Below are 50350 nucleotides of genomic sequence, written 5' to 3' on the forward strand. Positions count from 1 at the left end.
TTCCCATTCGCCAGTTCCTTCGGCATAACTCCATCCTCGTTTCCAAGGTCAGGAGCCTCCAACAAACTCAGGGCGCTTCAATGCTCACCAACGACCCCTCCGACCGGTGGGTCAACGGCACGATCGCCAAGGTGGCCGACCACTTCTGGGAGGACGGCGAGCTCGTCGTGTACATCGAGCTCCCCGACGGTCACCTGGCCAAGGTCGAGCCCAACCTGTGGGAGGTGACGCGGCCCGCCGTCGAGCACGGAACGCTGCGCCACGACGTGATCGGGACGTACACGCAACTGCCGTTCCGCCTCGCGTGGGCGGTGACCATCCACAAGAGCCAGGGGCAGACGCTCGACAACGTGGTGGTGGACCTGACCGGGGGCACGTTCGCAGACGGCCAGTTGTACGTGGCGCTGAGCCGTTGCACGTCCTTCGAGGGGCTCGTGCTGCGGCGCAACGTGTTGCCGCGCGATCTCAAGGTGGACCAGCGCATCCGCCGCTTCCTGCGCTCGGGATCCCGGGACGCGGATGTGAGCAAGGGCAACGTGTACCTGGGGATCTGCAGCGTGGGGGACGTGGGCGAGCGCTGGCGGCCCCGGCCCGTGGAGCTCGCCCTGGTCACGGACGACGGCCTGGAGCTGAGCACCCTGGTCAACCCCACGCGGGACATGGGGGACGCGCGTAGCGCGTACGGGATCACCGCGGGTCAGGTCCAGCTCGCGCCCCTGCTCACGGACGCGTGGGCCGCGCTCGCCCCGCACCTCGCGGGTCGCGTGCCCGTGGGCGCGGACATCGACCGCCAGCTCGGGTACCTCGATCACGAGCTCAAACGCACGGGGTACGTCACGCACATGCCCCTGGGGTACGACGTCGCCGCGGGGCGCGTCTCCGCCCAGCAGCGCCGCGGTCTCGGGGCGGCGACGGCGCTCGAACGGGCCCGCGCGGTGCGTGAGATCGCGGCGTCGTCGGGCGTCACGGAGGGGCTGGCCGATCCGTTCCCCGAAGCGCAGGACCGGTCGGGCTATCTCATGCCCCGGCCGGACGGCGTCACCGAGTTCACCGTGCGGTGCAGTGCGGACACCGCGGGGCACCCGGGGGTGGTGCTCGCCCAGAAGTTGCGGGAGGCCGGGGAGCGCGGGCGGTTCTCCGCGCAGAGCCTCGCGGTGGTGCGGGCCGTGGAGAAACACACGGGTGAGCACATCCTGGACGCGGAGACCGACGCGGCTCAGGGCATCGAGGCCGCCCTGGTGCCGGGTTCACGGATCTGTTTCACCGGGACGGTGATCGGCCCCGACGGGCGGGAGATCTACCGCGAGGACCTCGAGGACATGGCCGTGGAGCGCGGGCTGCAGCCGGTGGCCAATGTGACCAAAACCCGCTGTGACGTCCTGGTCACCGCGGAGGACGGCTCGCAGTCGAACAAGGCCAAGAACGCCGCGAAGTGGGGCACGCCGGTGTTCACCGCCCGGGAGTTCACGGCGTGGTGGCGGGGTGAGGCCACATCCGCCGGCCCGGAGTCGGCCGCGGAAGCGGACGTGGTGATCCGACCCCTGACCGATCCGCCCGGCTGAATCGGGTTACCGGGAACCGGTGGCTGCGGGATCGACGGCCGCAGCGGCGTCGTCGGGCAGGACCGTGCGCTCGCGGCCCTTGCCGCGCACGAACGTGAAGAACACCGCCGTCATGATGGCGAGCCACGCGAGCCCGGCGAACAAGGCGATGCGGGTGTCCGGGGTGAAGGCGAGCAGCACGATCACGAACGCCATGAACGCGAGGGCCACGTACGTGCTCACGCGACCGCCGGGCAGGGGGTAGGAGCTGCGCGGGGCACCGGCGCGGGCGCGCTCGCGGGACATGCCCAGGTGGGAGACGAGGATCATGATCCACACCCACACGGTCGCGAACGTGGCCAGGGACGCGATGATGAGGAACACGTTCTCCGGGATCACCGCGTTGAGCACCACGCCGATCAACAGCACCACGGCCATGAGCGCCACGGTGAGGGTGGGCACGCCGCTGCGGCCCACGTGGGTGAACGCGCGCGGCGCGTGGCCTTGCTGCGCGAGCCCGTAGACCATGCGCCCGGAACCGAAGATGTCCGAGTTGATCGCGGAGATCGCCGCCGTGATGATCACCGCGTTGAGGATGTGGGGTGCGAACGGGATGCCCAGGGAGTCGAAGATCTGCACGAAGGGGCTGACCTCCCCGGTGACCTCGTTCCACGGGAAGAGGCTCATGAGCACGAACAGGGTCAGCACGTAGAACAGCAGGATCCGCACGGGCACCGTGTTGATCGCGGCGGGGATGGTCTTGGCGGGGATCCGGGCCTCACCGGCGGTGATGCCGATGGTCTCGATCCCACCGAACGCGAACATCACCACGGAGAAGGACAGCAGCAGACCCGTGAACCCGTTGGGGAAGAGGCCGCCGTGATCCACCAGGTTGTGCAGTCCGGGCGGGGTGTCGGAGGGGACGGCGAAGCCGAAGAGCAGGATCGCGAAACCGCCCACGATCATGAGGATGATGGCCGTCACCTTCACGACCGAGAGCCAGAACTCCAGCTCACCGAAGACCTTGACGTTGAGCAGGTTCAGGCCGGTGATCAGCAGCACGATGGCCAGCACCCAGATCCACTGGGGTGTGTCCGGGAACCAGAACTGCATGTAGATGCCGAACGCCGTGACGTCCGCGAGGGCCACGATCGCCATCTCGAACACGAACGTCCACCCTGTGATGAACCCGGCCAGGGGGCCCAGGTAGCGGCCGGCGTACTGACCGAAGGAGCCCGAGACGGGGTGGAGCACGGCCATCTCACCGAGCGCGCGCATCACCAGGAACACCACGGCCCCGCCCACGATGTACGCGAACAGCACCGCGGGGCCCGCGGTCTGGATGGCCGAGGCCGAGCCGTAGAACAGCCCCGTCCCGATCGCCGAACCGAGGGCCATGAAACGGACGTGGCGCACGGTCAGTCCGCGTTTGAGGGCGGCGGGGAATTCGCTCACGGGCGGTCCTTATCGAGGGTTTCCAGGTGGTGGCCGGGACGCCGCACACCAGGCGCGGCCGGATCCGGGCCTCTAGGAGATTACACCGGGCGCGCACCCGCCCCGGCTCGTGGGGGCGAGGGTGAACGGGGTGCGCGCCGGGATGCAGGTGCGCCGGCGGAACAGGACGCCGGCGTATCGGTGACAAAGGTGCGCCACGTCACCACCGCAGAGGCGTAATCACGTGTCATGGCCCCGCGGTTGCGTACGTTGGGCGCAGCACGACTCCGCCGGCAGAACGGAACCAGAGATGTCCTCGTCCACGCCCCGTGCCCGCTCGCACGGCACACAGAAGGGGACCGGTGGCCTGCTCCGGGTCCTGAACTGGATCGAATGGGTGGGCAACAAGCTCCCCGATCCGTTCTGGTTGTTCCTCCTGCTCGCGGGGGTCGTGATCCTGCTCAGCTGGATCCTCTCCGCCGTGGGACTCAGCGCCGTCAATCCCGCCACGGGCGAGACGGTGGCGGTCACCAACCTGTTGGCCCCGGACGGGCTACGCAAGATGGTCGCGGAAGCGGTCACGAACTTCGTGGAGTTCCCGCCCCTGGGTCTCGTGGTCGTGATCCTGTTGGGCGTGGCCGTGGCCGAACAATCCGGGATGCTCTCCGCGGCGCTGCGCGGTTCGGTGTCCCGTGTGGGACCCAAGTGGCTGACCTTCGTCCTGGCGCTCACGGGCATCACGGGTTCCATCGCCTCGGACGCGATGTACGTGGTGCTGATCCCCCTGGGTGCGCTCGCGTTCAAGGCCGCCGGTCGGTCCCCGGTGGTGGGGCTCGTGGTGGCGTTCTGCTCGGTCGCCGCGGGCTTCAACGCGTCCCTGTTGCCGACGGCGTCGGACGCCCTCCTGGGTGGCATCACCACCGCCGCCGCGGGGCTGATCGACGACAGCGTGATCGTCACCCCGGTCTCCAACTACTTCTTCACCTTCGTGTCCTCGCTCGTGCTCGCGGCGATCATCACCCTGGTCACGGAGACCGTCCTCTCCAAACGTGGTGCGGCACTCGAGGAGGACACGGACACCAAGCAACAGAACATGGGGGACTTCGAGGACATGCGCCTGAAGCCCCGCGAGAAGCGGGGTCTGCGCAACGCCGGCATCGCGTTCGCCATCATGCTCGCGATCTACCTCGCGGTCCTGTTGATCCCCGGCTCACCCCTGCGCGCGGAGGACGGTTCCGTGCTGATGTCCCCGCTGCTGCTCAACGTGGGCATCGTGATCGCGGTGATGTTCGCCGTCGTCGGCTGGATCTACGGACGGGCCGCCGGGACCATGACCGAGGCGCGACAGATCCCCGAGGCCATGGCCAAGGGACTGACCACCGTGACCCCCGTGTTGGTGCTGTTCTTCGCCGCGGCCCAGTTCACCGCGTACTTCCAGTGGTCCGGGATCGGGCCCGTCCTGGCGATCTACGGCGCGGATTTCATCGGCTCCCTGGGACTGCACCCCATCCTCACGTTCACGGGCATCGTGGCGATCGTGGCCGTGATGAACCTGCTCATCACCTCGGGCTCGGCGCAGTGGACCCTGCTCGCGCCCATCATGGTGCCCATGCTCATGCTGCTGGACGTCTCCCCGGAGATGACCCAGGCGCTGTTCCGGATCGGGGATTCCCCCACCAATGTGATCAGCCCCGTGAGCCCGTACTTCGCTCTGGTCCTCGGGTACCTGCGCCGTTACCAGAAGGAAGCGGGCGTGGGCACGCTCATCTCCCTGGTGCTACCGGTCTCGATCGCGATGCTCATCGGGTGGTTCCTGCTGTTCATCGGGTGGTACCTGCTGGGTCTGCCGCTGGGCCCGCAGGACCTGTGAGGCCCGGCGTATCGGCCCATGCGTGAACGGCGCCCCTTCCCAACGTGTGGAAACGCGTGGGAAGGGGCGCCGTTGCCGGGGAGGTCGGAGCTCAGTCGTTGGCGTTGATCGTGAGCTCGTCCCCGGACACGCTCACGGTCCCGTAACCGGAGACGCTCGAGGTGGTGTCCCGGTCGGTCCAGTCGGCGGGCTCGTCGTCGTACTCCTCGTTGTACTGGTAGTCCAGCCGCACCTCACCGGAGCGATCGGTCGAGAAGGTCGCCTGGCTCCCGTACGAGGACACCGAGTAGGTGGGGTAGCGCTGGATGCTCCACCGGGGATTGCGGTAGTCCTCGTCGTCACCGTAGATCGAGTACCCGAACGGGCAGCCCTCGGGCTCGAACTCCGTGCTCTGGGCACACCTGTCCAGAGTCGCGTTGAGCTGCTTGGTCACGTCCTCCTCCAGGGCGGGCGTGAAGGACGGTTGGAAGGACATCACGGGCGCGGAGGACGGCGAACCGGCGCGGATCTCCGCCACCTGGTCCCCGCCGTACGTCACGTACTTGCTCGAGGAGCCCACACCCACGGCGTAGTCACCCGGCAGCACCGTGTACTCCACGGTGTGGGGCTGGCCCTGTGCGTCCACGGACACCTTCTTCCCGTTGACGTCGAGCTCACCGACCCCCGCGGGCACCTCCACGGTGAGCGCCTGGTACAGGGGCACCCCCGCGGTCTCGTCCACGCGCCAGGACTTGAACAGACCGTCCCGCGAGTCGCTGACCATGGGCAGCGCCACGGGCGTGGTGACGCCGTCCTGGGTCACGGTCGCGTTGACCGTGGCGCGGTCCCCGTCGATGGCCGTGTCCTTGATCTCGTACGAGGAGATCCGGTTCTGCGCCGCGCCGTAGACGTCGTCGGTGAGCAGGGCGCGCTGACCGCTGCTCACGTTGGGATTCGCGATCTCCGCGGCGTGGGAGGCATTGCCGTCCGTGACGGATCGCAACAGGTCCTCGGCCTGGTTGTCCGGGCCGAACACAGTGCGGCTCAGTACGGAGAACACCACGGTCGCGAGCACGGCCAGCAGGATCAGCGCGCCCACGATGATCGAGATCAACCGGATCCGCTTCTTGGTCGCAGGGTCCATGGGTGCGCGCTGCGCGGGCATGCGCGTGGTCGCCCCGGGATCGTCGTAGCTCGGCAGCACCCGGGTCTCATCGCCGCTCCCGGCGTGGGGTCCGGAGTACGCGGAGGGCGCGTACGGCGTCGCGTCCTGCGTGGCCGTCGTCGCCGGTTCGGCGCTCGGGTGCTGCGCGGACGACGTCGCTGCGGTGGCTTCCGGAGCGGGCGTCACCCGGGTGCCGGACCCGGCGAGCCCCGCACCCGCGAGTCCCGCGCCACCCATGGCGGCCGCGGAGGCCACCACGGCCGCCCGGCCCCGGGAGCGCTCCGAACCGCGCAGTCCGCGGGTCACCCGGCGCGGCAGGGTGTGCATGAACGCGGGCACCACGAAACGGGCAAGCAGTTCGATGATCACGCCCCACACCAGGAACACGAGACACGTCCAGCCGGCCGGCCGCAGGCTGAACACCGCGTTGCTCGAACCGACCATGCCCCCGGAGGCATATCCGCCCACGCGCAGCAACCACAGGGCCAGCAGGCCCAGCAGGAAGTAGGTGGCGGGCAGTACCGCCCACGCGAGCGGGGTGCGTGCCACACGCTCGTCCAGGGGACGCACGTGCGCCCACGTGATGGCCGCACACACCGCGGACACGAGGGCCAGCAGGAGGCACAGCACCACGGCCCACACGGGGACGGTGCCTTCCGACCACAGGTAGAACGCGTCGGAGCGCCCGGTCAGTCCGGTGAGCGACGTCGCCGCCCCACCCGCCGTGAGCGCGGACAGCAGCGAGAGGACGAACAGCCAACCCACTGCGATCGGCAACCAGAACAGGGCGGAGAAGCCGGCGGGGGCGCCACCCTCGACGAACGCGTAGATCAGCAACCCGAGTCCGGCCACGATGCCGAACACCGCGAACTGGACGGCGATGGGCCGCAGCGCCTGCAGCACGCCGGGGGTCGAACGTTCGGCGCCGACGACGATGCGCCCCGGGGAGACCTGGGTGGAGCGCACGTTCAGGGCGGCCGCCACGCTCAGCAGGCCCACGAGGAACAGGACCGGGAAGAGGCCCCCGCCCAGGGCCGTGAGGCGCACGCGGATGTCCGAGGCGAAGAACGGCACGTCCAGGCGCAGCACCGTGAGGGCGGTGACGACCAGCGCCAGCGCGGCCCACGTCAGTCCGCTCACGGCGGCCATGAGCCACTGCACCCCGCGGGTCTCCCCGCGCATCCGGGTGGAGAGCTTGCGCGCGATGAGCCACGCGGTGAGGATCCCGCACGCCAGGGCGAAGTACTGGGGGACGGTGATCCCGGCGGAGGCTCCCTCGCCCCCGAAGCTGAGGATGAGCCGCAGCGGGACCAGGGCCGCCATGGCCGCGAGCTGGAACGGGACGGACAGGATCCAGCGCAGCCCGGAGGTGTCGGTGTCCAGGCCCGTGGCGCTGCTGATCTCGTCATTGAGGCGGTCGGTCGTGGATCCCCCGTCCGAGTCCCCCTGCAGGGCGAGCCCCAGGATGCTCAGCACCAGGGCGATCACGATGCCCCCCACGGTTCCCACGTAGCCGCCCACGCCCGCGAGCACGGGAACCCACCAGTGCCGCGCGGTCATCGTGGACAGCGCCGCCGGGGGCCGGTGGCCCGAACCCCGGACAGCAGCGGCGTCGTGCTGTACTCCGGGATCATGCTGTGCCCCGGGGTCGTGGCGCGCGGCCCCCGGTGATGTGGTTGCGGACAATTCTTCGGTGTCGTCGGGACCCGGTTCGCGGGCCTCGCCCGCCGGGTCGTGCGCCGATGAAGGCATTCGTTTCTCCCCTGAATCACGCGATGAAAGCCCAAGAACCCACCTGGGCAATTCCTGAATACCAGAAGAATGCGTACGGAAAGCGCCGGGCTATTCGATCGGGGGACAGGTCCGTGAATAAGTCAGTATTTGACGTGTGCGCACGGGGTTCCGGCGAGGTGTACCGGGACGGCGGCGGGTCGTGTCCGGTGCGGCGTCATCATCCGGCCACGCACGTCACCGAGGGACGGGGCCCGTGACCGTGATGATTGAATGGGCCCATGAGTACCCCTCTGGAGGACTACGCACTGCTCGCGGACCTGCACACGGGGCCCCTGGTGTCCCGGGACGGGAGCATCGACTGGTTGTGCTTCCCGCGCTTCGACTCCCCGGCCGTGTTCTGCGCGATCCTGGGGGACGAGGACAACGGTCGCTGGCGGTTGCGGGCCGTGGACGGGGAGGTGGTCTCCCGCCGTTACGTCCCGGACACGTTCATCCTGGAGACGGAATGGAAGACCCCCACGGGGCTGGTGCTCGTCACCGATTTCCTGCCGCCCAGTGACGACCACGCGGATCTGGTGCGGCGCGTGAAGTGCCTCGAGGGCACGGTGCAGGTGGAACACGACCTGCGGATCCGCTTCGACTACGGCCGGATCACCCCGTGGGTGCGCCGGGTGGACCTGGACAATCCCGCCGACGGGGGCGATCACGCGAAGATGGGCGATTCCCCGTCCCACCCCCACCCGGTGGGCACCTCGGACGTACCGCACCGCAGCGCCGAGGGGCACGGGGAGGACGGGCCCGACGAGCGTCGTCGTCATGACCGCGACGTCCACGGGGACGGGGACGGGTACGACGCGCGCGCGGCGAGTTGGTACCGCGGGTTTCGCAACCGGGTCCACGACGCCGCTCACGACGCCGAGGCGAGCGAGACCGTGGGCCAGGGGCTGCTGGCCGTGGCCGGCCCGGACGCCCTGCTGCTGACGGGGCCCGCCCTGGAGCCGTACCAGCTCGGTCGGGACGACCAGGAGGTGGAGGTCGCCCATGGCGAGGCACACGGACCCGGCGCGGACATCCGCGCCCTGGAGGGGCTGCGCCGCGGGCACCACGGGACGTTCTCCCTGGACGAGGGGGAGCAACTCGACTGGGTGCTCACGTGGAGCGAGTCCTACCGGGAACTGCTCGTCCCCGCGGACCCGGAACGTGCGCAGCGGGCCACCCACGAGTTCTGGATGGACTGGTCCTCCGCCGTGGAATGCACCGGTGACTACGGGGACGCCATCTCGCGCTCGCTGCTCGTGCTGCGTGCGCTGACCCACTCGGAGACCGGGGGGATCGTGGCCGCGCCCACCGCGAGCCTGCCCGAGGACTTCGGGGGCGAGCGCAACTGGGACTACCGCTTCACGTGGCTGCGGGACGCCGCCCTGACCATCGAGGTGCTCGTGCAGCACGGCCACCGCCACGGCGCCCTGCTGTGGCGCGACTGGCTGCTGCGCGCCGTGGCCGGTGACCCCGACCAGCTGAAGATCATGTACGGCGTGGACGGGCGGCGCAATCTCACCGAGTACGAGCTCGAGCACCTGAGCGGCTACGAGAACTCCCGGCCCGTGCGGATCGGCAACGGCGCGGAGGACCAGTACCAGGCGGACGTGGCCGGCGAGGTCATGATCGCGCTGGCCACCCTCCGGGACAACGGGGTGGAGGAGAACGACTACTCGTGGGGCCTGCAGTGCAACCTCATGTCCTTCTGCGAACTGCACATGGACGTGAAGGACAACGGGATCTGGGAGATGCGCGGGGACACGCATTTCTTCACCCACGGCCGCGTGATGATGTGGGCCGCGTTCAACGAGGGCCTGCGCGCGGTGCGCGAGCACGGGCTCAAGGGGGATGTGGAGCGCTGGACCGAGTTGCGGGACCAACTCCACGACGAGATCTGGGAGAAGGGGTACAACGAGGAGCTGGGGATCTTCACCCAGACCTACGACAACACGGAGGTGGATGCCTCCCTGTTGCAGTTGCCCCAGACGGGTTTCATCGAGCCCGATCACCCGGCCATGCTGCGCACCGTGGAGCGGATCGAGCGCGATCTGCAGGGTGACTACGGCCAGGTGTGGCGCTACCGCACCCCCGAGTCCGGGGAATCCATGGACGGGCTGTCCGGACACGAGTACCCGTTCGTGATCTGCACGTTCTGGCTCGTGGAGCAGTACGCGCGCTCCGGCCGGCTCGACGACGCCCGCGAGCTCATGCGCACGACCGTGGGCTTCGCCTCGGATTTGGGTCTGCTCTCCGAGGAGTACGACGTCGCTCAGCACCGCTTGGCGGGCAACTTCCCCCAGGCGTTCAGCCACCTGGGGTTGATCCGTGCCGCGGACGCGCTGCGGGAGGCGGATGAGTGATCGGCCCGCCGCTCAGGCGCCGGTGTGGCCCATGCGGCGGGAGATCTCCGTGGCCGCGAGACTCACTGCGTGGCACATGTGCCGTGCCTGTTCCTCGCCCACACGGAAACGCGGCGCAGCGACCATGAGCCCGGCCACCAGATCGCCCCGGTGGTCCCGGACCCCGGCGCAGATGCCCACCTCGTCCACGCAGGTCTTGCCGTAGTTGAGTGCCACTCCCGAGAGCCGGACCTTCGCCAGTTTCTCCAGGTAGTTCGCCACGTGGGGTTCGTCCTGGACGGGTAGCTCTGTGGCGCCCGACACCACCAGGGACCGGATGCGCGGTTCGGGTTGGTCGGAGAGGAACAGTTGGACGGAGGCGCTGTACGCGGTGGTGTACCGGGTGCCCAGGGGAGAGGTGTGCTTGATCGGGTGCGGGCTCGGCAGTTGTTCCACGCACACCGCCTCGAAGCCGTTCCACAGTAGCAACGCGGTGGTCTCTCCGGTCTGCGCCGTGAGTTCCTGCATATGCGGGTAGGCCACCCGCCGCACGTCCATGGTGGCCAGCAGCGGACCGGACACCGTGATCAGCCCCATCCCCAGGCGGAACTGGCGGGACGCGGGGTCCTGCTCGACCACGTCCGAGTTCTCCAATGTGGCGAGGATCCGAGAGACCGAGGACTTGTGCAGCCCCACCCGGTTTGCGATCTCGGTGACCCCCAGAAGCGGCTCCTCCGCCGAGAAGCAGCGCAGAACGGCCAGGGCGTGGTCGATCACCGAGCTGCCTTGCGGCCGCCCCGGTTGCTGGGAGGATGCGCTCATGGGTGTTCCGTCCTTCCGGAGGGGTGGGCAGTGGGCCGGGGTGCTCGGTACTGAACGGGTGGGGGCTGTGAGACGGTGCTACCGCCCCACGGCCCCCACCCGTTCGGCACCGCACCTCCGTGCGGGGTGCGGTGCCCGGTAGTGCGGATCAGGCGTCCACGATGTTCTTCTCCGGACCGTACGGGAACTTGGTGATGTTCTCGGCACCATCCTCGCCCACCACCAGGATGTCGTGCTCACGGTACCCGCCCGCCCCGGGCTGACCCTCGGGGACGGTGATCATGGGTTCCATGGACACGACCATTCCCGGTTCCAGAACGGTGTCGATGTCCTCGCGCAGCTCCAGGCCCGCCTCGCGACCATAGTAGTGGGACAGCACACCGAAGGAGTGCCCGTAGCCGAAGGTGCGGTTGGGCAGCAGGTTGTGGGAGACGTAGATCTTGTTCAGTTCCGCGGCGATGTCCTTGCAGACGGCGCCGGGCTTGATGAGTTCCAAGCCGGCCTCGTGGACCTCCACGTTGATGTTCCACAGTCGCAGGGATTCCGCGTCCGGCTCACCCAGGAACAGGGTGCGTTCCAGGGCCGTGTAGTAGCCGCTGGTCATGGGGAAGCAGTTCAGGGAGAGGATGTCCCCGCGGCGCAGCTTACGGGTGGTGGCCCAGTTGTGGGCGCCGTCCGTGTTGATCCCGGACTGGAACCACACCCAGGTGTCCCGGATCTCGCTGTCCGGGAAGGTGCGGGCGATCTCGTGGACCATGGCCTCGGTGCCGGCCAGCGCCACCTCGTACTCCATGACGCCTTCGCGGATGGCCTTGCGGATGGCCTCGCCACCCAGGTCGCCGATGCGGGCGCCGTGCTTGATGACCTCGATCTCCTCCGCGGACTTGATCGTCCGCTGACGCATGGAGTCCTGGGAGACGTCCACCAGCTCGGCGTCCGGGAAGGTCTCCCGGAAACGCCGGCGGATCAGCTCGGGCATCGTGTCGTCCTCGACACCGAGGCGCTTGGCGGTGATGCCGCGTTCCTGCAAGGCCTGCTGGACACCGTAGTAGAAGTTGTCACGGCGCCAGTCGGTGTAGACGATGTTCTCGCCGTAGCTGCGCCGCCACGGCATACCGGCGTCGATGTTGGCCGTCACCGAGACGGAGTCCTCGGGAGTGACCACGAGGGCGTACGAGCGGCCGAAGTAGGTGAACAGGAAATCGGAGTAGTACTTGATGCCCTGGTAGCTGGTGAGCACCACGGCGTCCAAGTCCTTCTCCGCCATGATCTGGCGCAGCCCGCCCAGCCGGCGCTCGAACTCCGCGTCCGAGAACGTCAGGGGCGTCTTCTCGCCGTTGTGCAGGACCTTGAGGCGCTCCAGGTCGGACACGCTGGTGGTGGGGGTATCGGTGGACATTATTTCTCCTTCGTGTGGTGTGGATGTCCGGACTCGAGGGCGTATGGTCAGCGCTCGAGCCCGAGTTCGGTGGAAAGATCGGTGGCCAAGTCCGCAACGGTCTGCTCGAACAGCAGCCGTCCCTTCTGCGCCGTGGAACCGCTCGGCGCGGACAGTGCGCCCGTGTGCGGGGTCCGTTCCGGAACGACCGGTAGCCGGTCGAACCGGGGGAGCAGGGCGGGGCCGTGTTCCACGGCCTCGTCCATGTGCACCAGTTCGGGGTGCAGATGGAGCATGAGGGAGGTTTCGAGGACTCCGCCGTGCTCGATGTCCCAGCCGGGGAAGCCCTGGGGGTACACGGTTGCGAGGGTGCTCTCGGAAACGTAATCCCAATAGGACAACAGCAGGACCGATGGGCCGGCAGGGTCGGACAGGCCGAGTTCACGCAGCGCCAGGTCCACGCCCTCGTAGAGGAATTGGTAGTTCTCGTAGTGGCCGTTGAGGAACACGACGTGACGGACACCTTGGTGCAGGAATGAGCGGGTGATGTCCCGGGTGATGCCGATCAAGTTATCTGCATCGAGGCTCAGAGTGCCCCGCAAGTGGTTTCCCCCGCCGGACTTCTGTTGGGATTTGTACCCGTAGTTGAGGGTCTGGGCCACCTTGGCACCGGTGCGCTCGGCCACCCCGAGACTCACGGCGGTCGCGAGCAGGCTGTCCGTTCCCAGGGGGAGGTGGGACCCGTGTTGTTCGAGCGCCCCCACGGGGACCAGGACGGTGGTGCGTTCGTTGTCGAGCCAGTTGGAGAATTCAGGTGCCGTGGCATGTGCGAGCAGGGAAGTTTTCACGCGTGTCCCCCTTTCATGGGATCTTCATCCGGCGCGGTGGAAGGCCGGCGGGAATCCGCGACGGAGGTGTCGGTGAGGATGGGCATCTCTCCGGTGGGGAGACCGTGCTCGTCCACGTAGTCGTCCTCAGGGCGAGGATTCGGGTCGTTGATCTCTTTCTCGAGTCTCCTGCTGTCCTTGGTCCGTGTGACCAGCCTGCGGATCAGGTTGGCGATCATCAGGAAGATGATGAAGGAGAAGGGGAAGGCCCCGATGATGGTGCCGGTCTGGACCGTGTCGACCACCGAGGTGCCACCGATGGACAGGAGCACGGTCGCCACGGCGGCAATGCTCACAACCAGGACCACCCGAAACCACGGACCGGCCTTCCGGGGTGCGGACACGAACTCGGCAAGCGCGTAGGTCCCTGAGTCAAGGCTGGTGACGTAGTAGGTGGCCACGAGGATGGTGGCCACCACCAGGAGGATCCCTCCCACGAGCGGGACCATTTCGAGCGCTGCGAACAGACCGGAGGAGGTGTCTGCGGCGACCTTATCTGCAATTTCACCGCTGCTTTGCTGGTTGTAGTACACCGCGGCGGATCCAATGATGCCGATCCAGATCATGACGATCAACGACGGGATAATGGTCACGCCCAGGATGAATTCCCGGATGGTGCGACCACGGGAAATCCTGGCGATGAATCCCCCGACGAAGGGGGAGAAGGCGATCACCCAGCACCAGATGAAGACTGTCCACGGTCCACTCCAGCTATCGGACCAGCTCTCGAGCGGGGCACCGGCTGTGCCGGAGTCGGACCAGAAGCTCATCGGGATGAAGTTGTAGATGAAGGTACCGAAGGTCTGCGTCAGGTTCGAAAGAACGAAAACGATGGGGCCGAAGAGGAAGACCCCCACGACCAGCACGATACTGAGCACCGAGTTGGCCTCGCTGATGCGCTTCATGCCCTTGTTGACCCCGACGAATGCCGAGAAAGCGGCGAACGCGGCTAGTGCGACGATGACGATGACCCATACGGTGATGCTCGGCTCCACGCCGGTGAAGGTGGACAGGCCGCTGGTGAACTGCATCACGGCGAAACCGAAAGAAGTCGCGAGACCCAGGACGGTGGCGATGATGGCCAATAGTTCGACAATCACGCCTGCGGAACGCTGCAGGGGTGCGGGGAGGATGTCAACGGTGGCCTCACGGAAGGTCAGGGTCTTCCCCAGATTATGGTGGGAGTAGGCAAGGCAGATGGCAACCACGCAGTACATCGCCCACGCGGTCAATCCCCAGTGGAAATAGGCCCAGACCATCCCGGGTTCCCCCGGGCTGTCGGAGCCGGGGACCACGGGAGCCTCGTCGCCCAGCAGCATGGGCTCGGCAACGGACCAGAAGATCAGTCCCACGCCCTGCCCGCAGGCGAACAGCATCGAGTACCAGGCGAACTTGCTGTGCTCGGGCCGAGCCTTCGGGCCGCCCAGTCGAACCCGGCCGATCTTGCTGAACGCCAACCACGCGCACACTGCGATGGCCGTCAAGGAATAGAGCACGAACCACCAGGTGAATCCGGAGGTCACCCACGTCCGAAGATCGTTGATGACGCGAGCCGACCCGTCGGGATTGACGCTGACGGCCACGATGACCGCGATGATCAACAGCGGGGGCAGGACCGTGATGATCGTTCGATCGACCGGTGGGATCACCCGTCCTCGGAACCGTGGAAGCGAAACCTTCAGCTGCTGATCTGCCTCGGGCACTGCTTCGCCCGTGCGGTCCGTGACCTGCTGGTCTTTAGTGCGGGCCATGGGGCCTCCTTCCATCGACGGCGATCTCGCCGACGACCGTTCGCTAAAAATGCAGGATGGCTGGCTGTCCACCGAAGTTGCATTCGGCAATACGGTGTTGCAAATAAAGTGCACCACACCACAGTGCCTTGGTCAAGGGTGCCAGCAGATCTGGGTTCTTTTCTTCATACGCACGTAATCTCCCCACGAAACGTTGATGTAAGCGGAACCTGTACGCAACCCTGTTGCAACACTGGTCAGTTCTGCGACCCAAGCGCAACGGAGGGTGTAGGGACAAACGCGATCAATGGGTGAGTGGGCGGCCTGCAGTCTCTTTGGAGACGGCTACGGCGATCAAAGATCCAAGGGCTGCAACCACCAAGTACCATGCTGGTGCCAAGGGCGTCCCGAGAGCTGAAATCAAAAGAGTGGCCATGAAAGGCGCGGTGCCGCCGAACAACGCATTTGAGACGTTGAAACTGACGGCAAAGCCGCTGTAGCGCATTCGGGTGGGGAACGATTCGGCCAGGAAGCTGGGTAGTGTCCCGTCGTTCAGGGTCAGCATGGCTCCGAGGACCACCTGAAGTATGAGGATCAGGACAAACGGGACTGCCCCGACTTCCGTTGACTCTCGGGGTTGATCGGTTTCAGGCGGCCTTGAGGCCGTGATTGATGGTCTCAAACTCGACCGGCGTGAGGCGACCCAGACGGCGTTGCCGTCGCCGGCGATGGTAGGACTTCTCGATCCAGGTGACGATCGCCAGCCGCAGGTCCTCCCGGCTGGACCAGCGCTGCCGGTCCAAGACGTTCTTCTGCAGCAGGGCGAAAAAGGACTCCATGGCGGCGTTGTCCGCGCACGCCCCGACTCTGCCCATAGACCCCACAAGATCGTGATGGGCGAGCTCATGCACGAATTTCCGGGCTCGAAATTGACTGCCGCGGTCGCTGTGGACCACGCAGCCGGCCACTGTCCCGCGGCGGGCCACCGCGCTGCGCAGGGCCGTGACCGCCAAGGACGCCTTCATCCGGGAATCGATGGAGTACCCGACGATCCGGTTGGAGTAGACGTCCTTGATCGCGCAGAGGTAGAGCTTGCCCTCGTCGGTGCGGTGCTCGGTCAGATCGGTGAGCCACAGCCGGTTGGGCGCGCCGGCGGTGAAGTTCCGCTCCACCAGGTCGTCATGGACCGGTGGACCGGGCTTGCGGTTGAGCCCGCGCTTCTTGGAGTGGACGCTGAAGAGCCGCTGGGCCGAGCACAGCCGCTGCACGCGGTTCTCCCCGGCGGTGATGCCGTGGTCGGGCAGCTCGTCGGCGATGAACCGGTAGCCGAAAGCCGGGTCGTCGGCGTGGATGGTCATGGCGGCGTCGATCAGGTGCGCATCGTCCCAGTCCCGGTCGGTGACCGGGTGGGCGCGCCACTGGTAGAAGGCTTGCTTGGAGAAGCCCAGTATCCGGCAGGTCACCGCGACGGGAATCCCGTCGGCGGCCAGGTCGAGGACCAGCGGAAACATCATTTTGGGGGCAGCTCACGGGCGAAGAACGCCGCGGCCCGGCGCAGGATCTCGTTCTCCTGCTCGAGCAGTCGGTTGCGCCGCTTCAGCGCCCGCAACTCCTCCGCCTCGGCCGTCGTCACGCCAGGGCGGACGCCGTCGTCGACGTCGGCCTTGCGCAACCAGTTGTGCAAGGTGGCTTCTGAGATCCCGAAGTCGCGGGCGATCTGGGACAGCGGGGCCTCGTGCTTGCGGGCCACCGCCACCACGTCGCGGCGGAACTCCTCAGGGTAGGGCTTGGGCACGGTTTCATCCTCACTGTGAGGAAGGATCCTCACAAGTCAGGAGTCAAGGAAACCCGGGGCAGTCCCAAACTCGCAGCAATGACTCGGTGTCGCTCGCTGGAGGTGACCGCTTTTGAGGTGATGCTGGATGTGTGTTGTGCCACAGGATTCCTTTCGGGCGGCCTGTCATGTAGGGACAGGAGTGTGATCAGTGGCAGTGAAAAACTCACTAAGCAGACAACTATGTTGCAGTGAGTGCAAGCTAGTTGCTTAAAAGTAAGCTACATCACATGTCGAGTCAAGGCTTGGAGGGCAAGATTTTGCGGTCGTTCGCTCCGGAACACCCTCGGAAGACCTCTTCCAGGGCGCTGGGCCCTGATTCCTACAAACCCGGCGGGAGGGGGGTCAAGCCTCACTAGAACGTCGCGACGGCACAACTTTGTTGCAATTTATGCAACTTTAAGGATGTTTTGACTCAAGGACTGCGGCTAGCCTGCCGCCCCGGGGGGTTGGCCGGGAAGCAGAAGGGTATTGCTTCTCAGCGAACACCCCACAGCCGCGGACCTCGCGAGGGGCGGGGCGCCAAGGGGGGTGGGAATTCGGTCCCTGCGGGGCGGGCATCCGCTTTCTCGCCGAATGGAACCGCGGCGATATCGGTGGCGGGCGGGACGATTTGGTGGGGCTGGGTGTCGTCCATGACCTGGTGCCGGGTTTCGGGCAGCAGCCATGTCGCGATAAGCGCCCCCGCGGCGGTCATCGTGAGATAGGTCGCGGGGGCCAGGCGGTTGTCGGTTTGAGAAGAACCGCGCTTCTGCGTTCCCGGGAACGAGCCTTGAGCTCTTCCTGACCTCCAACCGTATCGACACTCTGATTGTGACCGGTGCGACTGCGGCCGGGTGTGTGTCACACCGTCGAGGGTGCGATCGGGAAGGGATTCCGCCCGATCATCCCCAGGGAGACCATCGGCGATCGTTTCCCCGGCGTCGTGCAGTGGAACCTCTACGACATCGACAACAAGTTCGGTGACGTGGAGTCCACGGATTCGGTGGTGGATTACCTGAACGGTCTCCCACGGTTCGAGGACACGGTTCCGAAGAACCTCTCGGATCCCCAGTCCGAGGTGCTGGCTCCTGCGAATCCGGCTTGAGGCGCATCGCGCTGTAGAGCCCGCTGCCCAGGGTCCCCAGCCCGGTCCGACTGTCGTCGGACCGGGCTGGGGACATGTGTATCTGACATGGGGAAAGCGACAAAGATCCCGCTACGCCGAACCATTGCCGATACCGTCCGCTGATCCCGTGGGGTGTCAGAGCACCTCGCGCATGTGTTGTTCGAACTCCCCCACGTGCTCACGCATGATCTCCGCAGCGTCTTCACCGCGGCCGTTGAGAACGGCATCCAGCAGTTGTGAATGGGTCGCAATATGTTCCACGGGAGTGGGATTCCGGGTGGCGGCCAAGCACCAGATTCGGGTAGCCAGGTTCCCGTACCGGTTCAGCGTGGCCTCCAGATGAGCATTGCCAGCCGCGCAGTAGAGGGCGCGGTGGATCGTGCTGTCCCAGCGCAACGCGTCTTGCGGATCCGAGGAACCTCCCGGGGTGGCCGTATCGAGCTGGTCCTTGAGGTCCTTGAGCTCACCGCGTGATCGGTGGTCCAGCCGCTTGGCCGCCAACCGCACAGCGAGGGGCTCAAGCACTTCTCGGACCTCGGAGATTTCGGAGAGCACGGTGATGTCCACAGGGGTGGCGAACGTGCCGCGACGAGGGAAAGTGGCCACCAATCGCTCGGTCTCCAACCTTTTCAGCGCCTCACGCAGTGGAGTGCGTCCCACCTCGAGCTCAAGTCCCAGCTGCGTCTCGTTCAATGGTTCACCGGGGGCGATCTCCAAGAAGATGAGCTTGTCCTGGAGGAGCTCGAACGCCCGGGCGGCCAGTGATCCGCTGGATTTAGTCTCTTTCATCCACCCACTCCTCTTGGTTCCGCTCAGATTCTAATCGGGCCCGCGTCGACCGACCGACGGGCTGCCGGGCGGCAGTGTCCGGACCCAGGGTGGGTCCTGATAACGCCGGGGCCACCAGTTGGCAGAAGTTCATTGACGGCGTGCGCCTGCAACAGTAACCTGGATCACACTCTGATATATCAATTACGTATCAGACACGGACTAACACTGGAGGAGGCCGAGGATGGTCGATCTGAATACTCATCTCGCCCAGGGCGACCCTGAAGTGGCCGAGGCCATCGAAGCCGAGCTGCGACGCCAGCAAGGAACCCTGGAAATGATCGCTTCCGAGAACTTTGCGCCCATGGCGGTGATGCAGGCGCAGGGGTCGGTGCTCACCAACAAGTACGCGGAGGGCTACCCCGGCCGTCGGTATTACGGCGGCTGTGAACACGTGGACGTGATCGAGCAACTGGCCATCGACCGGGTCAAGGACCTGTTCGGCGCCGAACACGCCAATGTGCAGCCTCACTCGGGGGCGCAGGCCAACGCCGCGGCGATGTTCGCGCTGTTGGACCCAGGGGACACGATTCTGGGGTTGAACCTGGCTCACGGTGGTCACCTAACCCACGGCATGAAACTGAATTTTTCCGGCAAGCTCTACAACGTGGTGGCCTACGGCGTGTCGGAAGAGGACCTGGAGATCGACATGGCCGAGGTCGAGCGCCTCGCCGTCGAACACCGGCCCAAGCTGATCGTGGCCGGCTGGTCCGCCTACACCCGCCAGCTGGATTTCGCGCGCTTCCGCGAGATCGCGGACCAGGTGGGGGCCTACCTCATGGTGGACATGGCCCACTTCGCCGGTCTGGTGGCCGCCGGCCTGCACCCCAATCCCGTGCCCCACGCGGACGTGGTGACCACCACCACGCACAAGACCCTGGGCGGCCCACGCGGCGGGGTGATCCTGTGCAAGCAGGAGCTGGCCAAGAAGATGAACTCCGCGGTGTTCCCCGGCCAGCAGGGCGGCCCGCTCGAGCACGTGATCGCGGCGAAGGCCGTGGCCTTCAAGTACGCCGCCGGTGAAGAGTTCAAGGACCGGCAGCGCCGCACCCTCGAGGGCGCCAAAATCCTGGCCGAGCGACTACTGCACGATGACGTGGCGGAGCAGGGGATCGGGCTGGTCAACGGCGGCACGGACGTGCACCTGGTGCTTGTGGATCTGCGCAACGCCCAGCTGGACGGCAAGCAGGGCGAGGACCTGCTGCACCGAGTGGACATCACGGTCAACCGTAACGCGGTGCCTTTCGACCCGCGCCCGCCCATGGTCTCCTCGGGGTTGCGGATCGGCACCCCCGCGCTGGCCACTCGGGGCTTCGGCCCCGACGAGTTCCGCGAGGTGGCCGACATCATTGCCCGGACCTTGCTGACCGACGCCGACGACGCCGCCGCCCTGGACGCCCTGCGCGAACGCGTGAACGCCCTGGCCGCAGCCTTCCCGCTCTATCCCGAACTTTCGGCGGGCAACGCCAGCGCCGAATCCACCCATGACCACGCCGAAGCGGCGATGAACGGAGTGTCCTGATGGCTGACCTCTTGCCGGACCACCCGGATTTTCTGTGGCGCAACCCGGATCCCAAACCCTCCTACGACGTGGTGATCGTCGGCGGTGGCGGGCACGGGCTGGCTACCGCCTACTACCTGGCCAAGCACCACGGGATCACCAATGTGGCGGTGCTGGAAAAGGGATGGCTGGGCGGCGGCAACATGGCCCGCAACACCACCATTATCCGCTCCAACTACCTGTGGGACGAGTCCTCGGGGATGTACGAGCACTCCTTGAAGCTGTGGGAGCAGTTGCCGGACGAGCTCGACTACGACTTCTTGTTCTCTCAGCGCGGGGTGATGAATCTGGCCCACACGCTGCAGGACGTGCGCGAAAGCACGCGGCGCGTGAACGCGAACAAGCTCAACGGCGTGGACGCGGAATGGATCGACCCCCAGCAGGTCAAGGAACTGTGCCCCATCATCAACATCGGTGACGACATCCGGTACCCGATCATGGGAGCCACCTATCAGCCGCGCGCGGGCATCGCCAAGCATGACCACGTGGCCTGGGCCTTCGCCCGCAAGGCGGACGAGATGGGCGTGGATATCATCCAGAATTGCGAGGTCACCGGTTTCGTGAAGGAGGCCGGGCGAGTGATCGCCGTGGAGACCAACCGGGGCCGGATCAACACCGGCAAGGTCGCGCTGTGCGGGGCGGGTAACTCCTCGGTGCTGTCCGAGCTGGCGGGCTTCGAGCTGCCCATCCAGTCCCACCCGCTGCAGGCTCTGGTCTCCGAACTGCACGAGATGGTCCACCCCACCGTGGTGATGTCCAACCACGTCCACGTGTACGTCTCCCAAGCGCACAAGGGCGAACTGGTCATGGGTGCCGGCATTGACGCCTACAACGGCTACGGTCAGCGCGGTTCGTTCCACGTAATCGAGGAGCAGATGGCCGCCGCGGTGGAGTTGTTCCCCATTTTCGCCCGGGCCCACGTGCTGCGCACGTGGGGTGGCGTGGTGGACGTCACGCTGGACGCCTCTCCGATCGTGTCCAAGACACCCGTGGATCAGCTCTACGTCAATTGCGGCTGGGGCACCGGAGGTTTCAAGGGAACTCCGGGGGCGGGCTTCACGCTCGCGCACACCATTGCCCATGACGAACCACACCCGCTCAATGAGGCCTTCAGTCTCGAACGGTTCGAGACGGGCATGCTGATCGATGAGCACGGCGCCGCCGCCGTGGCGCACTAGTAGGGAGCGAACATGCTGCAGATCAATTGCCCGTGGTGCGGTCCACGGGATGAGACCGAATTTCACTATGGAGGGGAGGCCCACGTGCCCTACCCCGAGGACCCGTTCGAGCTGGACGACCAGCAGTGGGCCCGCTACCTGTTCTACCGCGCGAATCCGCGGGGGTTGTTGTCCGAGCGTTGGTCCCACGCCGTCGGCTGCCGCCGTTGGTTCAACGCGGTGCGTGACACGGTGACCTACGAGTTCAAGACCGAGTACAAGATGAGCGATCCCCGGCCAAACCTGGGAAATGTTGGAGGTGCCTTGTGAACGAGCAAACCCATCGCTTGGCGGCCGAGCGCGCCGTCGGGCACGGCATCGACCGCTCCACCACGGTGGACTTCACCTTCGAGGGTGTCCCGTACACGGGCTACCGGGGAGACACCGTGGCATCCGCCCTGGTGGCCAACGGCAAGATCGACTGTGCCCCGTCCATGTACCGGCGCCGCCCCCGTGGGCTGTACTCCGCGGGTGTGGAGGAGCCTAACGCGCTGATCAAGGTCTCCCCCCGTCACCAGCAGGACGTGGCCGAGTCCATGCTGCAGGCCACGGTCACCGAACTGACCCCCGGGATGGACGCCGTCTACCTCGGAGGCCACGGGCAGTTGGACCCCGAGACCGACCGCGCCTACTACGACCGCAAGTACGTCCACACGGACGTGCTTGTGATCGGCGCGGGCCCGGCGGGGCTGTCCGCCGCCCGGGACGCCGCGGCCTCCGGGGCACGCGTGATCCTCATGGATGACCAGCCGCGCCCGGGCGGGGCCCTGCTGTCCGGCAAGGGCGAGCGCATCGACGGTGTCCCGGCCCTCGAATGGGTCGAACGCGTGAGCGTCGAGCTGGAGGCGGCCGAGGAGGTCACGGTGCTCACCCGCACCACCGCCATCGGCAGCTACGACAGTAACTACGTGGTGGCCGTCCAGCGCCGCACCGATCACCTCACGGGAGAGGTGCCCAAGGGTGTGTCCCGCGAGCGAGTGTGGCACGTGCGCGCCCGGCAGGTGGTACTTGCCCAGGGCACCCACGAGCGCCCCGTCGTTTTCCGCAACAATGACCGCCCCGGGATCATGCTGGCCTCCGCGGTGCGCAGCTACCTCAACCGCTACGGCGCCGCGGCCGGCTCCACCGTGGTGGTCGCGACCAACAATGACTCCGCTTACCGGCTCGTGGCGGATCTCGTGGAGCGCGGCATCACGGTCGCCGGGATCGTGGATGCCCGCCCTCAATCCTCCGCGGTCTCCGCCGAGGTCGCCGGTGCCACCGGCCTGACCGTGCGCTACGGCTCGGCCGTGATCGACACCACCGCCGACGCGGACGGGCGCGTGAGCGGCGTCGTCGTCAGCGCGCTCGACGACGCGGGCGAACTCGCCGGTGAGCCCGAGACCCTCGAGGCGGACCTGCTGGCGGTGTCCGGTGGCTGGAACCCCGTGATCCACCTGCACAATCAGCGCCGCGGGCCGCTGCGCTGGAACGAAACGATCGCGGCGTTCGTGCCCGAGACCGCGATGGCGGGCCAGCATGTGGCCGGCGGAACCGCGGGCACCCTGGACCTGGCTGGGTGCCTGGTCGAGGGCGCCCAAGCCGGGGCGAACGCCGCCCGCGCGGCGGGCTTCAGCGCTACGGCGCGTGCCTCCACGACCGCCCCGGAGGCCCCGGGGCTCGTGCGCCCGCTGTGGTTGGTCCCCGGCGCCGAGGGCGAGCCCGGCATGTGGGACGAGCACTTCGTGGACTTCCAACGCGACCAGGCCGTCAAGGATGTGATGCGCTCGCTGGGTGCCGGGATGCGCTCGGTGGAGCACGTCAAGCGCTATACCTCGATCTCCACGGCCAACGATCAAGGCAAGACCTCCAGCGTGAACACCATGGGCGTGATAGCTACCGCGCTGGGCGGCAGCTCACCGGACGAGATCGGCGTGACTGCCTTCCGTGCTCCCTACACCCCGGTGGCCTTCGCGGCGCTCGCGGGCACCCAGCGCGGGCAGATGTTCGACCCGGCCCGGTTGTCCGCGCCCCACGGGTGGCACCTGGCGCACGGGGCGAAGTTCGAGGACGTGGGGCAGTGGAAGCGGCCGTGGTACTACCCCCAGGACGGTGAAGATATGGACACCGCGGTGCTGCGCGAGTGCGCGGCAGTGCGCAACTCCGTAGGGTTCATGGACGCCACCACCCTGGGCAAGATCGAGATCCGCGGCAAGGACGCGGGGGAGTTCCTCAACCGCGTGTACACCAATGCGTTCAAGAAACTCAAGCCCGGTATGGGCCGCTACGGCGTGATGTGCAAGCCTGACGGCATGGTCTTCGACGACGGCGTGACGCTGCGGCTGGACGAGGACCGGTACTTCATGACCACCACCACCGGTGGGGCCGCCAACGTGCTGGACTGGCTCGAGGAATGGCTGCAGACCGAGTGGCCGGAGTTGGACGTGGTGTGTACCTCCGCGACCGAGCAGTGGACCACCGTGGCCGTGGCCGGGCCCCGTTCCCGGGACGTGGTCGCCAAGCTCGTCCCGGAGTTGAACGTGTCCAACGACGCGTTCCCGTTCATGGCCTACCGAGAGGTCTCCCTTGCCAGCGGGATCCCCGCCCGCATCTGCCGGATCTCGTTCTCGGGGGAGCTCGCGTTCGAGATCAACGTCCCCACATGGTGGGGAGCGGCGATCTTTGAGGACGTGTGGCAGGCCGGTCAGGAATATGGCATCACGCCCTACGGCACCGAGACCATGCACGTGCTGCGTGCCGAGAAGGCTTTCCCCATCGTGGGCCAGGACACGGACGGTACCGTCACCCCGCAGGATCTGGGGATGGATTGGGTGGTGTCCAAGCGTAAGGACTTCATCGGCAACCGCTCGTACTTCCGCAAGGGACTGGAGAGCGAGGTGCGCAAGGAACTGGTCGCCGTGCTGCCCGTGGACACCGAGTATCGCTTGCCGGAAGGCACCCAATTGGTCAAACAGGGCACACCGATCACTCCTCAGGAGGGACCCGTGCCCATGGAGGGGCATGTGACCTCCAGTTATAACAGTACCGCGCTGGGTCGGACCTTCGGGCTGGCCCTGATCAAGGACGGCCGCAACCGCATCGGTGAGACCCTGCAGGCACCCCTGGACGGGCAGCTGGTGGACGTGCTGGTGGCCGAACCCGTCGTGTACGACCCGGAAGGAAAGCGTCGAGATGGCTGAGCAAACCATGATGAACAGGGCCGAGCGCACGGCGGAGCACGCGGCGCACTTGCGCCGCAGCCCCGTCGAGCACCTGGCCGGGGAGATGAAGAGCGCGAGCGTGTCCGGCGAGCGCGGGGTGAGTCTGCGGGAGGTGCCTTTCCTGACCATGGTCGGGATCAGGGTGACGCCGGGGACCCCCGCCGCGGAGGCGGTCACCGAGGTGCTGGGCTTGGGGCTCCCCGCCGCATGCGGTGAGGTCACGGGGGACACCTCGGAGGCAGCCGTGGTGTGGCTGGGCCCGGACGAGTTCTTGGCCGTCACCGGGGACGAGGTCGCCCCCGCGCCCGGACTGGACACCCGCTCCGAGCGCGACCCGGGCGCCCTGCCCACCCTGGCCACCCACCCGCTCGCGCAGACGCTCGCGGCGGTCTTCGCCGAGGGTGGCCCGGCCGGGCAGGCCGTGGACCTGTCCGCCAACCGCACCACGCTGGAGCTGTCCGGGCCCTCGGCGCGCGCCGTCTTGGAGAAGGGCTGCCACGTGGATCTGCACCCGCGCAGCTTCACCCCCGGGCGGGCGGTGTCCACGTTGCTGGGCCCGGTACCCGTCCTGCTGTGGCAGACGGAGGACCTCACCTACCGGATCATGCCCAGGGCGTCCTTCGCCGATTACACGGTCCGGTGGCTCCTGGACGCGATGGTGGAGTACTCCGGGGAAGAAGTCGCCTGAGGGTTCCGCCCGTGACGGTCACCATCAGCTCACGGGCGGAACCACCACAGTCGTGAAAGATCGAAGAAGGAGTTGCCTCGTGACGGACGTACAACGGGCGCGCACCGGCGCTGAGACCACCGAACTGGTTCTGACCCTCGACTGCCCGGAGGACGTGGGTATCGTGCACGCGGTCACCGGCGTGCTGCTTGAGCACGGGTGCACCATTGCGGAACTGAAGCAGTTCGACGATCGCCGTCAGGAACGGTTCTTCATGCGCGTCCACGTGGTGTCATCCAGGGGTGAGGCACTGGATGAGCAAGCGCTGCGGGCGGACTTGGAGCCGGTGGCGCAACGGTTCCACATGAACTGGGAGCTGCGACCTCACGGGCAGAAGCGCCGCGTGCTGGTGATGGTCTCCAAGTACGGTCACTGCCTCAATGACCTGCTGTTCCGTGCCCGAGTGGGGGAACTTCCCATTGAGATCGTGGCGGTGGTGTCCAACCATCTGGATCACCAAGCGTTGGTGGAGTGGCACGGCATCGACTTCCATCACGTGCCCGTGACCAAGGAGAACAAGCCGGAGGCGGAGACACGACTCCTGGATTTGGTGGACCAATACACGGTGGATCTGGTGGTGCTCGCCCGGTACATGCAGGTGCTGAGTGAGTCCCTGGTGGAACGCATGCGGGGGCGGGTCATCAACATTCACCACTCGTTCCTCCCCAGTTTTAAGGGCGCCAAGCCGTACCACCAGGCGTACGAACGTGGGGTGAAGACCGTGGGAGCCACCGCACACTACGTGAGTGACGAACTGGATGAAGGCCCCATCATTGCTCAGCAGGTTCTGGAGGTCGATCACACTCACGGCCCGGAAGACCTGGTGGCCGTTGGGCGGGACTCGGAATGCAAGGCGTTGTCCAACGCCGTTCGGTGGCACTGCGAAGGCCGTGTGATCCTCACCGGGAACCGCACGGTGGTGTTGCGGTAGCCGATGTCGGCATCCAGGCCGCCCACCGCAGCAGTTTGATCGCACGGCCCGGTACGGAACCCCGCCAGATGGTTAATGAGACAAGTCAGGTGGGCGGGGGAGTCTCCGCGGGAAGACGGGGACGCCAATCGCAGCCGGTAAAAGGGAATCATTATGGCAATGCCAACGAGAACGGGAACCCGTCTGGATACGGCCGAGCGAACGAGTGTCTTGCGAGTGCTCACCTACGCGGGAGCGATCATCGCCTTCCTCATCGGATCCGGCTTCGCAACGGGCCAAGAAATACTGCAGTACTTCGCGTCCTACGGATTCCAGGGAATCGTCGGTACGGGTGCCGTGGTGTTGATCCTAATAACCTACGTGGCCGCTGAATTCCTCTTCGTGGGTCATATGAAGAAATTCGAACACCCCTCGATGATCTTCCGGTACTACGCGGGGAAGCACCTGGGTACGTTCTTCGACTACTTCTCAATACTTTTCGTGTTCCTCAGCTTCACGGTGATGGTCTCCGGTGCGGGGGCAGTGTTCGAGGAGCACTTCGGATTGCCCAAGTACCTGGGCGGTGCGGGTTTGGCCATCGTGGTGAGCGCAACGGTCTGGTTCGGGTTGAAGAACCTTGTCGATGTGATCGGCAAGATCGGCCCCGTCATCGTAGTTGTGGCGGTGCTGCTGGGGGTTCTATCCTTCATTCGTGAACCCGGGAACATCGCGGCGGGAAACGCCATGGTGGCCGACCTCGAACTTACCCGAGCATCGACTAACTGGTTCATGTCCGGGTTGTCGTACGTGGGATTCTGCATGTTGTGGTTGGCTGCTTTCCTCACGGCACTCGGGAAAACTGCTCGCAGTCGTAGGGAAGCAGTGTCCGGTGGCCTAGTCGGCGGTGCGGCGTTCTCGGCGGCGTGTGTGGTGGTCGGGTTGGGGCTGCTCGCCAACATCGCACGGGTCAACGGGACTGAGATCCCGATGTTGGTGCTTGCCAGGGACTTCAGTCCGGTACTGGCCGCCGCTATTTCGGTGATGATTGTCGCCGGTATTTACACCACGGCCGTTCCTTTATTGTGGGCGGTTTCGTCGAGGTTCTTCACGGACAGCACTCGAAATTTCAAATACCTCGCGATAGCGCTGGCGGCGGTCGGTGCCGTCGTGGGTCTTCTGCTCCCGTTTTCACAGATGGTCAACGTCGTTTATGTCATCAATGGCTACGTGGGAATTTTCTTGCTAGTTTTGATGATTGCGAAAACATGTCGTCGTCTCATGCCCAGGCGGTCTGGGTGGGCCCATGACGCCGGAGCCAATATTGATAATTTTCAGGAATCATTGCTACCAGAAAACCGGAGGTGAGATCGTGGCACTCAGTGCTCTGGATTTGTTCTCGGTGGGTATCGGACCGTCGTCCTCCCACACGGTGGGGCCCATGCGGGCCGCACGGCTCTTCGTGGCCGGGCTCGCCGCCGACGCCCTGCTGGAGTCCGTGACCCGGGTCCACTCCCAGCTCTTCGGCTCCCTGGGGGCCACCGGGTGGGGCCACGGATCGGACAAGGCCGTGGTGCTGGGGCTCATGGGCGAGGACCCCGAGACCGTGGACACGGACCTCGCGGACCAGAAGGTCGCGCTCGCGGGGGAGAAAGGGCAACTGCTGCTCGGGGGAACACACCCCGTAGCCTTCGACCGTTCCCGTGACGTGATCATGCACCGCAGGAAGTCCCTGCCCACCCACCCCAACGGGATGAGCTTCACCGCCTACGGCGCCGCCGGCGAGGTCATCCGCGAACGGATCTACTACTCCGTGGGCGGTGGCTTCGTGGTGGACGAGTCCGCGAGCGGTGCGGACAAGGTGGTCGCGGACAGCACCCCCGTGGCCTACCCGTTCAGCACGGGTGATGAATTGCTGGCCATCTGCGAGACCGAGGGTCTGAGCATCGCCCAGATCATGGCCGCGAACGAGCTGTCGTGGCGGCCCGCGGAACAGACCCGGGAGCAGCTGCTGCACATCTGGTCCGTGATGCAGGAATGTGTGGAGAACGGGTGCACGCGCGAGGAGAAGACCCTGCCCGGGGGACTGAAGGTGCGCCGTCGTGCGCCGGAGATGCGCAAGCGGCTGCTCGCCAAGGAACCCGGCAACGATCCCTTCTACGGCATGGACTGGGTCAACCTGTACGCGCTCGCGGTCAACGAGGAGAATGCGTCCGGCGGGCGGATCGTCACGGCCCCCACGAACGGTGCGGCGGGGATCATCCCGGCGGTGCTGCACTTCTACACGCGGTTCATGGCGGACGCGTGCGATGACAAGATCGTGGACTTCCTGCTCACCGCCGCGGCGATCGGGATCGTGATCAAGGAGAACGCCTCGATCTCCGGCGCCGAGGTGGGTTGCCAGGGCGAGGTTGGATCGGCGTGTTCCATGGCGGCCGCCGGCCTGTGTGCGGTGCTGGGCGGGAGCCCGCGGCAGGTGGAGTGTGCGGCGGAAATGGGGATCGAGCACAACCTGGGGCTCACGTGCGACCCTGTGGGCGGGCTCGTGCAGATTCCGTGCATCGAGCGCAATGCGATCGCGAGCGTCAAGGCCATCAACTCCGCCCGGCTGTCCATGCAGGGGGACGGGACCCACAAGGTCTCCCTGGACCAAGTGGTCAAGACCATGCGGGAGACCGGCGCGGACATGAAGATCAAGTACAAGGAGACCTCGCGCGGCGGCCTCGCGGTCAACGTGATCGAATGCTGACGGGCACAATGGGGGCGTGAGCACCTCGATCCTCCTCCTCGCGGACACCCACCTGCCCAAGCGGGCCAAGGCCCTCCCGGACCAGGTGTGGCGCGAGGTCGACGCCGCGGAAGTGGTGCTCCACGCCGGTGACTGGGTGGACCTGGCCACGTTCGAGGCCCTCGAGCAGCGCTCCCGGAAGCTGATCGCGGTGTGGGGCAACAACGACGGCCCCGAGTTACGCGAACGCATGCCTGAAACCGCATACTGGGATCTCGAGGGGCTGCGGTTCGCCATGACGCACGAGACCGGCGCCTCAAGCGGACGGGAGCGGCGTATGGACCGGGCGTTCCCGGACATCGACGTCCTGGTCTTCGGCCATAGCCACATCCCGTGGGACACCGTGGCGCCCTCCGGGATGCGCCTGCTCAACCCCGGCAGCCCCACCGACCGGCGGCGCCAACCGCACTGCACGTACATGCGCGCGGTCGCGGACGCGGGTGCCCTCACGAGCGTGGAGCTGATCCGGTTACCGCCGCGCACCGTCTAGGGTGGGCGCATGAGGCTGTTCGCGGCTGTTCACCCCACCCGGGCCGCGCGTGAGCACCTGGTCGGTGCCTTGCGCGAGGTCCGTGAACTCACCGGCACCGCACTGCGCTGGGGTGATCCCGAGCAGTGGCACGTCACCCTTGCGTTCTACGGCGAGCAACCCGAGGCCGCGGTGCCGGAGCTCGGGGAGCTGCTGAGCGACGTCGCCCGGGACCACGCACCGCTCACCGTGTGCTTACGAGGCGCGGGATCCTTCTCCGGCACCACCCTGTGGATGGGTGTGGGCGGTGCCTCGGACGCGCTCGTGGAGCTCATGCACGCGTGCTCGCTGGACCCCGAGGAGCGCGCAAGACAGCGCGCCCACCTCACGGTCGCGCGCATGTCCCGAGCCGAGCGCACGCGCAAGGCCCGCGAACGACGCCGCAGCTCACGCACCGTGGCGCGCCCCGGGCCCGAGCTCGCGCACGTGGTGCACGCGCTGTCCGTGTACGAGGGGCCCGCGTGGACCGTCAGCGAGCTCTCCCTGGTCTCCTCCGAGCTCGGCGAGGGCCGCAGCGGTGGCGCCCTGCACCACACCGTGCAACGATTCCGGCTGTCGGGGCGCGTCGCCTCGGACGCCCCTGGGCGTATGCCGTGAGGAAGGCTGCCGGTGACTGATTCGGTTCGCGGGGCACGCGCCGGCGCGTGGTTGTGGCTGCTGGTGGCGTGCGGGGTGTTGACCCAGGCCACCGTGAACCTGTTGCGCCCGGTCACGTCCTACAAACTGCTCGCCCTGCACGCGGACTCGATCACGATCGGGTTGACCACGGCCGCGTACGCCCTGGTCCCGCTGCTCACCGCGGTGTGGCTCGGGCGGTACTCGGACCGCACCCGGCAATTGCGCGTGCTGACCCTCTCCGGGGTGTTCCTGCTGGTCGCCGGCGGAGCGCTACTGGCGCTGTCCCCCACGGTGTGGGCGGTCGTGGCCGCGAGCGCCGTGATGGGCATGGGGCACCTGAGCTTCACGATCGGGGGTCAGGCGGCGATCGCCCGTTACGCCGCGGACCGGGACCTGGACAAGGGGTTCGGGTGGTTCACCGCTGCGTTCTCCGCGGGACAGATGATCGGTCCCGCACTGGGCGGTTGGCTCGTGGGGCACAGCTCGTCCGCGACCTCCCCGGAACGCCTCGCGGACGTGAACCAGGCCCTGTGGATCGGCGCCGCGATCTCACTCCTTGCTGTTCCGCTGCTGCTCCTGCGCGCGGGGACACCCGCGGCGGACGCCGCCCCGTCCCGCGCGGCCTCGGGTACCGCGGCGCGTTCCGAATCCGCCGACAAACCCACCATTGCGCGGGTACTCAGGGTGCCCCGGGTGGCGTCCCACATGCTCGCCGCGCTGTCTCTGCTCGCGATGCTGGACATCCTCACCGCGTTCCTGCCGGTCATCGGGGAGGAGGCCGGTGTGGCCCCCGCGGTCGTGGGTCTGCTGCTCGGGGTCCGGGGTTTCGCGTCCATCGCGTCCCGGTTGCTCCTGCCGTGGTTGTCCCAGCGGTTCTCGCGGAGGGGTCTGCTGCTGACGTGTTTGTTCGGCGCGGGCATCACGCTGGTCATCCCTCCGCTCGTGCTCGACAACTTCTGGGTCGCGGCGCTGTTCCTGGCCGTGGGTGGGTTCCTGTTGGGTCTGGGCCAGCCGCTCACCATGACCATGATCACCACGTCCGTCCCGGGCAACTGGCGCGGCTCCGCCCTGGCGGTCCGGTTGACGGGCAACCGCCTGGGGCAGGTGATCCTCCCCCTGGTCGCGGGTGTCTTCGCGGCACCCCTGGGCCCGGCCGCCGCGGTGTGGATGTGCTGCGGGGTGCTCCTGGCCAGCGGTGCGGAGAAGGCGTGGGGGGACCGCCGCGCGGACCGTTCGTGATGTGACCGTGCTTACCATGGCCGCAACTGGTTCACGGCTCAGGAGGGTTCATGTCCGCACTGCATCAGGCGTTCCTGCGGGATTTCCGGCAGATGTCCCGCAACGGCGGGCTCGAGTCCGGGGGAGTGGAGCGCCAAGCGGCCACCACCGCGGACGGGCTCAATCGGCAGTGGTTCGCCGGGTGGCTGACCGCGCGCGGTGCCACGGTGCACTACGACGCGATCGGTAACCAGTTCGGCCTCTTTGAGCTGCGTCCCGGCGCCCCGTACGTGATGGTCGGCTCGCACCTGGACTCACAGCCCCGGGCCGGCCGGTTCGACGGCGCGTACGGCGTGCTCGCCGGGGCGAGCGTGTGCGCGGAGCTGTACCGAGCGGCGTCGTCCGGGGAGACGGAACTGACGTACAACCTGTGCGTGGTGAACTGGACGGGTAGCGCGCCCGGCCGAGCGTCGTCGCCCGTAGACGTGCGGCGGGCGGCGACCCGGAAGCGTAGCGACGTCGTCGAGCCGCGGCCGCGGCGGCGCACCTAGATGTTGCGGGGCATGAGGTTCTTGCCACGGGTGCGTCGGTGAGATGAGGAACGGGCTCCTCGCCCAGGATGGAAGTTCCTACACCGTCCGTCCGCAGCAAGAGAGCCCGTTCATGACCCACATTAACGCACCCCTGACCCCCACTGGCCGGCTGCGCATGGTGCTGCGCCACCTCCACGACGGAGTTCCGAAGGCCCATGTCGCTGCCGAATTCCGCGTCTCCCGACCTACGGTGACCACCTGGGTGGCCCGCTACCTCGCCGACGGCGAAGCCGGGCTGATCGACCGCTCCTGCCGCCCGCACAACAGCCGCACCCGCACCCCGGCACCAGTCGTGGATCTCATCGAGTCCCTACGACGGGAACGGAAGTGGTCCGCCCGGCGCATCCACCGTCACCTGCTGGATCTCGGGCACGAGCTGCACCTGCGCACCGTGGGCCGGTGGCTGGCCCGACTGGGCCTCTCGCGGCTGCGGGACCTCACCCCGGCCGGGGACGACCTGCGGCGCCCACCGCGGCGGATCCGTGCGGGGTGGCCGGGGCACATGGTGCACCTGGATGTGAAGAAGGTCGGCAAGATCCCTGACGGCGGCGGCTGGCGGGCCCACGGCCGCGGCAGCGCTCAAGCGAAGAAGTCCAAGCGCGGGCCCGGGGCGAAGGTGGGCTACACCTATCTGCACTCGGCCGTGGACGGCTTTTCGAGACTGGCCTACACCGAGGCCCTCGACGATGAGCGGGCCACCACCACGATCGGGTTCTTCTGCCGGGCCAGAGCGTTCTTCGCCGCTCATGGGATCGAGAGGATCCACCGGGTGGTCACGGACAACGGCGCCAATTACAGGGCGAAGGACTTCACTCGTACCGTCACCTCGCTGGCGGGCCGGCACCAGCGGATCAAGCCCTACACGCCCCGCCATAACGGGAAGGTCGAGCGGTACAACCGCCTGCTGGCCGACGAGGTGCTCTACGTCCGCCCCTATTCCAGCGAGCAGGCCCGCCGCGACGCCATCGGGGTGTGGGTGAACCACTTCAACTACCATCGGCCCCATACCGCCTGTGGTGATCAGCCCCCGGCCTCACGCGTCCCGGCCCGCGCCAATAACGTCATGCCCTCTTACACCTAGAGTGGAGGACATCGTCGATCCGAGGAGGACCCCGTGACCGAAGCGCTGCCCCTGGACGGTGTGCTCGTGGCCGATTTCTCGCGCGTGCTCGCGGGGCCGCTGTGCACCATGACGCTCGCGGACCTCGGTGCCCGCGTGATCAAGGTCGAGCGTCCGGGCACCGGTGACGACACGCGCGCGTGGGGTCCGCCCTATTCCGAGACCGGTGCCACGTACTTCGAGTCCGTGAACCGCAACAAGGAATCCGTGTGCCTGGACCTGCAGGACGAGGACGGGCGGGAACTCGCGCGCGAACTCGCCCTGCGCGCGGACGTGGTCGTGGAGAACTTCAAGCCCGGCGGGATGGCCAAGCTCGGCCTGGGCTACGAGGAGATCTCGCGCGAGAACCCCGGCGTGGTCTACGTGTCCGTGTCCGGTTTCGGCACCGCCGAGGGCGCCCACCTGGCCGGTTATGACTTCCTGGTCCAGGCCGTGGGTGGGCTCATGAGCATCACGGGCGCCGCGGACGGCGAGCCCACCAAGGTGGGCGTGGCCCTCGTGGACGTCCTGACCGCCAAGGACGCCACGATCGGCGCGCTCGCGGCCCTCGAAGCGCGACGCCGCACGGGCCGCGGCGCGCACATCGACGTCAGTTTGCTCTCGAGTCTGCAGGGTGCCCTAGTCAACCAGGGCCAGGCATACCTGGGTGCCGGTAAGGTCCCCGAGCGCATGGGCAATGCCCACCCGTCCATCGTCCCCTACCAGTTGTTGCACTGCGCGGACGCGCCCCTCGCGGTGACCGTGGGCAACGACGGGCAGTTCCGCAGGTTCACGGCCGTGCTGGGCATTCCTGAGGTCGCAGACGACGAACGGTTCGCCACGAACTCGGCGCGCGTGGCCCACCGCGAGGATCTCGTCCCGCTGCTGGAGGATGCGTTGTCCGCCCGGACCGCCCGCGAGTGGCAGGAAGAACTGACCGAGGAAGGGGTCCCTGCGGGCAAGGTCGCCGGGATCGGCGAGGGCGTCACGCTGGCCGAGGACCTCGGACTGGAACCCACGGTGGACGTCCAGGATCGGGAGGGCAGGACCGTGGGACGGCAGTTCCGTCATCCGGCCCGCTGGACCCCACCCCTGGAATCCCCCACGGTCGCCCCGCCGCAGCTCGGGCAGGACACGGAAACGATTGTGGCGTGGCTCCGTGAGCCCCGTCACCGTACAGTGAGGACATGAGCCAACAGAACACCGTCAACGTCATGGACCTGGTGGGCTTCGACTCCCTGCTGAACGAGGAAGAGATCGCTCTGCGATCCACCGTGCGGGAGTTCGTGGACGCCACCATCCGCCCCAACATCGCCGAGTGGTATGAGAAAGCGGTCTTCCCCCTGGAGATCGTCCCGGAGATGGCCAAGCTGGGCCTGCTGGGTATGCACCTGAAGGGATACGGCTGCGCGGGCCGTTCCGCCGTGGAATACGGCCTGGCCGGCGCCGAGCTGGAAGCCGGGGATTCCGGTCTGCGCACGTTCGTGTCCGTGCAGGGCTCCCTGGCCATGAGCGCCATCTACAAGTGGGGCTCCGAGGAGCAGAAGCAGGAGTGGCTCCCGCGCATGGCCGCCGGTGAGGCCATCGGGTGCTTCGGGCTCACCGAGCCCACCGCGGGTTCCGACCCCGGTTCCATGAAGACGTTCGCGCGCCGCGACGGCGAGGACTGGGTCATCTCCGGCGCCAAGCGGTGGATCGGCCTGGCGACCGTGGCCAAGGTGGCCGTCATCTGGGCCCAGACGGACGAGGGCATACGCGGTTTCGTGGTGCCCACCGACACCCCGGGCTTCAAGGCCACGCCCATCCAGCCCAAGCTGTCCATGCGGGCCTCGATCCAGTGCGAGATCGAACTCACGGACGTGCGACTCCCCGCATCCGCCCTGCTGCCCGAGGCCAAGGGGCTGCGCGGCCCGTTCTCGTGCCTCAACGAGGCTCGGTACGGGATCATCTGGGGTGCCATGGGTGCCGCCCGCGACTCGTTCGAGGTGGCCCTGAAGTATTCCCAGGAGCGCATGCAGTTCGATCGCCCGCTAGCCGGGTACCAGCTCACGCAGCAGAAGTTCGCGGACATGGCCCTCGAGATCGACAAGGGGTTCCTGCTCGCACTGCAGATCGGCCGCCTCAAGGACGCCGGCACACTGCAGCACCATCAGATCTCGGTGGGCAAGCTCAACAACTGCCGCGAAGCCATCAAGATCGCCCGCGAGGCCCGCACGATCCTGGGTGGCAACGGCATCACCCTCGACTACTCCCCACTGCGCCACGCCAACAACCTGGAATCCGTGCGCACGTACGAGGGCACGGACGAGGTGCACGCCCTCATCCTGGGCCAGCAGCTCACGGGGGAGGCGGCGTTCCGCTGATCCCGCGGGGCTTTGCTCGCCCCGCCCCGGCGCGCCATTTCCGAACCGGCGCCGGTTCCGGGGCGTTCAGCTTGCCTGACCCGCTCGCCCGTCCTACAGACCCGCGGCGCGGGCGAGCAGGGGTGCCCCCAGCACGGGTTCCCGGTCCAACAGCGTGACCCGCGATCCGTGACCGCGAAGACGCTCCCTGATTTCCACGCCCACCGAGGTGGTCGCGAGCCCGCCTCCGACGACCACGGGGAGGGGCTCGCCCAGGTTCCGGGCCACGGTGATGATCAGCTCCGCGAGGTGCGCGGCGGCCGCCGAGACCAACTCGCGAGCGGCGTCGTCGTACGGGGCCAGCTCGATCACCGTGCGGGCCAGACCGGCCCAGTGCGTGCGGTCGGGGCGGTCGTGGAACGCCGCGATCAGCTCGGTGGGCGTGCTGACCCCGGCGTGTCCCAACACGGCCCGGGCGAACCGGTCGTCATCCGCGGGGGCGACGTCGCTCGCTCCCCGGTCCTGCGCCTCCCGCAGCACATGGCGCACCGCTTCCCGGCCGAGCCAGTACCCGCTGCCCTCGTCGCCGAGCAGGTAGCCCCAACCGCCGGCGCGGGCCTCGCGGCCGGAAGCGTTCACACCCCACGCCACGGAACCGGTTCCCGCGATCACCGCAATGCCCTCGGTGTGTCCGCCCGCGGCGAGGATCAGGCGGGTGTCGTGCACCGCGATCACGGGCGTCTCCGACGCCGGGCAGACGGCCGGTGCCGGGTGACCGCCCGCCGCCGAACACGCGTCCGCCGGCGGGCGATCGCCCGCTGCGGCCTCAGCCACGGAGCGAATGAGCTGCGTCAGCGCAGCGGCGTCGTGCGGGGTGTCCACACCGCCGGCGCCGGCGAGGACCGCGGTGCCGCGCGGTGGTGCCAGGCGGTCAAAGACGTCCCGCAATGACTGGGCGGCCCGCTCCCGGCTGACGTTCTGCACGTTGGCGCTACCGGAGCGGGCCTCGCGCACGGGGGAGTCCCCGCGGAACAGTACGCCGCGGGTGTGGGATCCGCCGATGTCCAGCCCCACGAGGAACCGGTCCACGGGTTCCCCGGTCATCAATGCCTCAGCCCTCGACGGTGAGTTCACCCATCTCGTCCCAGCCGTCACCGTCGATCTGACGGGAGATGATGCGCGGGGTGCGGACGAGGTACTGCGGGAACTGCTCGGTCATGGTGGCGAAGTGCTCGGACTTCACGTGCGCCTCGGCGGCGTCGTCCTCGAAGGCCTCCACGAGCACGTACTCGCTGGGGTTGTCCAGGCTGCGGGACCAGTCGAACCACTTGTTGCCCGGCTCCTGACGGGTCGCGGCGGTGAAGTCCGCGACGATCTCGGGCCAGCGCTCGGCGTACTCGTCCTTGACCTCGAACTTGACCACGATGAAGATCATTGCGCTGCTCCTGTCCTGGGGTACCTGTCCTGGGGTGTGACACGTTCCGTGCCGGTTCCATGCCGTGCACCCAGCATAGGTCGGCGGCTCGCCGTCATGCGGCGTCACGGCGGCCGCGGGAGGAGCGGACGGTGGGCTAGCGTGCAGACATGAGTAGCGCACCTACACATCCGCCCGTCACGCACGAGCAGCGTGCCACCGCCCGCCGTGCCGTGGTCGCGTCCTCGATCGGCAACGCGCTCGAGTGGTTCGACATCATCGTCTACTCGTCCCTCGCGGTCGTGATCTCCGCCCTGTTCTTCGAGTCGGATTCGATCGGCCAGGTCACGGGCACCCTGCTGACGTTCGGTACGTTCGCGCTGTCCTACCTCATCCGCCCGCTCGGTGCCCTGGTGCTGGGTTCCTACGCGGATCGCCACGGCCGCCGCCCGGCCCTGACCATCACGATCGCCCTGATGATGCTCGGCACGCTCATCATGCTGCTCGCCCCCACGGCGGCGGTCATCGGCCCCGCGGCAGCGCTGCTCATCCTGCTCGCCCGCCTGATCCAGGGGTTCTCCGCCGGTGGTGAGTTCGGCACGGCCACCGCGTTCCTGATCGAGAACGCCCCGGACAAGCGCGCCTTCTACGGGTCGTGGCAGGTCGCGACCCAGGGCCTCGCGATCCTGCTGGCCTCCGGTTTCGGGTTCGCGCTGCACACCCTGCTGAGCCACGACGCGCTGTACTCGTGGGGTTGGCGCATCCCCTACCTCTTCGGCCTGCTCATCGGTCCCGTGGGCCTCTACATCCGCTTGCGCATGGACGAGACCCCGGACTTCCGGGCGTTGCAGGACGAGCGTGCGCGAGCGGCGTCGTCGCCCTCGGAGGGTACTGGCACGACGACGACGCCGCCCCACCCGTCCCTCGGGCGCGGTCCCCTCGCGCAGACCATCGTCCACTCCGCCGGCCGGTGGCTCACGGCCGCGGGCGTGGTGGGCCTGGCGTCCATGTCCGTGTACACGATCCTGTTCATGCCCACGTACTCGATCCAGAACCTGGACCTGCCCTCGTGGGCCGCGTACCTGGGCGGTGTAGTGGCCGGTGCGGTGACCCTGGTGGGCTCCCCGTTCGTGGGGCACCTCGCGGACCGCGTGGGACCGGGGCGGGTCATGCTCGCGGCCTCCGCGGTGGGCATCGTGGTGGTGTACCCGCTGTTCCTGTGGTTGGTCGCGGTCCCGACCGTGGCCACCCTGACCATGGTGCAAGCGGTGCTGGGCGTGATCATGGCTCTGTACTTCGGCCCCATGCCCGCGCTGCTCACCGACATGTTCCCCACGCAGATCCGCACCACGGGAATGTCCGTGGCCTACAACCTGGGCGTCACGGTGTTCGGGGGATTCGCACCCCTCGTGCTCGCGTGGCTCGTGAGCTCCACCGGCTCCCTGACCTCACCGAGCATCTACTACGCGGCAGTCGCGGCCCTGTCCCTGGTGTGCCTGCTGATCGCGCGCAAGCGGTTCGCGGTGCGGTGAGCGGGACCCACCCCAGCCCCTGCTTTAGCTGAGTAAAAACGAGATTCGGTGCCCCGAAGCTGATTTTGCTCCACTGATGCAGGGGTAGTGGGGCGGGAAGCAATGCAGGGGTGGCGGGGCGGATGAGGCGGAGTGCACGACGAGTGCCGTTGCCGGCGGTGGGGCGGGCAGACGAAAGGCCCCCGTCGTGTTCACGACGAGGGCCCTCCGGTCGAAAGGTGGCGGGTGCGGATCTCAGCCCAGCCCGTCCTTCAGATTCTTACCGGCGTCTTTGATGTTCTCCACGGACTGCTTGGCGCCACCGGAAGCTTTCTCCCCGGCACCCTCAGCTTGCAGATCTGCGTTGTCCGTGGCGTCACCAAGCTTTTCCTTGGCGGAACCGGAAGCCTTTTCCGCAGCATTACTGATTTTGTCACCGAGTCCCATAGGCACTTCCTTCCGTGGAGCGAACGGGTCCTCATAATCTAGACCCGTCGTCCCGGCCGGGGGAAGACATGGTGCGGAACAATTTCCTGGGAGCACCCGCGTCAAAGCTTCCCGGAGATACAGCCCCGCGGGCCCGGGCGACTCACCGGAACCGCGGTGTCCGCCGAACCAGGGGACTACGCCTAGCCAACGGACTATGCCGGCCCGAGATACTCACTGGTACGAGACGAACCACGGCTTGGGCGTCAACTCGAAGGTCTGCTTGGGGGTGAACGTGGGGGTGTCCTCGTCGTAGAAGTTCTTCCAGGCCATGCGGATCCCCCGGGGCAGTTCGTGCTGCAGGGCGTCCCACGTGGACATCTTCAGGTCCGGGGTGCCGTGCCCGTCCGCGTGCAGGAGGAACGCGAGCTCGGGGTGGTCCGTCTTGATGGCCTCACGGTTCTGGATCATGGGCATGGAGAACTGGTGCAGGATCAGGGTCTTCTGGGGCAGACCGTTCTCGGCCGTGAGCCGGGCGAGCCACTGCGTGGTCTCGTTGATCTCCTGCGCGCTCACGGACCCGATCTGCTGCAGCGGGTACTGCCCGGGCCCCAGCCGCCACTCGGGGTCCAGGGCCAGGCCCACGTTGGGCCGCTTGAGCAGTTCCTCGTACCGCTTGGCCTGGGACAGGAAGTCCGAGCGGCCGGGCTGCAGGTCCAGGACCACGTAGATACCGTGCTTCTGCGCGGCCTCGATGTACGGCATGAGGTGCTCCACGGGAGCCTCGTTGGAGAAGTCGCCGTCCGGCCCCGGGTCGGAGGACGCGGTGGTCGCGATGATCTCGAACGCCGGGATCACCTTCTCCTGGCTGTAGGGCTCGTACTGCTCGGCCAGCTCGATCGCCCGCTCGGCGGATTCCTCCGGCCCCTGCTCACCCAGTGCGCCCAGCCCCGGGGTCCCCGGGTGTCCGTAGAGCGCCACGAACCTGCGCTCGGGGAACAGGGTGGTGCCCCCGCCGATCAGCTCGGGTGGCTGGGTGGGCGTGGGTGTCGCGCTGGGCTGTTCGGTCGCGGTGGACGACGTCGCTGCGGTGCCGCTCGCGGCGTCGTCACCCCCCGCGTCGCCGCCGGAACCGCAACCGGTGAGCAGCAGCATGGCGCAGAGGGCGGAGACAACGGCGGGGGCGGCGGAACGCATGGTGCGTGACCTCGATCGGTAGGGGGAACGCGGGGGAGCGGGACTGCTGGTTCCACCGTACGTGTTCGCGGGCGCGGACGCCCGGAATTCCGGGGCGCGCGGGACCGCCCGGCGGTGCGCTCAGCCCAGTGCGATGCGCTGCAGCAGCTCCAGCAGGGTGGCCCGTTCGTCCTCGCTCAGGGGTGACAGCGTCCGGTCGGTGCACCGGTCCACCGCGGCGCGCGCTCGCCGGTAGAGCTCGCGGCCCTCGTCCGTGGGCTCGATGAGCTTGGAGCGGCGATCACTGGGGTCGGTGCGCCGCACCACGGCCCCCCGCCGCTCGAGGGAATCCACGATCAGCACGATCTGGCTGGGGTCCAGGACCAGGTACCTGCTCAGGTCCCGCTGGGACGGGTGCAGGTCAGAACACACGAGGGACAGCGCGGAGTAGTGGCGCACCTTCAGGTCCAGTTCCCCCAGGGCCCGGTTGGCGGACGCGGAACCCAGGGAACTCGCGCGGGCCATGAGGAACACCGGCTCGCTCGCGAGGTCACTCGTCCTCAGGTCCGGCGCCGGGTCCAGGGCGTCCTGCGGAAGGGGGGTGGTCATGTCGCTGCTCCTGGGTGTCGTGTCGTGGCGTGCTCCGCGCGGTGGGCGGGGGTGGGGCCGTCCACCGAAGTACCGTCATGGATAATCTTAACCGTTGACAATCTCAATTAAATACGGTCCCATGGAGGAAACACACGGTGACGCCCATCACCGCCGGAGTAGAACCCCAGAAGGAGCATGTCATGACCGCCACCCCCCTCGAAGGAAAAGTCGCCATCGTCACGGGCTCCGGTCAGGGGCTCGGGCTGGCCTACGCCCAGACCCTGGCCCGGTACGGTGCCGCCGTGGTGATCAACGACGTCAACCAGGAGACCGCGGACGCCGCCGTGGAGTCCATCACCTCGCAGGGCGGCAAGGCCGTGGCCGTCGTCGCCCCCGTGGGTGACACGGAGGCGGCCACCGCGCTCGTGCAGGGAGCCGTGGAGGCCTTCGGTCACCTCGACATCCTGGTCAACAACGCCGGTGTGCTGCGGGACAAGTCCCTGCTCAAGATGACCGACGAGGACTTCGACGTGGTCATCAAGGTCCACCTGCGCGGCACCTTCACGTGCTCGCGCGAGGCGTACCGCTACTTCAAGGAGAACGGTGTGGCCGGGCGGATCATCGCGATCGGTTCGTCCACCGGCCAGTACGGCAACTTCGGTCAGACCAACTACGCCGCCGCCAAGGCCGGCATCGTGGGCATGATCCGCACGTTCGCGCTCGAGATGAAGAAGGCCGGCGTGACCGCCAACGCGGTGATCCCCGTGGCCGCCACGGCCATGACCAAGACCGTCCCGTTCTTCCAGAAGGCCGTGGAGGCGGACGAGCGCGGCGAGGCCATGCCGGCGTTCTTCCGCCACGAGCTGGGCTTCGGCACCGCGGAGGACGTCGCGGGTCTGATCACGTGGCTCGCGTCCGACGACGCCGCGGACGTCTCCGGCCAGGCGATCGGCGCCGGCGGGGACCGGTTGCAGCTGTTCAGCCACCCCACCCCGCTCGTGACCGAGTACCGCGAAGGCGGGTGGACGTACGAGGCGCTCGCGGAGCAGGCCAAGGGCCTGTTCGAGGGCAACTGGCAGACGGTCGGTGAGATGATCCCCGAGCTCCCGGCGGACATGCGCCCCGAGCAGCGCTGATCCTCGTACCCACCAGGCAAGAGGACCGGAATGCGGTATGAATTCGGGGCCGAGCTGGCCCAGCGGGACGGCATCGACGTGCACGTCCACATCGAGTGCTCGGACCACGGGCACGCATCCCTGCCCGCGGCACTCACGGAGGCCTCGGCAAAGTACTTCAAGTCCGAGGACCGTTCGCCCACGCTGGACACGATCGCCGAGCGGTACCGGGAGTGGAACCTCGCGGCCGTGGTCTTCACCGTGGACGCGACCACCGCGCTGGGTCACGAGCCCAACTCGATCGAGGAGATCGCGGAAGGGGCGGCCCGCAACAACGACGTGCTGATCCCGTTCGGCTCCGTGGATCCGCTCCAGGTCCCCCGGGCCGTGGAGCGGGCCACGCAGTTGGTCGAGGAGTACGGGGTCAAGGGCTTCAAGTTCCATCCGTCCCTGCAGGGCTTCGACCCCTCGGACCAGGTGTACTACCCGATCTACGAGGCCATCCAGGAACTCGGTGTCCCCGCCCTGTTCCACACCGGCCAGAACGGGATGGGTGCGGGGCTCCCGGGCGGTTACGGCATCAAGCTGGCGTACTCCAACCCGCTGTTGCTGGACGCCGTGGCCGCGGACTTCCCCGAGTTGCAGGTCATCATGGCCCACCCCTCGGTGCCGTGGCAGGACGAGGCCAACTCGATCGCCACCCACAAAGCGAACGTGTGGATCGACCTGTCCGGGTGGTCGCCCAAGTACTTCCCGGAGTCCCTGGTGCGAGCGTCCAACGCGATGCTCCAGGACAAGGTGCTCTTCGGCACCGACTACCCGCTGATCACCCCGCAGAAGTGGCTCGTCGCCTTCGAGCAGCAGCGCTTCAAGGACGAGGTCAAGCCCAAGATCCTCAAGGGCAACGCCCTGCGGCTCTTCGGCCTGGGGGAACTCGAGGGGACGTACGAGCCGAGCGAGGGCGGCGTCGTCGCCGCGGCAAAGAACTACGCGGCGGAGAAGGCCGCGCAGATGCAGAAGGTGGAGCGGGCATGAGCGAGCTGTACCCGGACTGCGATCCGTACGGCGTCGCCGACCGGCTGAGCGAGGCCGAGCGCGCGCCCATCCTGCGGTTGCGCATGGTGCTCGAGGACGAGATCTCACCACTGCTGGCCGAGTACTGGGAGAAGGGCGAGTTCCCCTACCAGATCGCGCCGTCCCTGCACGGGCTCAACCTGATGACCCCGAACGAGATCGACGGGGAGCCGCGCTCGCTGTACCACGGGTTCCGGATCTTCGAGCTGGCCCGCACGGACGCGTCGATGGCAACGTTCTACACGGCGCAGGCGGGCCTGTTTCGCACCACGTGCCGCGTGGGAGCGTCCCCGGAGCAGTTCGCCGAGCTGGACCCCAAGATCACGAGCTTCGAGACCACCGGTGTGTTCTGCCTGACCGAACCGGATCACGGTTCGGACATTGCCGGCGGGCTGGCCACCACGGCCGAACGCCAGGGTGACGAGTGGATCCTCAACGGCGCCAAGCGCTGGATCGGTGGCGCGCTCACCGCCGATTACCTGGCCGTTTTCGCCCGCGACGTGGCCGACGGTCAGGTCAAGGCGTTCCTCGTGGACCGCGAGGCAACCGGGGTGACGCTGGAGAAGATTTACGGGAAGACCGCCCTGCGCATGATGCAGAACGCGGACATCACCCTTGAGAACGTGTGCGTTCCCGAGGCGCAGCGGCTGCAGAACTGCAACTCGTTCAAGGATGTCGCGGCCATGTTGCGCGTGATGCGCTCGGACGTCGCGTGGATCGCCACCGGCATCCAGGCCGGCGCATACGAAGCTGCGCTGCGCTACGTGCGTTCCCGCGAACAGTTCGGCAAGTCGCTGGGCAGTTTCCAGCTCGTGCAGGAGAAGCTCGCGCGCATGCTCGGCAACGTCACGGCGTCCCTGTCGATGGTCTCTGACCTCGCCGAGAAGCAGGATCGCGGCGAGTACCGGGACGAGGATTCCGCGCTCGCCAAGATGTGGATCGCACTGCGCATGCGCGAGACCGTGGCCCTGGCCCGCGAGGTGGTCGGCGGCAACGGGATCACGCTCGCGACCGACGTCGCCCGCTTCCACGCGGACGCCGAGGCCGTCTATTCCTACGAAGGCACCCACGAGATCAACGCGCTCGTGGTCGGCCGTTCCATCACCGGCAAGTCAGCTTTCGCCTGATTCGCCGACGACGCCGCTCGCACCGTTGTGCGCGTCTCTGACTCACTATTGCAAGGAGAATGTCATGACCGCCAAGACCGTAGTTTCCTTCGCCGACGTTGCCGATCTCGCCGGCAAGGACCTGGGCTTTTCCGAGTGGCGCGAGATCACCCAGGACCAGGTGAACCTCTTCGCGGACGCCACCGACGACCACCAGTGGATCCACACCGATCCGGAAAAGGCCGCATCCGGGCCGTTCGGCGCGCCGATCGCGCACGGTTTCCTGACCCTGTCGCTGCTGATCCCCATGTGGTCCGAGCTCTTCGACGTGTCCGACGTGCAGACCAAGGTCAATTACGGCCTGGACAAGGTCCGCTTCACCTCCCCCGTGAAGGTGGGCTCGCGCGTGCGCATGACCGTGACCATCACGGAGGTCTCCGAGGTCAAGGGCAACGGCCTGCACCTGGTGGCCGATGCGACCATTGAGATCGAGGGCGAAGAGCGTCCCGCCGTGGTGGCACGCTTCCTGAACCGCTTCTACAAGTAAGCGTTCTTCGGTTCTCGTGCTTCGGGGAGGACGCGAGAGAATGGACGCATGACCGAGAGCAGATCTTCACTTCCTCCGCCGACCGGCCCCCGCTCCCCGGCGGGCTCGATTGCCCTGGTCGTCCGGTGGCTCGCGCCGCTGTCCGCGCTGCTCACGGTTCTGTTCGCCGACACCGCGGGCGCCGCCGTGATGATGCTGGTGTGCCTGGCCACCACGATCATGTGGCGGGCCCGGCTGCCGGCGGCACTGGAGGTGACCACCAATCTGGTGCTGCTGGTCGCGGCGTGGAGCTCGGTGTTCCTCCTCTACGAGCGGCTCGCTCACTGGGACCTGGTGGTGCACTGTGCGGCGACCGCCGTGCTGGCCGAACTCGCATTCCGGGCCCTCGAGCGCTGGGGTCGGCTTCGGGCCCCCAGCGCTGTGGCTCACGTTACGGTGGTCACCGGTTTGGGCGCCGTGCTGGCCCTGCTCTGGGAGTTCGTGGAGTTCGCGGGCTACGCCCTCGTGGACCCGCGTGTGGAGGTGGGCTACTTGGACACCATGGGGGACCTCGCTGCCGGTTGCGTGGGCTCCCTGGTCATCGGGGCTCTGGGCTACTGGGCACGGCAGAGAGAGGGGACGCCGGCGCGCGTGCCCGCCGGTGCCGCCGAGGAAACACGATAAGCGAAGTTCTGGGCCGATCCGTGCGCACTATCCGTGCAGACCGCAACGAGCGATTTGGTGCCCGAAGCACGCCCCGGCTATTGGCGTCCCCGGACTCCGCGCGTGCGTCGATCCGCCGATGCCCGGGACCGGTCCCGCTCCAGGCGCTCGAGCAGCTTTCCGGTCGAGATCATTGCCCCGCCCATTACCGCGGGCAGCCCGCCGCCCGGGTGGACGGAGGCCCCCACCCGCCACAGCCACGGCCGCAGCGGGCTCCTGTGGGCCGGGGAGTGGAGGGGTCCGGCCCGCCACGGAGCGCGCACCGCGCCGTACAGCGCCCCGCCCTCCGACCCGTGGACGGCGAAGTACGCGGGGTCCAGGATCTGCACGTGGCGGAACCGGTCAGACACGGGATGTGGCCACCCGAGGACCCGGCTCACGCGCTCGATCTCGCGAGCGACGAACGGGTCGTCCAGGGAATACGCCTTGCCATTGGCCGGGGTGGTCAGCAGCAGGGCGAGCGTGGGCTCGCTGCCAGGGTGGACGGTGTCGGCCGGATAGTAGTTGGCGAAAGCCATGGTCTGCTCCGGCTCGGTCCTGGCCTCCAAGTCGGCGTAGAGCTCAGCGGGTCGGTCCGGCAGGACCACGCCGTGGCGGGGTGTGCCCCCGGGCAGCTCGGCGTCCAGCACGGCGTAGACCGCGACCGCCGAGCAGCTGAGCCTGCGGGGTCGGCGGGGCGCCCGGCCGGAGAGCAGTCCGCCGAGCCGGTGGGCGTCGATGCCGCTGACGACTACGTCGGCCGGGTACGTGCTGCGGGCGGTGGTCACCCGGCCCCGGGCCGCGGAGAGCACCGGTTCGCCGGTGCGGATCTCGACCCCGGCGGCCACGTTCAGGCGCCGCAGGGCCTCGACGAGCTCGTAGACGCCGCCCCGGGGCAACCACACGCCGTCGTGGGCCATGACCGCGGGCATGGATGCGTACAGCGCCGGGGTGCGCTGTGGACCGACGCCCGCGTTGAGGGTGTGGATGGCGATGACCTCGCGCAGGCCCTCCGGTAGCCAGGTCAGGCTGTCGAGGTAGTCGCGGGTGGTCAGCTTCCGCCCGTACAGTCGGCCGAGCTTGCCGAGCGCCGGATAGGCCGCCCGGTCCAATACGTCCGTGGTCAGCAGCTGCGTGATGTCCGGGCCGAGCCCGCCGTGCTCGGCGGCGAAGCGCGTCCAGGCCTCGTGCCACGGGTGTCCCGGCGGCACGGGCAGCTCGCACCGCTCGCCGCGGTAGTAGTAGCTACCGACGTCGGGCAGCCGTTCCAGCTCCAGCGCCGCGGTCTGCTCGGCGGGCGCCACCGCGCCCTGGGCCCCGGGCCCCGCACCGAGCTCGTCGAGGCGGCGCAGCAGCTCCTCCCACACGCCCGGAAACGTGAACAGCGACGGCCCGGTGTCCACCCGCTGCCCGACGGCCTCGATGCGCCGACTCTTACCGCCCACGTGGTCGGCGGCCTCGAGGAGGGTCACGTGGTGGCCGGCCCGACTCAGCAATGCGGCCGAGGTCAGCCCCCCGATTCCGGCACCCACAACGACGACGCGGCTCACGGGTACACCTCCAAGTACAGCGCGACCGTCAGCTGCACCCCGGCCACGGCGCCGGCAACGTAGGGGAAGGCAATGGAGTATCGGTAAAGCCGGTGCCCCGTGGTCGGACGCGGGTCCCGCAGCAGGGAACCGACGAGCCACCCGGCGATGAGCGCATTCACCACGGCCACCGGAACGTTGACCAGCGCGAAGCACACCGTGGACAGGGCCCACCAGCACCCGCTCCAAATCGCGGTGCCGCGCGGGCCCAGCCGCACGGCCGTCGTGGTGATGGCCGCCGCCCGGTCCTCCTCGATGTCCTGGACGGCGTCAAAAGCGTGCTTGGCCACGCTCCACGCCATCAAGCCCACGGCCGCGGGCCACACGGGCGTTCGGTCGAGTGCGTAGGCCATGAACACCAGGGGCAGCGCGTAGGCGGCGTTGCTCAGCGAGTCGAGCCAGGGTCGGGCCTTGAAACGCAGGGGCGGGGCCGAGTAGAACAAGAAGACCAGGACGTACACCGCGATCCAGGCCAGCGCGGCCGGCGGCAGGGTGAATGTGAACCACACGACGAACGGCACATTGGTGATGAGCACCCAGGCCCAGATGGTGCGCACCTCGCCGGCCCCGATCCGCGCACCCTCGAGGGATCCCTTGCGCGGGTTGAGGGCGTCGGTGTCCTGGTCGAAGACGTCATTGACGCCGTAGATGAGCAGGTTGAACGGCAGGGTCAGCCACAGCAGCAGCGGCAGCGCCTCCCACCGCCACAGTGAGCCCGCCAGCCACATTCCCAGCACCCCCGTGCCGAAGGCATTGATCCACAGCACCGGCCGGGAGATGTGGACCGTCCGCCGTATGGCGGGCACGAATGATGCCTGGGACACAAGCGTTGCTCCTCTTCCGGCACCGGTGCACCCGGGGTCGCGGGTACCTATGGCCCACCCTACGCGAGCGCGCGGACACGGACACCCGCGTAGGTGGTTCGTGCCCGGTCCGCGGCTAGGGCAGACTGGAGCAATGCGTCTGATGCTGCTGACCTCCGGCACCCGCGGCGACGTGGAGCCCTTCGCGGCGCTGGCCCGCTACGCGAGCGCCCGGGGCCACCGGGTCCGACTGGGGGCGCCGGAGCACTCCGGGGTGGAGCTGTCCGGGATCGACACCGTGGGTCTCGGGATGGACCTGAACCGGATGGTGCGCACCCACGGACTCTCGCCGTGGACGGCAGTGCGCCGCTTCCGCTCCGAGATCCGCCCCGGGATGCGCGAGATGCTTGGTGCCGCGGTGCGGGAGACGCTGGCGTTCGGCCCCGACCTGGTGGTCCACCACCCGCTGGTGCTCACCGCGCCGGCGGTGGCCGACGCGCTCGGCGTGCCCCGGGTGCTGACCGAGTTCGTGCCCGTGGCCACACCCACCCGGGAGTTCTCCGCGCCCGGGACGCCCGAGTCGGTGCTCTCCACCGTGGGTGCCGTCTCCTCGGATCCCGGGCGGTTCAACCGCCGCACCTACGCGGTGCCCCGGGGCGGGGCACGGCTGTTCCAGGCCGACGTCAAGCGCGCGTGCGCACAACTGCCCGGCGGCCGGGCGCCGTCGCCCGCCGCGGGTTCGCGTGCCACGCTGATGGCGGTCAGCCCGCACCTGCTGCCCCGGCCCGCCGACTGGACGGACCGGGTGCACCTGACCGGGGCCTGGCACGAGACCGCGCCCGAGGTGGCCCCGGACCCTGCCGTGGCGGCCTTCCTGAGCGGCGGCCCGTACCTGGTGGCGTCCTTCGGTTCCATGGCGGCCGGCGACCCGCACGCCCGGGGGCGGGCGATTGTCGCGGGCGCTCGCGCCCACGGGTTGCGCACGCTGCTGCTCACCGGGTGGGGTGGGCTGGCGCTGCCGGGGGACAGCCGGGGCGAGGACGTGCTGGCCGTGCCGGCCGCACCGCTGGACGTCGTGCTGCCCGGTGCCGCCGTGGCCGTCCACCACGGCGGGGCCGGGACCGTGCACACCGTGGCCCGCGCCGGCGTTCCGTCCGTGACGGTGCCCTTCCTCGTCGACCAGCACTTCTGGGGCCGACAGCTGCACCGGCTCGGGATCGCGGCGGCCCCGATCCCGTACCGGGAGCTGACGCCGCAGGCGCTGGCCGCAGCGGTGGGCGAGGCCCTCGCCCACCGGGAGCCGGCGCGGCGCACGGGCGATGCGGTCCGGCGGGAGCAGGGGCTGTGCAATGCCTTGGATGTTCTCACCGGGCTCTGAGCCCGTCTCGGCGCTCGGCGCTCTGTGCTTCTAAAGGTGTCGTATCGGTCAGCGCACAGCGCCGGTCATGGTCATTGATTCGGCTCGGCGCGCTCCGCAATCCACTTCTGGAACACCGCGGAGTCCTGTTCGCCCAGTCCCGCGTCAATGAGCTGCCGAGCGGCGCTCGCAATAGGCCCGCCCAGCACTGATTTGGTTCCGGTGGCCCGGGCGGCGTCCAAGTAGGCGGACACGTCCTTGTGGACGAAGGCCGCCTGCGCGGACACCGAGTAATCATGGGCCACGAGTTTGGGGGTCTTGTCGTTCATGATCACCGACCCCGCATAGCCGCCCTGGAGCAAGTCGAGCAGCGTGGCCAGATCAAGGCCGGCGCGTTCGGCCACCACGCTGGCCTCGGACAGAGCCACGATCTCGGCCGCGCAGATCAGCTGATTGCACGCCTTGGCCACCTGCCCCGACCCCAACGGCCCCAGGTGAACGGGGCGACCGCACGAGGACAGGACGTCCGAGACCAGGCCCGTGGTGGCGTCGTCGCCACCCACCATGACGGACAGGTCCCCGCGGATCGCCCCGGCCTCCCCGCCGCTGATGGGCGCGTCCACGAACTCGACACCCGAGGTGTCCCGGTGCCAGCGGGTGATGTCCACGGGCGAGACGGTGGAGCTGATCGCCAGGACCAGGCGGTCGTGGTCGGCGTCGCGTTCGCGGGCGCCCTCCACGAGTTCGTCCAGCACGCCGTCGATTTCCGGGGCGCCGGGCACCAACAGGATCACGACGTCGCACTGGCGCGCCATGTGCCGCGGTGTGTCCACCGCGCGTGCCCCCGAGGCCTTGTGGAGGCTGCGGTGCAGGACCACCACGTCGTGCCCGGCGCGGATGATGTGCCCGGCCATGGGCTTGCCCATGGATCCGAGACCGATGATTCCCACGGTGTGCGGTGACGGGCTCATGGTGCGGCTCCTCGCGACGGTGACGGATGGTCCCATCATGCCCCGAATGCTGGTGTCGGCGTCCAGGGGTGGGGGCGAATTACCGGCCCTTCACAGATGAGCATGGGTAGCGGTGTGCGCGTGGGCGTCTCGAGGGGTGTGTTGTGAGGTCTGGGTAGAGGTCGAGGTCTCCAGGATGGGTAGCGACCAAGCAACCCGATCCATGAAGGCCTCGACGTGTCTCATGCTATCTGCGCGCCGGCGTGCGCGCTCTTCGACCTGCCCGACGTCCATGTCAGGGCCGTGGAACGCGGACCACGCTCGTTCACCGTGGTGGTGGAGACTTTTCCGACGCTGGTGGGGTGCCCGTCCTGCGGGGTGCTCGCCACCGGCCACGGCCGCCGGGAGGTCGTGCTCCACGATCTGCCCTGCGCTGGGGTGCCCGTGCGGGTGGTGTGGCGCAAGCGGATCTTCAGGTGCCGGGAGGACGCCTGCGAGGTCGTGACGTTCAGTGAGGTCCACG

Annotated in this window: 43 protein-coding genes and 1 pseudogene; 27 read left to right on the forward strand and 17 right to left on the reverse strand. The window is 67.8% G+C overall.

The genetic code is table 11. From position 1 onward, the window contains the following. The first annotated feature begins 80 nt into the window (after nucleotides 1-80). Complete coding sequence (locus AS25_RS12335) at nucleotides 81-1562, forward strand: ATP-binding domain-containing protein (protein WP_035965500.1); 1482 nt, start codon at nucleotides 81-83, stop codon at nucleotides 1560-1562. Between the two features lie 6 nt (nucleotides 1563-1568). Here AS25_RS12335 and AS25_RS12340 read toward each other — a convergent pair whose 3' ends face one another. After that, nucleotides 1569-2939 carry an amino acid permease gene (locus tag AS25_RS12340; protein ID WP_253270582.1) on the reverse strand — a complete coding sequence of 457 codons (1371 nt, stop codon included), beginning with the start codon at nucleotides 2937-2939 and terminating at the stop codon, nucleotides 1569-1571. A 346-nt stretch (nucleotides 2940-3285) separates the two neighbouring features. Between AS25_RS12340 and AS25_RS12345 the strand changes: the two genes are divergently transcribed. Further along, nucleotides 3286-4845, forward strand: a complete 1560-nt coding sequence (locus tag AS25_RS12345; RefSeq protein ID WP_035965503.1) for an AbgT family transporter — start codon at nucleotides 3286-3288, stop codon at nucleotides 4843-4845. A 91-nt stretch (nucleotides 4846-4936) separates the two neighbouring features. Here the strand turns inward: AS25_RS12345 and AS25_RS12350 are convergent, their stop codons facing one another. Beyond that, nucleotides 4937-7741 (reverse strand): hypothetical protein, encoded by a 2805-nt coding sequence (locus AS25_RS12350; protein WP_156960993.1) that lies wholly within the window; start codon nucleotides 7739-7741, stop codon nucleotides 4937-4939. 260 nt (nucleotides 7742-8001) lie between these two features. On the opposite strand from AS25_RS12350, the gene AS25_RS12355 reads away from it, so the two are divergent. Beyond that, nucleotides 8002-10122: a glycoside hydrolase family 15 protein gene (locus tag AS25_RS12355; protein ID WP_035965505.1), complete on the forward strand. Its 2121-nt coding sequence runs from the start codon at nucleotides 8002-8004 to the stop codon at nucleotides 10120-10122. A gap of 12 nt (nucleotides 10123-10134) precedes the next feature. Here the strand turns inward: AS25_RS12355 and AS25_RS12360 are convergent, their stop codons facing one another. From AS25_RS12360 to AS25_RS12380, 6 genes and pseudogenes are all read right to left on the reverse strand, one after another. After that, the gene (locus AS25_RS12360; RefSeq protein WP_035965506.1) at nucleotides 10135-10923 is read right to left on the reverse strand and encodes an IclR family transcriptional regulator; all 789 of its coding nucleotides are present in this window, start codon (nucleotides 10921-10923) and stop codon (nucleotides 10135-10137) included. A gap of 148 nt (nucleotides 10924-11071) precedes the next feature. Beyond that, nucleotides 11072-12322, reverse strand: a complete 1251-nt coding sequence (locus tag AS25_RS12365) for a M24 family metallopeptidase (protein WP_035965507.1) — start codon at nucleotides 12320-12322, stop codon at nucleotides 11072-11074. 47 nt (nucleotides 12323-12369) lie between these two features. Next, complete coding sequence (locus tag AS25_RS12370) at nucleotides 12370-13149, reverse strand: creatininase (protein WP_052160982.1); 780 nt, start codon at nucleotides 13147-13149, stop codon at nucleotides 12370-12372. Beyond that, entirely contained in the window at nucleotides 13146-14939 is a 1794-nt protein-coding gene (locus tag AS25_RS12375; protein ID WP_084118210.1) for a BCCT family transporter, read from the reverse strand. The genes AS25_RS12370 and AS25_RS12375 overlap by 4 nt, the downstream gene beginning before the upstream one ends. A 283-nt stretch (nucleotides 14940-15222) precedes the next feature. After that, nucleotides 15223-15501, reverse strand: a pseudogene (locus tag AS25_RS14420) (MFS transporter); the annotation flags it as partial. 64 nt (nucleotides 15502-15565) lie between these two features. Further along, nucleotides 15566-16713, reverse strand: a protein-coding gene (locus AS25_RS12380; RefSeq protein WP_413468253.1) for an IS3 family transposase whose coding sequence is annotated in 2 segments (ribosomal slippage) — nucleotides 15566-16440 and nucleotides 16440-16713 — 1149 coding nt in all. Because the reading frame shifts where the segments join, the coding sequence is not laid out codon by codon here. Nucleotides 16714-17590: 877 nt separating this feature from the next. On the opposite strand from AS25_RS12380, the gene AS25_RS12390 reads away from it, so the two are divergent. Further along, a complete protein-coding gene (locus AS25_RS12390; protein ID WP_253270580.1) occupies nucleotides 17591-17839 on the forward strand; it encodes a cysteine hydrolase family protein in 249 nt (82 codons plus the stop codon). A 156-nt stretch (nucleotides 17840-17995) separates the two neighbouring features. Here the strand turns inward: AS25_RS12390 and AS25_RS12395 are convergent, their stop codons facing one another. Continuing rightward, a complete protein-coding gene (locus tag AS25_RS12395) occupies nucleotides 17996-18649 on the reverse strand; it encodes a GntR family transcriptional regulator (protein WP_035965510.1) in 654 nt (217 codons plus the stop codon). A 223-nt stretch (nucleotides 18650-18872) separates the two neighbouring features. Between AS25_RS12395 and glyA the strand changes: the two genes are divergently transcribed. From glyA to AS25_RS12470, 15 genes are all read left to right on the forward strand, one after another. Then, complete coding sequence (gene glyA / locus AS25_RS12400; RefSeq protein ID WP_052160983.1) at nucleotides 18873-20210, forward strand: serine hydroxymethyltransferase; 1338 nt, start codon at nucleotides 18873-18875, stop codon at nucleotides 20208-20210. Continuing rightward, nucleotides 20210-21427: a sarcosine oxidase subunit beta family protein gene (locus AS25_RS12405; protein WP_035965513.1), complete on the forward strand. Its 1218-nt coding sequence runs from the start codon at nucleotides 20210-20212 to the stop codon at nucleotides 21425-21427. The genes glyA and AS25_RS12405 overlap by 1 nt, the downstream gene beginning before the upstream one ends. Nucleotides 21428-21439: 12 nt before the next feature. Further along, nucleotides 21440-21736 carry a sarcosine oxidase subunit delta gene (locus tag AS25_RS12410; RefSeq protein WP_035965515.1) on the forward strand — a complete coding sequence of 99 codons (297 nt, stop codon included), beginning with the start codon at nucleotides 21440-21442 and terminating at the stop codon, nucleotides 21734-21736. Continuing rightward, entirely contained in the window at nucleotides 21733-24645 is a 2913-nt protein-coding gene (locus AS25_RS12415) for a sarcosine oxidase subunit alpha family protein (protein ID WP_216594123.1), read from the forward strand. The genes AS25_RS12410 and AS25_RS12415 overlap by 4 nt, the downstream gene beginning before the upstream one ends. Continuing rightward, nucleotides 24638-25354, forward strand: coding sequence for a sarcosine oxidase subunit gamma (locus AS25_RS12420; RefSeq protein WP_084118211.1), 717 nt, complete (start codon nucleotides 24638-24640; stop codon nucleotides 25352-25354). Before AS25_RS12415 ends, AS25_RS12420 begins: the two co-directional genes overlap by 8 nt. A 79-nt stretch (nucleotides 25355-25433) precedes the next feature. Next, on the forward strand, nucleotides 25434-26324 hold the full coding sequence (purU, locus tag AS25_RS12425) for a formyltetrahydrofolate deformylase (RefSeq protein ID WP_052160984.1): 891 nt from the start codon (nucleotides 25434-25436) through the stop codon (nucleotides 26322-26324). Between the two features lie 216 nt (nucleotides 26325-26540). Beyond that, nucleotides 26541-27668, forward strand: a complete 1128-nt coding sequence (locus AS25_RS12430) for a YkvI family membrane protein (RefSeq protein ID WP_333485459.1) — start codon at nucleotides 26541-26543, stop codon at nucleotides 27666-27668. A 4-nt stretch (nucleotides 27669-27672) separates the two neighbouring features. After that, nucleotides 27673-29049, forward strand: a complete 1377-nt coding sequence (locus AS25_RS12435; RefSeq protein ID WP_035965517.1) for an L-serine ammonia-lyase — start codon at nucleotides 27673-27675, stop codon at nucleotides 29047-29049. Nucleotides 29050-29065: 16 nt separating this feature from the next. Then, the gene (locus AS25_RS12440; RefSeq protein ID WP_035965519.1) at nucleotides 29066-29578 is read left to right on the forward strand and encodes a metallophosphoesterase family protein; all 513 of its coding nucleotides are present in this window, start codon (nucleotides 29066-29068) and stop codon (nucleotides 29576-29578) included. A gap of 9 nt (nucleotides 29579-29587) precedes the next feature. Then, on the forward strand, nucleotides 29588-30214 hold the full coding sequence (thpR, locus tag AS25_RS12445) for an RNA 2',3'-cyclic phosphodiesterase (RefSeq protein WP_035965520.1): 627 nt from the start codon (nucleotides 29588-29590) through the stop codon (nucleotides 30212-30214). A gap of 12 nt (nucleotides 30215-30226) precedes the next feature. Next, nucleotides 30227-31474, forward strand: a complete 1248-nt coding sequence (locus AS25_RS12450; RefSeq protein WP_035965522.1) for an MFS transporter — start codon at nucleotides 30227-30229, stop codon at nucleotides 31472-31474. Nucleotides 31475-31524: 50 nt separating this feature from the next. Beyond that, a complete protein-coding gene (locus AS25_RS12455; RefSeq protein WP_035965523.1) occupies nucleotides 31525-32004 on the forward strand; it encodes a zinc-binding metallopeptidase family protein in 480 nt (159 codons plus the stop codon). Nucleotides 32005-32116: 112 nt separating this feature from the next. Then, on the forward strand, nucleotides 32117-33127 hold the full coding sequence (locus AS25_RS12460; RefSeq protein ID WP_035965563.1) for an IS481 family transposase: 1011 nt from the start codon (nucleotides 32117-32119) through the stop codon (nucleotides 33125-33127). Nucleotides 33128-33160: 33 nt separating this feature from the next. Continuing rightward, nucleotides 33161-34336 (forward strand): CaiB/BaiF CoA transferase family protein, encoded by a 1176-nt coding sequence (locus AS25_RS12465; protein ID WP_035965524.1) that lies wholly within the window; start codon nucleotides 33161-33163, stop codon nucleotides 34334-34336. Next, on the forward strand, nucleotides 34333-35508 hold the full coding sequence (locus tag AS25_RS12470; protein ID WP_035965525.1) for an acyl-CoA dehydrogenase family protein: 1176 nt from the start codon (nucleotides 34333-34335) through the stop codon (nucleotides 35506-35508). The genes AS25_RS12465 and AS25_RS12470 overlap by 4 nt, the downstream gene beginning before the upstream one ends. A 93-nt stretch (nucleotides 35509-35601) precedes the next feature. On the opposite strand, the gene AS25_RS12475 is transcribed toward AS25_RS12470, so the two are convergent. Both AS25_RS12475 and AS25_RS12480 read right to left on the reverse strand, forming a co-directional pair. Beyond that, nucleotides 35602-36591, reverse strand: a complete 990-nt coding sequence (locus AS25_RS12475) for an N-acetylglucosamine kinase (RefSeq protein WP_035965527.1) — start codon at nucleotides 36589-36591, stop codon at nucleotides 35602-35604. Nucleotides 36592-36598: 7 nt separating this feature from the next. Then, complete coding sequence (locus tag AS25_RS12480; protein ID WP_035965530.1) at nucleotides 36599-36922, reverse strand: putative quinol monooxygenase; 324 nt, start codon at nucleotides 36920-36922, stop codon at nucleotides 36599-36601. Between the two features lie 149 nt (nucleotides 36923-37071). On the opposite strand from AS25_RS12480, the gene AS25_RS12485 reads away from it, so the two are divergent. Then, nucleotides 37072-38433, forward strand: a complete 1362-nt coding sequence (locus AS25_RS12485) for an MFS transporter (protein WP_035965531.1) — start codon at nucleotides 37072-37074, stop codon at nucleotides 38431-38433. 234 nt (nucleotides 38434-38667) lie between these two features. On the opposite strand, the gene AS25_RS12490 is transcribed toward AS25_RS12485, so the two are convergent. The 3 genes from AS25_RS12490 to AS25_RS12500 all read right to left on the reverse strand — a co-directional run bounded on the left by AS25_RS12490 (nucleotide 38668) and on the right by AS25_RS12500 (nucleotide 40623). Further along, a complete protein-coding gene (locus tag AS25_RS12490) occupies nucleotides 38668-38859 on the reverse strand; it encodes a CsbD family protein (RefSeq protein WP_035965533.1) in 192 nt (63 codons plus the stop codon). Between the two features lie 213 nt (nucleotides 38860-39072). Then, entirely contained in the window at nucleotides 39073-40035 is a 963-nt protein-coding gene (locus AS25_RS12495; protein ID WP_035965534.1) for a hypothetical protein, read from the reverse strand. Between the two features lie 120 nt (nucleotides 40036-40155). Continuing rightward, complete coding sequence (locus AS25_RS12500) at nucleotides 40156-40623, reverse strand: MarR family winged helix-turn-helix transcriptional regulator (protein WP_035965536.1); 468 nt, start codon at nucleotides 40621-40623, stop codon at nucleotides 40156-40158. A gap of 182 nt (nucleotides 40624-40805) precedes the next feature. Here AS25_RS12500 and AS25_RS12505 point away from each other — a divergent pair, with 182 nt between their 5' ends. The 5 genes from AS25_RS12505 (at nucleotide 40806) to AS25_RS14805 (ending at nucleotide 45110) form a co-directional block, all read left to right on the forward strand. After that, nucleotides 40806-41741: an SDR family NAD(P)-dependent oxidoreductase gene (locus AS25_RS12505; RefSeq protein WP_035965537.1), complete on the forward strand. Its 936-nt coding sequence runs from the start codon at nucleotides 40806-40808 to the stop codon at nucleotides 41739-41741. Between the two features lie 30 nt (nucleotides 41742-41771). Then, nucleotides 41772-42755: an amidohydrolase family protein gene (locus AS25_RS12510; protein ID WP_035965538.1), complete on the forward strand. Its 984-nt coding sequence runs from the start codon at nucleotides 41772-41774 to the stop codon at nucleotides 42753-42755. After that, entirely contained in the window at nucleotides 42752-43921 is a 1170-nt protein-coding gene (locus AS25_RS12515) for an acyl-CoA dehydrogenase family protein (RefSeq protein WP_035965540.1), read from the forward strand. Before AS25_RS12510 ends, AS25_RS12515 begins: the two co-directional genes overlap by 4 nt. Before the next feature lie 64 nt (nucleotides 43922-43985). Beyond that, nucleotides 43986-44447 (forward strand): MaoC family dehydratase, encoded by a 462-nt coding sequence (locus tag AS25_RS12520; RefSeq protein ID WP_035965542.1) that lies wholly within the window; start codon nucleotides 43986-43988, stop codon nucleotides 44445-44447. A 48-nt stretch (nucleotides 44448-44495) separates the two neighbouring features. Beyond that, entirely contained in the window at nucleotides 44496-45110 is a 615-nt protein-coding gene (locus tag AS25_RS14805) for a DUF2238 domain-containing protein (protein ID WP_052160985.1), read from the forward strand. 77 nt (nucleotides 45111-45187) lie between these two features. Here the strand turns inward: AS25_RS14805 and AS25_RS12530 are convergent, their stop codons facing one another. Continuing rightward, nucleotides 45188-46678 carry a phytoene desaturase family protein gene (locus AS25_RS12530; RefSeq protein ID WP_052160986.1) on the reverse strand — a complete coding sequence of 497 codons (1491 nt, stop codon included), beginning with the start codon at nucleotides 46676-46678 and terminating at the stop codon, nucleotides 45188-45190. After that, nucleotides 46675-47514 (reverse strand): UbiA family prenyltransferase, encoded by an 840-nt coding sequence (locus AS25_RS12535; protein WP_253270584.1) that lies wholly within the window; start codon nucleotides 47512-47514, stop codon nucleotides 46675-46677. The genes AS25_RS12530 and AS25_RS12535 overlap by 4 nt, the downstream gene beginning before the upstream one ends. A gap of 160 nt (nucleotides 47515-47674) precedes the next feature. On the opposite strand from AS25_RS12535, the gene AS25_RS12540 reads away from it, so the two are divergent. Further along, nucleotides 47675-48898 (forward strand): glycosyltransferase, encoded by a 1224-nt coding sequence (locus AS25_RS12540; protein ID WP_035965546.1) that lies wholly within the window; start codon nucleotides 47675-47677, stop codon nucleotides 48896-48898. A 71-nt stretch (nucleotides 48899-48969) separates the two neighbouring features. Here the strand turns inward: AS25_RS12540 and AS25_RS12545 are convergent, their stop codons facing one another. Beyond that, entirely contained in the window at nucleotides 48970-49848 is an 879-nt protein-coding gene (locus tag AS25_RS12545; protein ID WP_035965548.1) for an NAD(P)-dependent oxidoreductase, read from the reverse strand. Between the two features lie 216 nt (nucleotides 49849-50064). On the opposite strand from AS25_RS12545, the gene AS25_RS12550 reads away from it, so the two are divergent. Further along, nucleotides 50065-50350, forward strand: a 286-nt coding sequence (locus tag AS25_RS12550; RefSeq protein WP_253270581.1) for a transposase family protein, incomplete at its 3' end; no start/stop codon positions are given.

Source organism: Kocuria marina (assembly GCF_000786655.1).
Taxonomy (GTDB): Bacteria; Actinomycetota; Actinomycetes; order Actinomycetales; family Micrococcaceae; genus Kocuria; species Kocuria marina_A.

Bases quoted from the DNA above. Each gene is read 5' to 3' on its own strand.
- AS25_RS12340 (WP_253270582.1), bottom strand. From the start codon at position 2,939: ATGGCCCTCGGTTCGGCGATCGGGACGGGGCTGTTCTACGGCTCGGCC.
- AS25_RS12540 (WP_035965546.1), top strand. From the start codon at position 47,675: ATGCGTCTGATGCTGCTGACCTCCGGCACCCGCGGCGACGTGGAGCCC.
- AS25_RS12355 (WP_035965505.1), top strand. From the start codon at position 8,002: ATGAGTACCCCTCTGGAGGACTACGCACTGCTCGCGGACCTGCACACG.
- thpR (WP_035965520.1), top strand. From the start codon at position 29,588: ATGAGGCTGTTCGCGGCTGTTCACCCCACCCGGGCCGCGCGTGAGCAC.
- AS25_RS12490 (WP_035965533.1), bottom strand. From the start codon at position 38,859: ATGGGACTCGGTGACAAAATCAGTAATGCTGCGGAAAAGGCTTCCGGT.
- AS25_RS12345 (WP_035965503.1), top strand. From the start codon at position 3,286: ATGTCCTCGTCCACGCCCCGTGCCCGCTCGCACGGCACACAGAAGGGG.
- AS25_RS12485 (WP_035965531.1), top strand. From the start codon at position 37,072: ATGAGTAGCGCACCTACACATCCGCCCGTCACGCACGAGCAGCGTGCC.
- AS25_RS12505 (WP_035965537.1), top strand. From the start codon at position 40,806: ATGACCGCCACCCCCCTCGAAGGAAAAGTCGCCATCGTCACGGGCTCC.
- AS25_RS12475 (WP_035965527.1), bottom strand. From the start codon at position 36,591: ATGACCGGGGAACCCGTGGACCGGTTCCTCGTGGGGCTGGACATCGGC.
- AS25_RS12520 (WP_035965542.1), top strand. From the start codon at position 43,986: ATGACCGCCAAGACCGTAGTTTCCTTCGCCGACGTTGCCGATCTCGCC.
- AS25_RS12470 (WP_035965525.1), top strand. From the start codon at position 34,333: ATGAGCCAACAGAACACCGTCAACGTCATGGACCTGGTGGGCTTCGAC.
- AS25_RS12480 (WP_035965530.1), bottom strand. From the start codon at position 36,922: ATGATCTTCATCGTGGTCAAGTTCGAGGTCAAGGACGAGTACGCCGAG.
- AS25_RS12545 (WP_035965548.1), bottom strand. From the start codon at position 49,848: ATGAGCCCGTCACCGCACACCGTGGGAATCATCGGTCTCGGATCCATG.
- AS25_RS12395 (WP_035965510.1), bottom strand. From the start codon at position 18,649: ATGAAAGAGACTAAATCCAGCGGATCACTGGCCGCCCGGGCGTTCGAG.
- AS25_RS14805 (WP_052160985.1), top strand. From the start codon at position 44,496: ATGACCGAGAGCAGATCTTCACTTCCTCCGCCGACCGGCCCCCGCTCC.
- AS25_RS12335 (WP_035965500.1), top strand. From the start codon at position 81: ATGCTCACCAACGACCCCTCCGACCGGTGGGTCAACGGCACGATCGCC.
- AS25_RS12405 (WP_035965513.1), top strand. From the start codon at position 20,210: ATGGCTGACCTCTTGCCGGACCACCCGGATTTTCTGTGGCGCAACCCG.
- AS25_RS12455 (WP_035965523.1), top strand. From the start codon at position 31,525: ATGTCCGCACTGCATCAGGCGTTCCTGCGGGATTTCCGGCAGATGTCC.
- AS25_RS12365 (WP_035965507.1), bottom strand. From the start codon at position 12,322: ATGTCCACCGATACCCCCACCACCAGCGTGTCCGACCTGGAGCGCCTC.
- AS25_RS12410 (WP_035965515.1), top strand. From the start codon at position 21,440: ATGCTGCAGATCAATTGCCCGTGGTGCGGTCCACGGGATGAGACCGAA.
- AS25_RS12360 (WP_035965506.1), bottom strand. From the start codon at position 10,923: ATGAGCGCATCCTCCCAGCAACCGGGGCGGCCGCAAGGCAGCTCGGTG.
- AS25_RS12350 (WP_156960993.1), bottom strand. From the start codon at position 7,741: ATGCCTTCATCGGCGCACGACCCGGCGGGCGAGGCCCGCGAACCGGGT.
- AS25_RS12495 (WP_035965534.1), bottom strand. From the start codon at position 40,035: ATGCGTTCCGCCGCCCCCGCCGTTGTCTCCGCCCTCTGCGCCATGCTG.
- AS25_RS12515 (WP_035965540.1), top strand. From the start codon at position 42,752: ATGAGCGAGCTGTACCCGGACTGCGATCCGTACGGCGTCGCCGACCGG.
- AS25_RS12500 (WP_035965536.1), bottom strand. From the start codon at position 40,623: ATGACCACCCCCCTTCCGCAGGACGCCCTGGACCCGGCGCCGGACCTG.
- AS25_RS12375 (WP_084118210.1), bottom strand. From the start codon at position 14,939: ATGGCCCGCACTAAAGACCAGCAGGTCACGGACCGCACGGGCGAAGCA.
- AS25_RS12510 (WP_035965538.1), top strand. From the start codon at position 41,772: ATGCGGTATGAATTCGGGGCCGAGCTGGCCCAGCGGGACGGCATCGAC.
- AS25_RS12460 (WP_035965563.1), top strand. From the start codon at position 32,117: ATGACCCACATTAACGCACCCCTGACCCCCACTGGCCGGCTGCGCATG.
- glyA (WP_052160983.1), top strand. From the start codon at position 18,873: ATGGTCGATCTGAATACTCATCTCGCCCAGGGCGACCCTGAAGTGGCC.
- AS25_RS12420 (WP_084118211.1), top strand. From the start codon at position 24,638: ATGGCTGAGCAAACCATGATGAACAGGGCCGAGCGCACGGCGGAGCAC.